Origin of the sequence: Prevotella sp. AM42-24 (assembly GCF_003461825.1) — a bacterium.
GTDB lineage: Bacteria > Bacteroidota > Bacteroidia > Bacteroidales > Bacteroidaceae > Prevotella > Prevotella hominis.
Window position 1 is genome coordinate 1 of record NZ_QTXV01000017.1, and the last position, 45000, is coordinate 45000.

The following is a 45000-nucleotide window of genomic DNA, read 5'->3' on the forward strand; positions in this document are numbered from 1 at the left end:
AATCGTTGTGCTGTTTCTGTGTTGGCCTCATGTTTGCCTTCTTCCTTACCCTCTTCCTTACCCTTCTGGTAGCTGTCGTCTATGAGGGTTCTTTCAACGCTTACGGAATCCCAGAATTTGTCGTAGGCCCAGAGTTCGGCATCAGTGAAACCGGAAATCTCCAGTTCTTCTACGGCTTTTCCTATCTCCGGATCATTAAGCAAATCGGCAGGAATCTCCTTCGTATTGGAATTGATTTCTGTGAGGAAACGGAGCCACAAAACCATCATGCGCTTGTCGGCAATGGAATGTGGAGTGAACTTCGGGAGTTCTATGAAAGTGAAATGCAAGCCTTTGATTACCTTATTACTGTCCTTATCGTGCACGATGCGGTAGTTGTGGATGAAATCTGGAGTATCATGCGCAAAGATATCATTTATCAGGTTGAGAGAATACACAGGTTGGAGTTCACTATATTTTCCTCCCTTTTTAGCCTGACTCACATAGAGCTTGGATGCATTGAACAGTACTCGCTGCTGGAAGGCTTCAGACCATTCCATCTGCATTTCCACGCAGAACTTCCTGCCGCTGACATCTGTGCAGAGTACATCCACAATGGTGTTCTTGCCCCCTTCGAGCTGGGGCACAAGTTCTGTGGGCAAATACTTGATTTCGTGTATCTGCTCCTCTTCGCTGAGTGGCAGGAGTGCGTTCAGAAGGCTGATCAGTCTTTTAGGATGATTGCCGAATATCTTCTTGAACGTGAGGTCTGCCTTAGGATCTAAGTACTTCATAACCATCTGTTTTAAAATCTACAGCGCAAAGTTACGACTTTATTTCCAAACCCGCAAGAGCTTTCTGGGAAAAGTTTCTGAAAAAGTTAGAGATTGCTTTTTTCATGTGACAGGACAAGGGTCTATATGCCACCACGATGAAAACGTGACGTATAGACCCTTAAAACCATAGAAATGCATGTTTTTTTAGTAAAAATGCAGGCTTGTTGATAGAAATGTAAGTAAAAATGAGAAAAATGCAGCAAAAAGCAACAATTCTTGCAAAAATATGCTTGGTTTAACAGAAAAAGTCTTAACTTTGCAGCGGATTTGAGATAATATGCAGTTTTTTGCAGTTTCTCGTTTCCAAGTTCACACTTATAACAACTTTTAAATTAAAAAGATTCGATTATGAAAGTAGCAATTGTTGGTGCAAGTGGCGCAGTAGGTCAGGAATTCTTGCGCATCCTTGCAGAGAGAAATTTCCCAATGGATGATTTGGTGTTGTTTGGTTCTGAGCGTTCTGCTGGACGAAAATACAACTTCAAGGGAAAGGACTATGAGGTCAAACTTTTGCAGCATAACGATGACTTTAAAGATGTCGATATTGCTTTCACATCTGCTGGTGGTGGTACTTCTGAGGAATTTGCTGAGACCATTACTAAGTATGGTGCTGTCATGATAGATAACTCAAGTGCATTCCGTATGTGCGACGATGTGCCTCTGGTTGTGCCTGAGGTGAATGCTGAGGATGCGCTGAACCGCCCTCGTAATATCATCGCCAACCCTAACTGTACTACTATTATGATGGTAGTGGTTTTGAAGCCTATCGATGACTTGAGTCATATCAAGAAGATTCATATCTCTTCTTACCAGAGTGCTTCTGGTGCTGGTGCTGCAGCTATGGCTGAACTTGAGCAGCAGTATAAGGACATCATTGAGACTGGTAAGACTGATCATATCAATAAGTTCCCTCATCAGTTGGCTTACAATGTCATTCCACAGATAGACAAGATGACTCCAAATGATTACACCAAGGAGGAGATGAAGATGTATAACGAGACTCGCAAGATTATGCACTCTGATGTTCGCACCAGTGCTACTTGTGTGCGTGTTTCTTCTCTCCGTTCTCACTCAGAGAGTGTATGGTTTGAGACAGAGAAGCCATTGGCAGTAGAGGATATCCGCAAGGCTTTGGAAGCTGCTCCTGGCGTTACTGTGAAGGATGATGCTCAGAACTACGTTTATCCAATGCCATTGGAGAGCGCTGGTAAGGATGATGTCTATGTAGGTCGTATCCGCAAGGATTTGGCTGATGACAACGGCAATACTTTGTGGCTCACTGGCGACCAGATTCGTAAGGGTGCTGCCCTGAATGCTGTGCAGATTGCTGAGTACTTGATTAAGGTGGGCAACGTAAAGTAATTGCATGCTGGAAAGATTTAAACTTTTGCTCCAGGAAATGAACCGGGGCATATATGAAAAAGATACAGAAATTTCGCTCTCGCTCCTTGCCGCTCTGGCAGGCGAGAGCGTTATTCTTTTAGGCCCTCCTGGAGTAGCGAAGAGTATGGTGGCCCGTCAGTTGAAGACTGCTTTCAGAGATGCTCATAGTTTTGAGTACCTGATGTCGCGTTTCTCTACTCCTGATGAAATCTTCGGTCCTGTGAGTATTCAGAAATTAAAGTCTTCTGATACTTATGAACGTGCGGTGGATGGTTATCTGCCTACTGCTGATGTGGTCTTTCTGGATGAAATCTGGAAGGCGGGGCCTGCTATTCAGAATACGCTTCTCACGGTGATCAATGAAAAACTGTTCCGCAATGGTAATCGGGAGATGCACCTTCCGCTGAAACTTCTAGTGGCTGCCAGCAATGAGTTGCCGGCAAAGGGCGAGGGTTTGGAGGCTCTCTGGGACCGATTTGTCATTCGCATTGAGAGTCGTCCGATTAAGAAGGAATCGAATTTCAGGGCGATGCTCTTGGAGGTGAAGAGTGAAGAACGAAGAGTGAAGAATTCAAATGCTATTACTGCAGAAGAGTATGCGGAATGGTCGGAGAATATCAATAAGATAGGCGTAAAGGAGGAGGTGCTGGATGTCATTTCCGTCATTCGTAAATCCTTGAGAGCCGTGAATGTGGATGAGGCTGCTGAGCGCAGGAATATCTACGTGAGCGATCGTCGCTGGAAGAATATTGCCCGTCTGCTCCGTACTTCTGCTTTCATGCAGGACAGGGAAGAGGTTGATTGCTGCGACTTGCTTCCTATCTATCATTGTCTCTGGCAGGAACCGGAGGAAAGGGATGCCATCCGTACTATTGTGATCCGTGCTCTTTTTGCTCCTTTGGCAGAGAAACTGGTGGAGATGAAGAATGCGCTTGCTGAAGACATCAAGTATCATCGCATTCGTAAGAGCCCGGATGAGGGCAGAGATTATGAGGGAGAAATAGAAGCTCTCTCCGATGGTCTGAGTTCGCTGGAGAGACGTTTGGGTGAGAATCTCTTTGTTTCGTCTGATGATAAAAATGAAATCTCAGCTTATCTGAGAGACTTCTATAAGGAACTTGCCTTCACAAGACAGGACACAATGAAACTGTATGAGGATTATAGATAAAGAAAGAGAGGGTTGAGAAACTGATTGTATTGTTCTCAACCCTCTCTTTCTATTTTATTTTTTTAGAAATTTTCTTCTAAAATATTCTTGGCCTTACAGCGTCTTGGCAAACTGTTCGATACTGAATGAACCATCAAGATCCTTTATCTTAATCTTTCCTTGCTGTATTTCAAAGAAAAATTCGCGGATGCGATCTACTGTCAATACGGCAGGATTGCCTTCCTTATCGATTCCCAAATCATACGTCTTCAACAGTTGTGGACCTAATGCTGCTGCGGTCAAAAGGAAGTGATTCTGGAACTTGTCCGTGTCTATCAGGTCGGCTGCCAAAACCTTACCTACTACACTATAACTGTGGAGAGTACGTTGCTGGTTATTATCAGTCAGGGTGGTGCGCAAGTCATCTGAAGCGAGGTTAATCTCTATCTTTCCACTTTCCGGTGCTTCTTCCTGATGGCGGTATAGTGACCCCAGATCTGCCAAAGCCAGTGAATATAGGTGACTGGCAGGTGTGTAGTTCACTCTTTCCACGCTGAATACTGACGGAAGCAAGAGGTGGATGATGCCGTCCATTTCTACAAAAGGAGAGATAAATGTGCCCACTACGGAGTTTTTGACAGACAGTGACTGTGTAGCGAAAACTCCACCGATGACAACACAATTGTCCAGTTCGATTTCATCTCCATACAAGCTGCCAGCCACAAAGGCATTGGTCAGCGTGATGCTCTTGGCATTGACGTCAGAACAGAAAGTGGTATTGCATCTGGTGGCTCTTGTTACGACAGATGTGGCAGAGCCTACAGCCTTTTTGAAGGTTACATTGCCTTCTACATCATTATTGATGTAAATCTCTTTCTGTGTAAAAACGGCGCCTTTCACTTCAAAAGGAGCAGCTTCGATGGTGAGTTTGCTGGCATAGAGAGGACCTTCTACCACAGTCTCGCCCACCACGTTGACTGTTCTTGACAGTTCGGCGATCTTGTTTGGCAAGATGCCGCCCTTTACGATATGATTTTCCAAACGGAGATTGGTATCCGTGATATGTAATTCTTTTAGATTGCTCATGATAAGAAAGATTACTGATTTAACAATTTGTTGATCATGTCCTTTACTCGCATGGAGTGAGGATCACTGCCCTTGATATGGGTTGCTATTTCTGACTGGACATACGACTTCACCTGTTCTTCTGCAGTCTCTGTTTCTTGGTTGAAATCCATCTCATCCAACTGCTGACAGAGTTTGTACTCCATGTCTTTGTCTCTGGAAGATAGATAGTCAGGAACCAGACATTGGCGTTCTACCTGATGATTCTCCGATTCGGTTTTCATATAGCATACGGGAACCCAATAGCCATCCTTTCCACTTCCATCGATGCAGGTATTTTGAATTGCACGGTCAGAAAGGGCTTTTGACATGAGGAAGTTCTGAGCTTGAGTCATCGCCTGGAGTGTATGATTCTTGACAGATGCAGTATTGACCTGCGCCTGAAGCACACTACTCTCCTTGCTGATGGTAGCCACCGTCTGTACCATGTCGGTATGAAGCATTCGGTCGTTTTGTTTCTCTACACCTTCTACCAGTTTGAAAACAGGCTGGTCTATCTCGTGGATACGATTGGATAGTTCCCTATTCAAATCATTGAATATTTTCTGATACCGGGCTGTGGTGCGCGCATAATCCTCAGCCATTGTGTCCTGTATTGCCTTGAGCGAGGTTGCTTGCTGTCTGAGTAGGAGCAATCGGGCATTGATAACCTGTTCCAGCTCAGCCTTCTGAGTTCCCATGTCTGTTCTTACCGTGTGGAAAAATCCGTCGATGAGAGCCTTGGAAACTTTGTCTGCATTCTTCCTGATAGCGATACATTGGGCTGTATTCATTGCACCCACACTGGCGGTGAGTCCATTCACATGATTATTGCAGTTGGCTACGCTGGCATCAAAAGGAGCGGTGTCCACATGAATATCAACATCCACTTGCTCGTAAGCAGTTCCGCTATATGATGCGGTTGTGGAACCACCATGCTCAGAAGCCGGGTAGTTTACCGTAACAGTGCCACTATAGTGAACCGCAATGGTTCTGCTAAAACTTTCTGTATAACTCATAGCTTACTGATTATAGTGTTTTTGACTCGGCTGTAGTATACAGCTTTTGAATCATCTGCTTAACTCTCTGTGATGCGTTGGAAGAATCCACCAGGCGGTTGAACTCTTCGTCCACTTGGGCTGACCATTTCTCGTCTTTCCATTCCATGTCTTTTTCACGGATCACATTGTTGATTTGTGAAGCATTGGCAGAAGAAAGGTCATCTGGTGTCCATACCTCTGTTCTTGGGATGCTGGCTGTATCGCTGATACTTTCACAGATGATGACCGGAATCTGGCAAGTCTTGTCCTCATTGCCCTGTACATTGGAAATCAGGATCTGATTGGTCAGTACTCTTTGCTTTCCTATTTGAGCCAGGAAGTCGGCAGACTGCTCTAGTGCGTATTGCGCATTGTACTTCATCTTGGACATCAGGATTCTCTGACTGTCTGTAAGTCCTTCTATCTGTGAGTTGGCAGCCCATCCCGTAAGCGCATTCATACGATTGGAAGCAGTAACCATATTCTTGTTGACCAATTCGAAAACAGGTTGGTCTATCTGGCGTATTCTCTGTTCCAACTCCTTGTTGATGCTGGTGAAGATGCGATGGTATCTTTCACAGATTCTTCCATATTCGCGTTCCATATTATTCTTGATGCCCATGAGGATGCGTTTCTGTTGTCCTAAGTGCATGAGAAGTGCTTCTACACGGCTATGCTTGCTTGCGATTTTCTGTGAAATCTGTGAGCACATCAAGGTGAAGAACCCTCTGTTTACATTACTGCAAACCTTATTGGCGCCGCTGTTTTCGGCAGCGATAACCGCAGCCTGCATGGTGGTGACCGCCGCAGTTGTTCCTTTCACATGATTGGAAACGCTATGGAGTTCCTCAGCCATCGGTTTGGTATCGACTCTGCAACTGATTGTTGTTGACATAGTTTTCTCCTCCTATTATTTAATTGTCTTTATTTTGCTCATTCTCTTCATCCTCGGAATCCTCTCTGTCTTCTTCATCCTCTTCAGAAAGAATTCCATCCAGATTTGCTTCAAGAAGATCATCATCCAGATTGGTATCAGCAGTATCTTCTTCCTTGTTTCCTTCAGGAAGGTTCTCCTCCTGATTCGTTCCAACTGGATTTTCCTCCTGAACTGATACGGCAGTATTCTCCTCCTGTTTTCCCTCGATGGAAATACGGCTTACTTCATCAAGTGCATTGATGGCAAGTGAAGGGAGGTTGAGTGAAAGATGCTCGTAGGTGAGGTTCTCGACGTTTGGCTCAGGCAGCAGTACGGATTCCTTGGCGAGCAGTGGGTTGGTAGAAGCCAATGGCTTGCGGCGCTCATCGAGTGTCTGTACCTCGCTGGCTGCCACAGCCATCGTGTTGGAGTAACCATCCTGCAGTCTTGCATCGTAGAATTCCACGTGACCGAACTTTTCTGCCTTCAGTGCGATGTCTTCCTGCAGACGGTCCATATAGTCGCTGAAATCTTCCTGTGCTTTCTTGAATTCCTGTGCTTGCAGTTCGAAGGCTGCCAGATTTTCCATTGTATTGTCCTCTTTCTGTACGATGGTATTGTCGAGGGAGGCTCCTTCCTGTCCCATCGAGTCGAGGGTTTTCTGCAACTGTGCCAGCGTGTTGTAGGCTTCTACATATTCACTCAGCGTCTGTTGCATATTATTAATAATGTCGGCACTTTCTGCGTGGTTGGAACGATAGAAAGCATCTACGTCCTGATGCCACTTGTTGAGGTAGCTCAGTTTCTGGTCATGGATATGGCTATATACACGAATTCTCTCGATGCGGTTTTCCATCATGAGGCGTTGTACCATAGGTGCAACGATTTCTTCATAAATCTGATGTACGCCGAATGGGACGTTGGAGGTACTGTTGTCTTCTGCTGTCCACTCGTCTGCAAAGAGGTTGTAGCGAACTCTGGAACTATCTCTGAGCTGGAATGGTTCGTAACCTTGAATGGAGTCAGAATAGTCGAACTTTTCGTTCTTGATTCTTCTGATTTCCTCTGCTTCCAACAATGGGGAATAATGATTGTAAGGAGCCTTGAGAATTTTGAAGAGCAAGTCGTTTGACTTGTTGACCACCTTGTCGGTAGATGCGAGTTTCATGGCAGAGACAGTCTGTACAGACATCGCCATGGTGTGCATGAGGTGCTTCAGTACATCCTCGAACTGCTCTGTATCGTTTGAAAGGGAATCCTTGAGTTGGTTTAATTTGCAGAAGTCGTCTATCTCACTGTTGTATTTCTTGTCGTCGAATACCTTGACAATCGGATGTCCGGCGGTATCGCTGGTAGCATATTCATTGAGGAATCCTAAAAAATCACTGTGGTCGGCTACCAATGGAAGGTCAACAGACTTTACTTCCGTATCGTTCATGCAGTAAGAGATGGTACGGATAGAGCGGTCCAGTTTGCCGATATAGTCGCTCTGGTTGACTTCCTGAATAGAGAGGGAATAATCGTTGGTGTCAATGGTTTCTGGCTCATCAGAGGTTTCTACGATAGGAGCTTCCTTCGTCAGTTTCTCCATTTGTGTCATTGTCTCTACCAGCAGATCGTTCTGGCGTGACATCTGAAGGCTGACGTGAGACATCGGAACATTTCCGGAGTAATCTACCACGAAACATTTGTCCTCGTATGCCATTTGTTGAGCTACAGGCACGTAAGCCACGCCCATTTTGGTCACTTTGTAGTCACGGAAGATGTTTTCATGTTCCTTTTTCTTTTCTCCGATTCTTTCATCGATTTCCAGAATCTGTTCTTCATATTGCTTCTTACGGATGAAGTACATGAAGAAAGCGATGATGGTGAGGAACCATTTCCAGATGTCGCTTTTCTTGATTTCGATTTCCTGACGGTAAGCTTCGAGGTCGCTGATTTGCTTTTCGATAGCTTCTTCCTGCTTTACGATCTGTTCTGCGGCTTGTTCGTAATAGTTAAACAAGAGTCGAGCCTGGTCTTGGTAGATATTGCTCGAATCGCTAAAAATTTTACCGGTTGATGCCATAGTTATTAGTTATTTTAAAATGAATACTTTTACTACATGGTTTCTCTTGTGCTTGTAACTTTATCTCGCATTTTTTCTCCTGATGAGAATTCGATGGAGGTGTTCTACTTCCTCAGCTATCCGGTTTTGGTTGATGGTAACGTCTCTCATCATAACTCTTAGAGATTCTGCCAGTTGACAGAACTGCTGGTCTATCTCCTTAGCTTCTGAAGTGCAGGAAGGAGTGATATAACGGATATCTTCGTTGATTTGCTGGATTTTGTTTCGGGTCATCTCATCCAGTTCCTTGGTCTGTATTGCATCTTCCATGAGATTTTCCATGGTAGATTTTAGCCATTTCTTGCCCAACACCTGGTTTTCTTCTCTCTGATAGCACTGTTCTACCTTCTCACCTGCATGTGAGGAAGCCAGGCGACCTACCAGGGCTATGAAGATGATTGCAAGCTGACCAATGAGCTGGATCTTGAAAGACAGGTCGTTCATGATACCTGCCACCATGAGGCAGATGGATAACAGACTGCAGACATTGACAGTTAACAGATGGATGCCCAACATGCCCACTTCCTTGTGAGCCTTCTCGTTCAGATTGACAAGTGGGAAGAGGGTAAATTCTACAAATTGGGTGAAAATCAGGCAAGACATGAAGATGTCGAGCAACTTGATATTGTCTTCCAGGGTTGCTCCCAGGACAAAGAAACCGCTAATGATGAGTCCATAGCCAAGCAGGATGGCGAGGATATGGAATATGTTTTTGGCGCTCATAATCATAAAGATTTTAAAAGTGAATAATTATATTTTTTGGCCACACTTAGGACAGAACCGTGATGTAGGTGGAATATCTGCACCACATCTTGGACATAGGTTGCCTGATGGACGGACGGTCTGAGGAGCACCACAATGTGGACAGAAGGCTGCACCAGGAGTAAGTTGGGCACCGCAGGAATTGCAGGTTGCTCCTCCCATCGTAGCCTGCTGTAATGGCGTTCCGCAACTTACACAGCGTCTGGCGTTCTTTGGATTGTCTGCACCGCATTTCGGACATGGATTATATTCGCTTCCGCAGTGAGGACAGAAGCGCTCGGTAGTCAGGTGTTTCTTGGAACAGTTGGCGCAATAGATTTCTTTCACGCCGCCACCTTGCTGTGCATTGGGTTGCATTCCTCCCATACCGCCTTGCATTCCTCCCATGCCACCTTGGTTTCCTGAGAAGGTAGGCTGATTGTTGTGCGTCTGCATCATACCTGCACCCATTCCGCCTCCCATGCCTCCGTTGCCCATCATGTTCATGGCCATGATACCGGCAATCAGGCCGTTGCCGCCAGAAAGGTTGCCCATCTGGTTGACGGCATTGTTGGCCATGTCAAACATCTGTTCCTGTTGCCAGGAATGTCCTGTGATAGACATGGAAGCCTGACTTGCGATGGCGTCAGCTATTTTTTTGCCTTCAGGTGTGCTGGTGTCGATAGAGATATCGTTGACATAAAACTTTGTGAGACTCAATCCATATTCCTCCCAGAAAGGAAGCAGAAATTGCTTGATGTAATCAGAGAGGTTGCTGAGGTAGGCTGAGATGCTCTTGAAGCCCACTCGCTGGTTGTTCATAAACTGGATGATGGCGCTCTTTGACTTAGATGCGAATTCTCCATAGGCCTGTGAGAGCATATCAGATTCGGTAAACACTTCTTTGGTGCCTACCATCTTGATGAGGAATTTTGCTGCATCGGATACGAACAGACCATACTGTCCTTCTGCCTTGAGAGGGAGCAGCGTATTATAGTCGGCATCATGAACAGCCATACTGTTGACATTCCAACTCAGATTGGCTGGATATAACTTGTTGACAATCCACACCTCTGCAGTAAATGGGTTGTTTCCTCCAAAAGGAAGACCATATAACCTGCGGAGAAGAGGGATGTTTTCTGAGTTCAATGTGTGCTTGCCTGGACCAAATTTGTCCATCATCTGCCCCTTGCTGAACAAAAATGCCTCTTGTGACTCAGCTACTATGAGTTGAGTAAAGGTACTGAGATTTGTCTCAGGGTAGCGATATGCAAAAACAAACTCACCGTTTTGGTTTTGGGGTTTCCAACTTGCGCAATCTATAAATGCCATATTTTATAAAGTTTTTAGTTTCTGAAATTAAAGGCAAATATAGTGAAAAAACTAATACATGTGCCGAAAATGATAAAAAAATAATTGAGAATAAAGAATATTTAACACAAGAAGAAGAGGTCGCAGGAAAAATAGAATGGTTAGTGGTGGATTTTTAGAGGGAAAGTTGTATTTCCCGTGGATTTTAAGTAACTTTGCAGAAAATATTCTGCATTCGATTTGCATTATCTTTGCATAAGATAAGCTGCATCTCTGCAAAACAATTTTAGAATTTAGAAAATATGAATCAAGAAAATCAAATATTGTCTCCTGAACTGGAGGCTCGTGTGCATCAGGCAGTGGAGAATTTCATGCAGGGCTATGGCTGCTGCCAATCTGTGGTGGCTGCTTTTGCTGATCTGTATGGTCTCGATGAAACAATGGCTAAACGTATCGGTGCTGGCTTCGGCGGCGGAGTGGGTAGAATGCGCATGATGTGTGGCGCAGTATCAGGTATTGTTGTGCTGGTGGGACTGGATTGCGGTCAGACCGAGGGCGACGACCGCGAGGGCAAGTCTGCCTGCTACAAGGTAGTGCAGGATTTGTTAGCTAAGTCAAAGCAGCAGAATGGCAGTATCATCTGTGCTGAAATCCTCGGTCTGAAAGGATATGAGAAGGCACAGTCCAGTTATGTGGCTTCAGCCCGTACGGCAGAATACTACAAATCTCGCCCTTGTGCTGCAAAGGTGGAGAGTGCTGCCCGCATCTTTGCTGAATATCTGATGGAAAAATGAAATATCAGACCAATAAGGACTTGGTAGAATCCCAGTTCTACCTGAAAATGCTGGATGATTTCTGCAAGTCGGGACAGGTGAAAATTCCTGATCCGGCAAGTACTGTCATGCCTTGGGATTTGAAGGAAGATCCGCTCAAGGATTATCTGATTCACCTCTTTACCTTGAAAGTTACTATTGCAGAGACAGGTGAAGAGGTGCAGAAATTCCAGCGCCAGGTGGTTAACAGCAGAATCAAGAGCAAGATTTTCTATGAGACTGTAGGAAAATTCATCGTGGAATGTGTTCACCACATGAGATTCCAGCGACAGAGAGCCTGGACGGAAAGTCATCGGGCTGATGATGTGCTCGACTGGACTCCCTTCCGTAGGATGAACGAAGAGGTTTGGAGACCCTTGCTTGACCAGATTGATGAGGAGCATCGGAATGATGGATTCGACAAAACTTTCTTCCTCCGGCTTTTCGGGGAGGAGTCTATTCAAGCTAGTCATAATGGAGAAATTCATGATGGAGATACTGATAGGTTGCATTCTTCTATCGGCGCTTCCAAAGTTGAGAACTGGGAACGGCTGGTAAGGGATTGGAAGGCTTGTATAGAGCAGCAGGTGATTTCTAAATTGAAGGACTTCATAGCGCTCAGACAGACTCATTTCGAGACCGGATTGGTCCGCATGATGGATCAGATAACCCGCAATATGAAGTTGAAGGGTATTTCTGAACAGCGGGCGGTTCAGGCATGGGAAATGATGAAGAACGCCTGGACAGAGACGGAATTTGAGCGCCGACTGAACGAGATGAAAATACAGGATCAATATCCTGAAATCAAGGAAATCGTAGCGAAGATGGGACGTGTGGCGGATGCCAATGGTAAGGACCGGCTGACCATCGCTTCGGGTGTCGATATGAAGATGGAACATTCCTCAGGAAGTGATATTGAGGGCATTACCGTGGGCGATGATCTCAACTCGCTTCTTCCGCTCGAACTTGCACAATACAGTGATGAGGACATGGAGGGACTCTTTATATATAAGTATCGCACGCGTAGGTTGCAGACTTTCCGCTACAAGAGTGAGATGGCTAAGCCTTCCCGCAAACTCGGTTTTACACATGCCTCACGCAAGGGTCCTATGATTGTCTGCCTCGATACTTCTGCGAGTATGTATGGCACTCCTGAAAGAATATCTTCCACGCTCATTTCCCTGATAGAAGAAACGGCAGAAGAACTGGAGCGAGACTGTTTTCTGATAGATTTCTCGGTGAGTACACGTGCCATCGATCTCATGGCTAAGAGAAAGGTGGAACGGCTGAAGAAGATTGGAATCAATATTGTGGAAGGGAAGGAAGATACGGCATCAGCCAGTCATCTCCCTTTTATCGGAGGAGGAACATCTGCGAAAAAAATGATGAGCCAGATGTTCGAGTTGCTCGATCATGATGGATTGCATTATGTGAATGCAGACGTACTTTGGATAACCGACTTTCTGATTCCGAATCCCTCGCAGGCTATGCTGTCGAGATTCAAGGAATACAAGGAGACGGGCACCCGGTTTTATGGCATCCGTATTGTCAGAAGCGACGATAAGGAGCCGAATGAATGGAAGGCTTACTTCAACCAGATTTATACCGTCAGATATCGTCCTTTGAGACGATACTGACGGTTGAAGTCTGTGGGCTTATTTCTTCTTGGTCAGCACATAGTGCTTGGCCATTGCGCCCTCTGGTTCTGTGCCGAGAGAATCGGTCATGATGAGGCTCTGGGCATCCTTTACCTTGTAGTATGACTTCTCGCCACTTGAAGGGCGGGTGATTTCTACTACGCCATTAGCCAGCATCTTGAAGATTCCGCTTGCTTCGTCGTGACCATCCTTGCGCTCAATATAGTCGGCTGAGTACTGGTAAGTACTGTCGGCATTGAGTGTGAGCACGGTCTTGATACCTGGGCAATCGGCTGCAGGGAGTGTTCCTTCGTAAGTACCTGCGATAGAATCGAGGACGAAGGCATTAGATTCGAGAGAATCCTTCTCTGTATAGCTGAGACTATCTTGGTCAGCTTCCTGATTGTTGGTCTTCTTGCTATTGCAAGAACCAACTGACAGAGCTGCTATGACAGCTGCTGTCAAAACTAATTTCTTTTTCATAATGAATTTCTTTACTGTTCTTGTGGCAAATATACGCTTTTCTTCACTATCTGCAAACTTTTGACAAAGAATTTATGGAATATTTAACATTCGCCGTTCTATCAGTAAAAGTTGTTAAAGATACAATGTGGGGCTTAATCGTTGCCCCAAATTTGGTGGAGTCGCAAAATATCGTTAACTTTGCAATCGTAAAGAGAAATCTCGGGAAAGTTATCTTTACAATAATAGATTTTAAACAGTTTATAGAAGAAACATGAAATATATTATCTTTGACTTTGACGGTACGATCGGAGATTCTCAAAGTCTGATCGTTAAGACATTGCAGGACACGATGAGGGCCAGGCATCTCGAAGTGAAATCGGATGAGGAATGTGCCAAGACTATCGGTTTACGACTGGATGAGGCTTTCGTCTCGCTCTTTGATATGAGTGATGAGGAAGGGATGGAGTGTGCTGCTACTTATCGCGAGATATTCCTGAAAAACAAGCAAACGATGATCGTAAAGCCGTTTCCTCATGTGATAGAAACGCTCAGGGAGTTGCATCATCGCGGATTTGTATTGGGAATGGCAAGCAGCAGAAACCATTGCTCGCTGGATGGATATGTGAAACAGATGCAGTTGGAGGATATTTTCTCCTCTATTGTGGCGGGCGATGATGTGGAGCATGTGAAGCCTGCTCCCGATATGGTTTTCAAGGCTTTGGGAGAGATGAGAGGAATGAAAAATCCTGTAACTTCGCCTGATGACGTGAAGGATATGCTTGAAGAAACCTTAGTGGTTGGTGATATGAATTTCGATGTGGATATGGCGCATCATGCCGGTTGCAGGGCTTGTGCCGTAACTTATGGTAACGGAACCCGTGAGCAGCTTGCCGCTGCAGAATGGATCATTGATGATTTCGCCGAACTTCAGAAAAACCTAAAAGGATAAATGTTTCAGAAAACATAAAATGCTCAAGGAGTAAAAAGATAAAATCAAGAAGTAAAAGAATAAAACAGGAAATGAATGAAAGATTATTTTATCGCTTGTAGAATAAAAAAGCAGGTGAAATAATCTTTTATTCATTTTTTTATTGTACCTTTGCACTCGCAATTGGTTTGCTGCCACTTCCTGCCGCCGCAGGCATGGAGGGTGCGTAGTGATTAAAAGGGAATCGGGTGAGAAGCCCGGACAGTCCCGCTGCTGTAAGCGTCTTATTGCGGTAAGCACCATGGTCACTGACATTTTTTCGGGAAGACCGCTTGCCATGAGTTTTGCTTCTTCTGCTGGATATCATCAAAGAATGATGATTTCAAGTAATGATATCTTCCAAGAAGATGCTGGGAGGCCGCAAGTCAGAAGACCTGCCGTTGCCATCGGAAACGACATCATTGAAGCTTGTCTTAAGGATAAGAAATTCCGATGATTCTATCCAACCCCGTGGGATGGGTTAGTGATGGAGACATATTAAGGTATTAAACATATATAATAAGGTATATGAGTATGAAACGATTACCATTGTGCATCTTGTGCATGATGGCAAGTGTGGTGTTATATGCCCAAAAGCATGTAGGCAGCTTGGATAGTATCCATTCCATCAAAGAGGTTGTTGTGGTAGGCAATAACCAGCCTGGCGTTATTCCTGCCCAGATTATGGGGGGAGAGGAACTGCAACGCCTGAATAGTTTGAGCGTGGCTGATGCCTTGAGGTTCTTTTCGGGTGTTCAACTGAAGGACTATGGCGGTGTGGGTGGCATCAAGACTATCAACATTCGTTCAATGGGCACGAATCATGTGGGAGTGTTCTATGACGGCATCGAACTCGCTAATGCCCAGAACGGACAAGTGGACTTGGGTATGTATTCGCTTGACAATATGCAGACCATCAGTCTATATAATGGACAGAAAAGTCAGATATTCCAAACTGCCAAGGAATTTGCCTCGGCAGGTTCGGTATATCTGCAAAGTCGTGTGCCTGAGTTTGAAGAGGGAAAGACTTACAATATGAAAGCAAAACTGAAGCTGGGGTCCTTCGACTTGGTGAATCCTTCCTTGCTCATGGAGTTGAAAGTTTCTGACCATGTGAGTGCTTCCTTCAGTGGAGAGTGGTTGAGTAGTAGTGGCAAGTATAAGTTTCGTTATCGTCGCAAGGCGGTGAGAGGCGATGAGCTGATGTATGATACCACGGCAGTTCGCCAAAATGGAGATATCCGAGCCACAAGGATGGAGGGTGCACTCTTCGGTCAAATCAAAGGAGGCGGCTGGATGCTCAAGGCTTACAACTATACCTCGGAGCGTGGTGTGCCAGGAGCTATCGTCAATAATGTATGGCGTAGGGGTGAGCGCATCAGCGACAACAACTCCTTCTTCCAAGGATATATCCAGAAACGTCTTACGCCTAAATATCAAACCAAGTTGTCTGCCAAGTATTCCTATTTTCTCACTAAGTATGTGAATAAGGACACTACGGTCATGATGATAGACAATGTGTATCGCCAAAAGGAGTTTTATCTCTCCACACAGCATCAATACGACATCACCAACTTCTGGAAAGTATCGGGTGCCTATGATTTTCAATGGAACAACATGGATGCCGATATGTACGGATTTGTGCATCCTACACGTTGGAATCATATGCTTTCCCTGGCAACTTCTCTTGCCTGGGGAGGTTTCAAGATGCAGGGAAGCGTGGTGTATAACTATGTACACGATGTGACTCGCGATGTAGAGTCGCCAGCCGACAAGAATACTTGGATGCCAGCGGTATTCCTCTACTATAAGCCTTTTGCTGAGGTGGGCTTCTCTTTGCGTGCTTTCTACAAGAAGAGCTTTCGTATGCCGACATTCAACGACTTGTATTATGCCGAGATGGGGAACTCCAAACTCAATCCTGAATATACTACCCAATATGACATTGGCTTCGCATATTACAGCAAGCGCATGAAGGGCTTGCTCTATGAGTGGGCGGTACAGGTAGATGGCTATCGCAACTTTGTGAGTGATAAGATTGTAGCTTATCCTAAGGGGGCACAATTCAGATGGACGATGCTCAATCTGGGCAAGGTACACATCAATGGTCTTGATGCCAAGATGAGTGCTACGTTCCGTCCGGTGCGTAAGCTCTATTTTACCACCCGTTTGCAATATACCTATCAGCAGGCTATCGATGTGACCAATCCTGCCGACACTTATTATCGAGACCAGATACCATATATCCCTTGGCATAGTGGTTCGGCGGTCGTGCAGATGGACTATGGTACATGGGGGTTGAACTATAGTTTTATCTATACCGGCGAACGATACAATCAGCAAGAGAATATTATCTACAACCATACCCAGCCTTGGTACACCCATGACCTTTCCGTGCAGAAGAGTTTCTGTTGGCGTAACTATCAGGCAAAGGTGGCTTTGGAGGTGAATAATCTCTTGAGTCAAGACTATGACGTAATACTCAATTATCCGATGCCTAAGCGCAATTATCGTGTAACCCTAACATTTGAGTTATGATGAAAAAACTATTGTTAGTTTTGATGTTGGGCATCTGCTTGGTGGGGTGTCGTGAAGATGAGGTGGTAGTGCCTACCGAGTACGACATTATCCCCGAAGAGGTGCTGCCTGGTCAGAAATGTGTAGGTATGTACTTGCTCAATGAGGGAAACATGGGCAGCAATAAAAGTACGCTCGATTATGTGGACTTCGAGCAAGGCTATTATGTGCGCAATCTCTATGCAGAGCGTAATCCGCAGGTAGTCAAGGAACTGGGCGATGTGGGCAATGATATACAGATTTATGGTTCACGCATCTATGCCGTCATTAACTGTTCCAATAAGATAGAAGTGCTCGATGCCCGTACGGCTCGCCGAATCGGGCAGATAGACATTCCCAATGTGCGCTATGTACGGTTTCATAAAGGATATGCCTATGCCACGTCATATGTAGGTCCTGTGCAACTCAATAATCCCAATGCGGTGCAAGGGGCTGTCTATAAGATTGACACCCTTTCACTCAAGACTGTAGGCAGATGTACCGTGGGATACCAACCCGATGAACTATGCGTACTGGGACAGTATATCTATGTGGCAAACTCAGGTGGATATATGGCACCCAACTATGATAAGACGGTGTCGGTGATAGAGATAGAGGGCTTTAAGCAGGTGGAGAAGATACCTGTTGGCATCAACCTCCATCACATCAAGGCAGATGCCTATGGTAAGCTATGGGTTACCTCTCGTGGCGACTACGAGGGCGTTAGTTCCAAACTCTTTGTACTGGACAAGAAGTTTGGGCGCAATGAGATGCAGGTTACAGATACGCTCAACATACCTTGCTCTGACTTTTGTATCAGTGGCGACTCGCTGTATTATTATGCCACAGAGTGGAATAATAAGACGCAGCAAAATACCATCAGCTATGGCATTATCAATGTGAAGACCAAGCAGAAACTGAGTGATTTGTTTATCACAGATGGCACAGAACGCGACATTACCATACCTTATGGTATTGCCGTTCATCCAGAGACTCATGACATCTATGTCACGGATGCCAAGAATTATGTGTCGAGTGGTGTGTTGCATTGCTACAATAGATATGGAGTGCATAAATGGAGTGTACGAACGGGAGATATTCCTGCGCACATGTGTTTTTTGGTGAGAAAATAAGGTGTAATGAAAGAGAAAATAACTGATATGAAATATCGCATCTTCTCGCTGTTGATGGGGTGGGTGATGCTCATAGGATTGTCGAGTTGTCACAATGAAATAGAAAATGTGTCGTCTGGACTGAATGGCTATTATTATGTGGAGCGTATGCACAAGCTCCTCTTGTCGCCAGGCTACGAGGGCAAGAGCTATCAGTGGCTCTTGCGACTCCCAGATGGCAGAGACTCTTTGTTGGCTACTTCCCATGACTATGTGTTCTTGGCAGAAAAGGAGGGTACCTATTCCCTATCGTTTCGTCTCGATGACGGAGAACGTGGTTTCCGCCATGATTTCCCCGTAACGGTGGTGCATGAGGATACGGAGTACAGTCCATATACTGCCAAGGTGTATGAGTATCGACCAGCACCAGGACAGTTTGTAAATACGATGCCCCTTTATGAAAATGGTGACAATGAGGAAACCATGCGACAGAAAGCTGAGGACGACTTGGTGAACGATGTCATGATAACCTTGGGAGCATACGGCGGATATGTAACCTTTGGTTTCGACCATACTGTGGTGAATGTGCCTGGACAGAAAGACTTTTTCATCAAGAGCAATGCCTTTTATAGCGACATACCCGATTACGCTAGTCGTAAGGGTGGCTCTGCGGAGCCAGGTATCGTGATGGTGGCATTTGACAGAAACTGCAATGGTGTGCCTGATGAGGATGAGTGGTACGAGTTGGCTGGCAGTGAGTATCACAATCCCAAGACGGTGAAGAATTATGAGATAACCTATACTCGTCCATCTGTTCATGCTCCTGTACCTAATCCCCAGGGTACGCTGACGGATACCCTTTATATTCCTTGGACGGATAACCAAGGAACTCAGGGGTATTTCCCCAAAAATAGGTTCCACACGCAGAGTTACTATCCTGAGTGGCTCCATGATGATAAATTGACATTTCGGGGTTCTCTGTTACCACCAAATGGGGTGGACGAGAGTCATGTGGAATCCTATTATGTGCTCTATGCTTATCCTTGGGGGTATGTAGACAATCATCCTAATGAAGAGAAAAACCTCTGCTCCTTTGATATTTCATGGGCGGTGGACAAGGAAGGGAATCCTATTCATTTGCCAGGAGTTGACTTTGTAAGGGTATATACAGGTGTCAGACAAAACTGCGGCTGGATAGGCGAGACCTCTACGGAGGTGGCGAGGGCGCAAGATCTGCATATAGAAAATGAGAAATAATCATGATATGATTCAATTAAGTTTAATTTAAAGTAAAAAAGGTAACATGAAGAAGAAACTTTACTTTCTTTTTGTTTTGCTTTTATGTGCCACCAGTTTGTTGGCGCAGGTAAAAGTACAAGGAGTACCGCGCAACTTGAAGCATAACTATGGAGTTATGGCAAGAAGTGCGACATCTACAGTGGATTTCAGTAAAATCAACTACTGGGTTGGCGAGGGCGATAAAGAAGCAGCTCTTGTCATCAGTTGGGGCGATGGCAAAGACGGTAACAAGAATCTCGTTTGGGGCTATCGTTGGAGTGATACTGCGACAGGTGCTGATTTATTGATGGCTGTTGCCGCTGCCGATCCTCGATTTTATCTGTTGGTGAACAGTGGCACACAGTATGGTTCTGCCTTTGGTGGCTTTGGCTACGACTTGAATGGTAATGGTAACATCCAACTCGTGAGTGGTGACAATACTTACGACCTAACCAATGGTGCCTATTGTTGTGATGACTACTCTTTTGATGACTTTGCTTCTAATGACCCGGAGGATCACTGGCGTGCAGGTTGGTATAAGGGCTATTGGAGTTACTATGTGGCAGAGAAGAATAATCCGGAGTTTGGTTATTCTAACTATGGAGCTTCCAGGCGTAACCTGTCTGATGGCAGTGTGGATGGCTGGTGTTTTTCTAGTTTTAGTGGAACTTCAGGTTCTGGAGATTTGTCGGGCGAACTGGTGTATGTTGCTCCACCAACCACTGCGTCTCATTACGCTCAGGGGGTATTCTTCGTCAATGAAGACTGGTATGGGCATCAGAACTCTACCGTCAACTACCTCTCTGAGGATGGTGAGTGGACTTATCGTGTAGTACAGAAAGAAAATCCTGGCGTAGAACTCGGTTGTACTGCCCAGTATGGTCAGATTTATGGTGACAAATTCTACATCATGTCTAAGCAGGAGAAAGACCCTGGCGCATCTGTTATTGGTGGACGTGTAAACATCCTCGATGCCAAGACCATGAAGATGGAGAAGCAGATTCAAAACGTCTCTGTTGATGAGAAAGGCAATAGTAATGCCGGTGGTCGTGGCTTCCTTGGTGTGGATGAGCACAAGGGATATGTGGGTACCAGCAATGGTATCTTTGTTCTCGATCTCGATAAACAGGAAATCGTGGGCAGTGTAAAGGGCACCGGCAATGGTGGTGGTTCGGCTTACGACCAATTGTATAGTGGTCAGGTAGGAAGTATGATTCGTGTGAACGACCGTGTCTTTGCCGTACATCAGAAGGCTGGTCTCCTCGTTATAGATGCCAATACCGATCAGGTGGAACAGACCATTGCTGCTCCTGAAGGTTGGGGCTTTGGCTCTGTGGTTCTCTCTAAGGATGGCAACTTGTGGTTGAGTTTGGCGGCTACCGATGGTTCTGGTTCGGCTGACAATCGTATTGTGAAGATCAATCCTAATACATTGGAGGAAAGTATCATCGATTTGCCAAATAATATCTATGGACCTGCCAACTCTTGGTATGCTTGGACTCCAGATGCTTTCTGTGCCAGCAAGCAGCAGAATGTGCTCTATTGGAACGGAGGTGCCAGCTCTTGGTTCTGCGGTTATACTATCTATAAGTATGACATCGATGCCAATAAGTTCTCTACCTATCTTGATTTCACGGGTGCCAAGGATGGTTTCTATCTCTATGGTTGTTCTTTCCGTGTGGACCCTGTGAGCGACGATGCATACGTTAGTTTGTACAAGGGCTTTGGTGATGCTACTTATGTGGTTCGCAAGTATGATGCAGAGGGTAAACAACTTGCAGAATATCCAATGATTTCTAACTATTGGTTCCCATCATTACCTGTATTCCCTGATAATGTGGCTCCTGTGATTGCTAATCCTGTAGGAGATTTGACTTTGGCAGCTGATAAGACTGCTACTATTGATCTGAAAGATCTTGCCACTGATGCAGACAACTTTGATGCTGCTATCGTTAAGAGTGTGAAAACTGTCAGTGATGCATCTGTGTTGGATGCCAAGATGCAATATGGTTCACTTGTCATCACTCCAAAGAAGGAGGGTAAGACTACTGTTACTATTAAGGTTAATTCCAATGGTAAGTTGGCTGAGTCTACATTTGCTGTTACTGTAACTCCTGCTACTGGTATCAAGAATATTACCACTAATGGTGCAGTCGAGGTGGCTCGTTTCTCTGCTGACGGCAAGCGCATCTCTGCTCCTCAGAAGGGTCTCAACATTATCCGCATGAGCGATGGTTCTACCCGCAAGGTGGTAGTAAAGTAATTCTGCTTTTTATCAATCAGTGAAATATCTGAAAAATAATAAGCCCAGAGCAAATTGCCCTGGGCTTTTTAAGTTTTTATCTTTTCCGAATCTTTATTCCTCCATCAACTTGCGATAGCGACCCTTCTTAATTTCTGTATCGCCCAGGCGGCGTGCCTTGTTGATTTCATACTCAGAATAGCTGCCCTCGAAGAAGAATACCTCACCATTGCCCTCGAAGGCAAGGATGTGGGTACAGATACGGTCGAGGAACCAGCGGTCGTGGCTGATAACCACCGCACAACCGGCAAATGCCTCCAAACCTTCCTCCAATGCACGCAGCGTGTTCACGTCGATATCGTTGGTAGGCTCATCGAGGAGCAAAACGTTACCTTCCTGCTTCAATGCCAAAGCCAACTGCAGGCGGTTGCGCTCACCACCCGAGAGAACACTGCAGAGCTTGCTCTGGTCGGTGCCCGAGAAGTTGAAACGGCTGATGTAAGCACGTGCATTCACATCTCTGCCACCCAGACGCAAGGTCTCATTGCCCTGAGAAATCACCTCGTAAACGGTCTTCTGAGGGTCGATGTCCTTGTGCTGCTGGTCAACATAAGCTAACTTCACGGTCTCACCCACCTCGAATGTACCGCCGTCAGCCTGCTCCAATCCCATGATGAGGCGGAAGAGGGTAGTCTTACCGGCTCCGTTAGGACCGATGACACCCACGATGCCGTTAGGAGGAAGCATGAAGTTGAGGTCGTTGAAGAGAACTTTCTCGCCGAATGCCTTCTTTACATGCTGAGCCTCAATCACCTTGTTACCTAAGCGAGGACCGTTAGGGATGAAGATTTCCAGCTTCTCCTCGCGCTCCTTCTGCTCCTGGTTGAGCATCTGCTCGTAAGAGTTCAGACGAGCCTTACCCTTAGCCTGACGAGCCTTAGGTGCCATGCGAACCCATTCCAACTCACGCTCCAAGGTCTTGCGGCGCTTAGATGCAGTCTTCTCCTCCTGAATCATTCGCTTGGTCTTCTGGTCGAGCCATGAAGAGTAGTTGCCCTTCCATGGAATACCCTCGCCACGGTCCAGCTCCAGAATCCACTCGCTCACGTCATCAAGGAAATAGCGGTCGTGGGTTACGGCGATGACGGTTCCCTCATACTGCTGCAGGTGCTGCTCCAACCAGTCGATGCTCTCAGCATCCAGGTGGTTGGTAGGCTCATCGAGTAGGAGCACATCTGGTTTCTGCAAGAGCAGGCGGCAGAGAGCCACACGGCGGCGCTCACCACCAGAGAGGTTGGTTACCGGCCAATCGCCAGGAGGACAGTGGAGAGCATCCATCGCACGCTCCAACTTGGAGTCGATGTTCCAGGCATCGGTAGCATCAATGATGTCCTGCACCTCAGCCTGACGCTGCATCAGCTTGTCCATTTTATCTGGGTCTCCGTAATATTCTTCGAGACCGAACTTATTGTTGATGTCCTCGTACTCAGCGAGTGCATCATAAATCTTCTGTACACCCTCCATCACGTTCTCCTTCACGGTCTTGTTTTCGTCGAGCGGAGGGTCCTGTGGCAAGTAGCCCACAGAGTAACCTGGGCTCCATACCACCTCGCCTTGTGTAGGCTGTTCCAATCCAGCGATGATTTTCATCAAGGTAGATTTACCTGCACCGTTCAGACCGATGATGCCTATTTTTGCTCCGTAGAAGAACGATAGGTAGATGTTCTTCAGAATCTGTTTCTGGTTTTGTGGGATAATCTTAGATACACCCACCATTGAGAAGATGATCTTCTTGTCGTCAACTGTTGCCATATAATAATTAAAAAAATGTGTTATGCCAATCGGATGCTCATCGGGCTCACGGTGATGAGTCGCTTCTTGTAGAGATCTCCGATGGCACGCTTAAATACTTTCTTGCTTACGTGGAATCGCTCGTAGATATCGTCTGCCTCGCTCTTGTCGCCCAGATTGCATTCCCCGTCATTGTCGAGCAGGTACTGGTAGAGGGTTTCAGCGAAATCGGCAGTCTGTTCCATGCCGGTCTTCTGCAGGGTGACGTCTATTTTGCCGTCTGGGCGTACTCGTCCGATGTAGCCCTTTAGTTTGTCGCCTGTATGGATATACTGGAATATCTGGCTCTTGTAGAGCAGACCGGAGTACTGGTTATCGATGATGACCTTGAATCCGAGGTCGGTTTTCTGCCAGATGAGCAGATCCACTTCCTCTCCGTGCTTGTAGTGAGGATGGTCTTCCTTCAGGTATCTTTCCACCTTGGCTGAGGCTACGATGCGGTAACTCTCCTCATCGATATGGATATGAACGATGTAGGAATTGCCCAATACCATGCGCTTCTTCTGTTCGCGGAATGGGCAGAAGATGTCCTTCATCAGTCCCCAACCGAGGAAAGCACCATATTCGTTGACCCATTTCACTTCGAGATAGGCGAAGTCGCCCACTTTGGCAAGAGGGGTTTCGGTGGTGGCGATGATACGCTCTTCCTGGTCGAGATAGATGAAAACGTCAATCTCGTCGCCAATGGAAAGTCCCTCCGGTACGTAGCGGGTAGGAAGGAGGATTTCTCCTTCATCGCCTCCGTCGAGGTACATGCCGAAATCTACTTTCTTTACAACTCTGAGGCGGTTGTAATCGCCGAGCTTTATCTTGTTTGCCATGTTTTCTTGTTTACTTCTTTTCTTGGATTCTTATTCCTTTTTGTGAATTCTGTTTCCTTTCTGCGAATGCGAATTCTATGATTTTAGATTACATCCTCCTGTTCACTCTTTTTCTGAACAATATTTTCCTGGACTTTTTCTTCCAGAATGTCCTTTGCAGGAGTCTCGTCTTCAGCAGAATTAGCCTCTACGGTTTTCTCGATCATTCCGTCTTTCAGGTGAATGGTGCGGTCGGTGATGGCAGCAAGCCCCTCATCGTGGGTTACGATCACGAAGGTCTGTCCGAACTTGTCACGCAGATCGAAGAACAGTTGGTGCAGTTCTGCCTTGTTTTTGGTATCGAGGCTTCCTGATGGTTCATCGGCCAGGATGACGGCAGGATTGTTGACCAATGCCCTGGCCACAGCCACACGCTGTTTCTCGCCACCGGAGAGTTCGGCAGGCTTGTGGTTGGCTCTATCGCTCAGCCCCATGAACGCCAGCAGTTCCTCAGCGCGTTCCTTTGCCTGTTTGCGACTCTTGCCGGCAATGAAGGCAGGAATCATGATGTTCTCCAATGCGGTGAACTCAGGCAGGAGCTGGTGAAACTGGAACACGAAGCCCAGATGCTGGTTGCGGAAATCGCTCAGTTTCTTGGTGGAGAGCATGCTCACATCAATGCCGTCGATGATGATATTTCCTGCGTCAGGCTTATCGAGGGTTCCGATGATCTGGAGCAGCGTGGTTTTGCCGGCTCCGCTGGGACCGACAATGCTTACCACCTCGCCCTTGTCGATGTGCAGGTCGATGCCCTTAAGTACCTGCAGCGAGCCGAAGCTTTTGGTTATGCCTTTGATATCTATCATTTTTCTTTTCTTTTCGTTTGTATCAGTAGGCAAAGTTAAGCAAAATAATTGGAAATGCCTAATAGTTGAAGACAAAATAACTAAGTTTTTCTTAAAAATGTTTGGAATGTAGGGTTTCGGGAGAAATGTTTATATTATTTAGTGCGGAAAATGTGCTCATTTCGAATAAAAGTAGTAACTTTGCATTTAAATAGTTTCTGATTTTGATATTTTTCAAATATGATTTGATATTTTACCAGATATGATAGATAGACCGACGATAGAAAGAATTATGGATTCCACCAAGATAGAAGAGGTGGTAGGAGAATTCGTGACCCTTAAGAAACGAGGGGTCAACTACATCGGCTTGTGCCCTTTCCACAACGACTCCCATCCGTCTTTCTCCGTATCACCAACCCGTGGCATCTGTCATTGTTTCACCTGTGGCAAGGGTGGTAATGCCATCAACTTCCTCATGGAACTGGAACAGATGACCTATCCCGATGCCTTGCGATGGCTTGCCAAGAAATATCATATCGAAATTAAGGAACGCGAACTGACCAACGAGGAAAAGCAGCGGGAGAGCGAAAGGGAATCTATGTTTATCGTCAACGAGTGGGCTGCCAAGTATTTCCAGGATATCCTTCAGAATGATGTGGACGGTCGTGCCATCGGTATGCAGTATTTCAGAAGCCGCGGTTTCAGAGATGACATCATCCGAAAATTCCAGCTCGGCTTTTCGCTCAACAGTCGTACTGCTCTCGGCGAGGCGGCTGTGAAACAGGGTTATAATCCGAAGTATCTGGTCAAGACGGGTGTGCTCATCGCCTCTGATAATGAACCGGGAAAGTATTTCGACCGATTCTCAGGCCGTGCCATCTTCCCATGGTTCAGTGTGAGTGGCAAGGTGGTGGCTTTCGGCGGACGTGTGCTCGATAGCCGTACCAAGGGTGTGAGCCAGAAATATGTCAACTCGCCCGACAGTGAAATTTATCACAAGGAACGTGAACTCTACGGACTTTTCCAGGCGAAGAAGGCGATAGCCAAGGAAGATTGCGTGTTTATGGTGGAGGGCTATACTGACGTGATTTCCATGCACCAGTGTGGCATTGAAAACGTGGTGGCCAATTCGGGTACGGCACTCAGCATCTATCAGATCCGACTCTTGCATCGCTTTACCAATAATATCGTATTGCTCTATGATGGTGATCAGGCGGGTGTGCATGCTGCCCTGAGAGGAACCGACATGCTGCTGGAGGAGGAGATGAACGTCAAGGTGCTTTTCCTGCCTGATGGAAACGACCCTGACAGTTTTGCACGCAATCATACTGCCGAGCAGTTCAGACAATATATTGCAGACCATCAGACAGACTTTATCCAGTTTAAGACCGACGTGTTGCTCAAAGGCGTTACCGATCCCGTGAAGCGAAGTGAGGCCATCAATTCCATCGTGGAGAGCATCTCGAAGATCAAAAATCAGATTACCCGAGCGGCTTATATCACCGACTGTTCTCATCGTCTGGGAGTCAACGAGGCGGTTATCATCAATGCCCTCAATTCCTTTATCCGCAACGGAATGAGCGAGCAGGTGAAGGAGGAACGCCGGGCTGCAGGACTCAGAGATGCCGGCTATCCGGTGAAGCAGCAGGCGCTGAGACAGACGGCTGTCACACCGCTCGACAAACTGATGGAGGTGGAAGACCTGCTCATCAAACTGGTAATCCATCATGGCGATGAAATCATCAAGGTGCAGGATGCTGACGGCAATGATGTGGAACTGCCAGCCGCCCAGTATATCTATCTGGACATGGAGGGCGATGACTTCAAGTTCCATCATTCCATCTACAATCAGATTATGGCTGAGGCTATGGAGCATATTGAGGAGGAAGGATTCAGATGTGAAACCTATTTCGCAGCTCATCCCAACCCGGAAATCAGTAGGATAGCCGGTATTCCGACGGGTGAGCAGGAGATAACGACGGCAAGTCTGCAGATGAAGATGAACGAGGAGAAACTGCGCCAGCAGATATTCAAGGACATGCTTTCCTTCCGTACCCACTATATTGCGCAGCGTATTATCGAGGTGCAGCAGGAGTTCAAGCAGAATCCTGGCAACAGGGAACTTCTGGAGGAATTCGTGAAACTGAAGAAGATGAACATGCTCGTGGCGTCACAGTCGAATAATGTCTTCAACTAAAATATAATATAAGGAGGTAAGAAAATGCTGTATATCCATTGGTTTTTGCTGGTAGTATATCTGGCGATAACAATAAGTGGAATCGTGGCTGTTCTCATGGACAACAAGCAACCGGAGAAAGCCATGGCATGGATTCTTGTGCTCTGTTTCATGCCGGTAGTCGGCATCATCTTCTATCTTTTCTTCGGCAAGAATACCCGTAAGGAAAAGGTAATCAGCAAGCGCAGTATGGACTTGCTCACCAAGCGCAGCATGCTCGAATTTGCCGAGCAGGAAGACCTGCACATCCCTCGCCGCAACAGACCGCTGATGAAACTGTTTACCAACCAAAACTGGGCGCTCCCTTTCAAGGATAATGAGGTGGATATTCTCATGGACGGCTATGAGTTTGCATTCTCACTCCTGAATGCCATCGGACAGGCGAAGGATCATATTCATCTGGATACTTATATCATCGAAGACGATGCTTTAGGAAATCTGGTGGCTGATGCGCTGATAGACAAGGTGCGTGGGGGCGTGGAGGTACGACTGATATACGACGATGTGGGGTGCTGGAAGGTGAAAAACCGCTTCTTCGAAAGGATGATCAAGGCAGGAGTGCGTGTACAGGCTTTCATGCCAGTTAGGTTTCCAGCCTTTACGGGTAAGGTGAACTATCGCAACCATCGCAAACTCTGTGTCATCGATGGAAAGGTGGGATTTATCGGGGGCATGAATATTGCCATGAGATATGTGAAGGGAACGGAAAAGCAGGCTTGGAGAGATACGCATCTCCGTATCCGTGGCGGTGCTGTCTATGCCATCCAGCGAGCATTCCTTGTGGACTGGTATTTCGTGTGCCGGGAACTCATCAACGACCGCCGCTATTATCCGTCTGTAGATAAGAGTATTTCCAATAATTGTCTTACGCAGATCGTGACAAGCAGCCCTGTTTCACCTTGGCCTGACATCATGCAGGGCTATGTACGCATCATCCTGCAGGCTCACAGATATGTGTATATGGAGAGTCCTTATTTCTTGCCTACGGAGCCCGTGCTCTTTGCCATGCGAACCGCAGCTTTGGCGGGAGTAGATGTCAGACTCATGGTGCCTCGCCGGGGCGATGCCAAACTGGTGGAATGGGCTTCGCGTTCTTATCTGATGGAGGTGATAGAGGCTGGTGTGAAAGTTTATCTTTATGAGGATGGATTCAACCATAGCAAACTTCTGGTAAGCGATGATAATCTGAGTTCCTGCGGCAGTACCAATATCGATTTCCGCAGTTTTGAGAATAATTTTGAGGCAAATGCTTTCTTCTTTGGTGAGGGGATGGCTTTGCGTATCAAGCGGATATTCCTGGCAGATCAGGAACGCTCCATGCTGGTCGATGATGTGGCTTATTTCATCAAGCGCCCGTTCTTCCAGCGATTGTTTGAATCGCTTGTGAGACTGCTCTCTCCATTGTTGTAGAGCGATTTCTTGATGATATGTCGTAGAGTAATTTTTGCTGAAGATTTCGTATAACGATTTTTTGATTTAGAAACTTAAAACTATAGAATATGGATGCAACTTATATGGAATTGACTATTCGTCTTATGCTGGCGCTCTTGTTGGGTGGAGCGATAGGTATCGAACGTGAATATCGTGCCAAGGAAGCTGGTTTCCGTACTCATTTCCTTGTAGCTTTGGGTAGTGCTCTTTTCTGTCTCGTGTCCCAGTTTGGCTTTGGAGTAGATCTAAAGGATTCCTCCCGAGTGGCAGCGCAGGTAGTTTCGGGCATCGGATTTTTAGGTGCCGGTACGATTATCTTTCAGAAGAATGTGGTGCGCGGCTTGACTACGGCAGCTGGTCTTTGGGTCACGGCAGCTATCGGCTTAGCTTGCGGTACGGGCATGTATTTGGCAGCGGTGCTTACCACGGCTATGGTGTTGTTAGGACTGGAGGTGCTGAACTATTGGATTCCTCAGTTGGGATTATCCACCATTGAGTTGTCCTTTTCAGCTCCATCCCGTGAGAGTGTGAAGGAATTTATCACGCGCATCAAGCAGGATGGGATGGAAGTACATTCTTATGAGTTGAAGGAACGTCGCTTGTCAAAGGAAGAATTTCTGGAAGCAAGCATAGAAATCAGAGCGAAACGCGACTTTCATACATTGGAGATACTGGATTATATGAATGATTTTTCGGATGTCACGATTTCTACGATTAAGTAGAACATGGTGTGTCAATAAGTCCACTCAGTATGCTCGAAAAGGTCCCACAGATATCACTGATTTGGCTTGAGGTCTCAAAAAGATCTGTGTAAATCTGTGATATCTGTGGGAGTATGTGTTTTAGACGTTCCGTTTTATTAGAAAAATCTTGCCAGATAATCGTAGTGTTCGCCTTCAGCAATCAGTTCACCATGTAATCCACAACTCTCTGCGATGGATTTGAGCAGCGGGAAATCAACATAGAGCCAGTCGAAAGAGTCTCCCTTTACGTCTTTGTAAACCATCTGATAATCCACTTCGCCATAGTAGGCTGCATTGAGATTGATGTCGAAACTTCCGTCCTCGTTCTCGTAGATGTATTTGATATCAGAAGAATCGATAAGAATCTGTCCGCCTTTATTGAGCAAAGCCTTGAGACGGTTGAAGAGGGCAGGGAGGTTTTCTATTTTCCCGGCAATGCCAGTGCCGTTCATCAGGAGAAGAATGGTATCGAAGCCAGTTTCCAGATGTTCATCGAAAAGATTGATGCATTCCGCATCCATCACTCCTCTCAGTTCCATCGCTTCGCAGCTCAGAGGAGAAATATCAATGGCTTTTACCTCCAAGCCCTTCTCCTGTAAGGCGAGCGTATGGCAGCCGCTGCCAGCTCCGATATCCAGTACACGCCCTTTTGTGAGTTGCAAGGCCTTCTGCTCCAGCATCGGCATCTCCTCAACTTTTCTGAAGAGATGTTTCACCGGCATTTCGTCCTCTTCGAACATAGAAGAGAGCACACGTAATCTTCCTACTCTTTCCGATTTCTGATAATCAAGGATAGCGGCACCCATCGGGTCTTTGTCTTTTGATAGTATCTTTATATTCATTTATTTTGCAATTTTTGAGTGCAAAATTAATGCTTTTTCATTGAATATGCAAGTGTTAGGGAGATTATCTGCTGCTTCTTAATATTTCTCCTACCTTTTGCTTTTCGCTTTCAAAATTGAATTGCTGATAGATGATAATGGCATTCTGCAAATCTACTATGCGGGGAGCCATCATGCTGAGGACTTTCATCTTGCTATCGTCAAAAGAGAAAATCTTCATGATGCGAACGACCTGGGCACAGGAATAATAGCATCCGAGACTTGCTACTTCTATCAAGTCGAACTTGTTGTCATCAAAGTTTGCCTTCTTCACCTTATTATATAGTTTGGAGAAGGAAGCATCATCGAGACAATAACCGTAATCCATTCTGCTATCTGGATCACATCTTCCATCGTAGATGGGTGGGGTAGGGTGTTGTGGCTGCTGTACATTCGATGTTTGGCTGTTTGGTTCTATGATTCTTGTATCGTACTGCACAACCTTTCCGTTTCTGTCGAAGAAGACCGTGATGTACTTGGAATCTCCAAACAGATTATTATATTTAGCATATTCCCATTTGTCCCCATACATGTCGAAACTGGTGAGCTTAGGTTCTCCAAGAATGGCTATTACTTCTTGTTTGGTCATTCCCCGCTCCACGTTTCTCTTTCCTTTAGCCGATGCTGACATACATACGGCAAACATCAATATTGTTGTGGCAATCAGTGCCATCAGTTCATTTCTTTTCATAATCGTTACTGTTTTTGAGGGTTCCTAATCATTTACTGAAACATTCTTGTTGTTTTGTTTCGCTTGCAAAAGTATGCTTTTCTTGTGAGATGGTGTGGAATAAATCCCTAAACTTGAAAGGAAAATCCCTATCGTGTGGGATTCATACACTTGGGAGTTGCTAAATGATTTTGACCGGAAATGACTGTGACCACTTTGACCAGATATTGAATTCTCTTCATTTTCCTCGGTTCCCTCTTTGACTCCTGACTTTCCATTTACTCCTGTCTTTCTTCTTGATTCGTGTTTTTTGCAGCCTTCCTTTTCTTGCCTTTTTTTTTAGTCTTAATAGACGACCGGCGTTTGTTGTCTATTAAGACCAAACTCGGTCTTAATAGATGCCTTTCTCAAGGCACAAAGGCTGTTTCGCAATTGCTGGATGCAAAGATACAACATTTTGGGATAATATCCGGTCATAGCGGTCATGGTAATTTTCGGTCAAAATCCTTCGGGGGATGCCATGTTCCTTCAGAATTTGCGGGTTTCAACAAAATTCTTATTATATTGTTATTGAAGCTTCTGCCTTAACGTTCTGGATAATAGCTATAAATCAAGTAACCATTTCCATACAGGTATCACTTCTATTTTCTTGTCTTTTACAACAATCTCTTCTTCCAACTCGTAAGTTAGGATTATGAGACGCTTGCAATCCAATACCTTGGAAAGTTTGATAAGAGATGTAGATTCTCTTTCCCAAGTTTCTGTAGATTTTTTGGGATTGTAGCTTACTTGTATAGCCATTGCTGCATCAGGTATATAAAAATCTACTTCTATATTAGTATTTCTCTGATAACTTCTTTTTGTATCATAATCTCTTATTGTTTAATTGATTTTGCAAAAATACGACTATTTTGTTAAATCGACTAAACAATATGCATAATTTAACATAAAAAGTATCTATATATCCTAGTTGATGTCGTTTTAAGATACCGGATAGCTTATGTTCATTTCGATGCATGGATGATTGGCTCTGTCTTTTTCCCTTTAGTCGAAGCAGAGAGACATACGGCAAACATCAATATGGTTGTGGCGATAAGTGCCATTACCTCATTTCTTTTCATAATCGATACTGTTTTTGAAAATTATAATCTTGTTTACGCCTGCAAAAGTACTACTTTCTTCCGAAAAGGAACGAGAAGGATTCCCTAATTTAGTTCTTTTTAGCGCAATATACTTAATCAGCTGAAAATGAGAGAGATAAATGAAGAATATCCGATTCCCCCGAAATTTGGTGATTGATAAAAAGCACTAATTCGAAAATATTTTCTTTTTTATTTGTAGATTTGTTTTTTTTTGTTTATCTTTACCACCGAATAGCTAAATGGATTAGAAGATGGTGTTTTCCTTTACCTATTTATATAATAAGAAAAAGAAATGAAGACTGCAAAGGAATTATTTGACGAACTGAATAGCTGGGATGAGAACAGGCGGATAGAAGCCAAATCTGCATCGGCTGTTGGTAAGAGTATGATGGAGACAGTTTGTGCTTTTGCCAATGAGCCTGGACTGCGTGGTGGCTATCTTCTCCTTGGCGCCAAGCGTATAGGGATGACAGAAGACGGCAAACCAGTCTATGAGCCTGAGAATATAGAGAATACAGACAAGATTCAATCGGATTTTGTCGCTATGTGCAATTCTATGTTCAATGTTCGTATTCGCCCGATTATTAATGTGGAAGAATTTTTGGGTAAGACTGTTATTGTTGTCAAAATCGAAGAGTTACCTGAGAGTCAGAAGCCTGCGTATTTTGCCAAGCGTGGTTTGCCTGAGGGGGCGTTTCGTCGTATAGGTCCTTCTGATGAAAAATGCTCAGAAGAGGATATGTATCTTTTCTATCAATCTGCTGATACCTATGATAGTTGTATTGTAGATGATGCTGACCTTGATGATATTGATGAGAATGCACTCAATTTCTATCGTAAACTTCGCAAGGAAGTGAATCCGGATGCAGAAGAGCTGACGCTGAATGATGTCGATTTACTGAGGGCATTAGGAGCTATTAAGAAGAATAAGCAAGGTGGATATGATTTGACTTATACGGGGCTCTTGGTTTTTGGAAAACAAATGTCGCTTCGTCGTTTGGTTCCTTCTTTCAGAGTTGATTACATTAGAATTTCTGGCAATCAATGGTTAGCTGATGGCGATAATCGCTTTGAGCAAACTATCGATATGCGCGGACCCTTAATCCTCATGGTAAACAAGGCATGTAGTGCTGTGATGGATGACCTGCCAAAAGGCTTTGAACTGAAGAAAGATTCCATGCAGGCATCTACACCAGCGATTCTTCCCAATAAGGTATTACGTGAGGCGATAGTCAATTCGTATATTCATCGTTCTAATCGAGTGAATCAGCCGATTCAGATTATCCGCTATTCCAATCGTATTGAGATTCACAACCCAGGCTATTCTCTGAAACCTCAGGATGATTGGGGAGAGCCAGGCTCTATGCTTCGCAATCCAAGAATCAGTGAGATTTTCCATGATACGAATCTTGCTGAGACTAAGGGTACTGGTATTGGTGCGATGCGCAGATTGATGAAGGAGGCAGGCTTGATGCCGCCGACTTTTGAGTCGAACCATGAAGCGAATAAGTTTACGGCAAGACTTCTGCTCCATCATTTCCTCAGCAAGGAGAATATGGAGTGGTTGGCTCAATATGCCGAGTTTGGCTTGGTGAATGAGCAGAAGCTGGCTCTAGTCTTTGTGAGAGAAGTGGGTGCGATAGATAATGCTACGTATCGCCAGCTGGATTCTTCGATTACTCATGCCCGTGCACGTCTGGAGATTCATAAGCTCTGTGATCTTGGATTCCTAGAGAAGAAAGGGCAGGGGCGTAACACTTACTATATAAGAACCTCCAAGGTGGTATCCTTAGAAGAAAGGTTACGACCTCAAGGCGAAAGGTTACTACCTCAAGACGAAAAGATACCAGCTAAAGAGCAAAGGTTACCACCTCAGCATGGTACATTAGACGAAAAGATACCACCTCAAGGCGAAATGTACCATGGTAAGCATGGTACATTTGATGAAATGTACCATGGTAAGCATGGTACATTTGGGGAAAGGTACCAAGGTGAGAACGAAAGGTACCAAGGTAAGCTTGGTACCTTTGAAGAACCAACTCCAGCTCTTAATCGAGATACGTTGTTGGAGGAGTTGCCTGATGAATTAAAGATAAAGATAGAAAAAGTAGGTAAGAGGATCTTAAAAGAGGATTTGAACCAAATCATAATTGCTCTTTGCTCTATGCGTCCTTATAATATTGAGGAGTTAACTTTATTGTTAGGAAGAAATCCGAAGTCTTTCAAGAACTTCAATATAAAAAATCTTCTTGAGACAAAACGTCTGTTCTATTGGATTCCTGAGATGATTAGGCATCCGCAGCAAAAATATGTGGCAGACCCAACAATGACTCGAAGTAATACAAAGAAGAAAAAATAAAAAAAAGTCCGTGGGATAACAATTTTCCACGGACTTTCTTATTATATAGTTATTGAAACTTATGCCTTGAAACTCTCCAAGTCTTCTGCCTTGAAGTTCTGGATGTATGCTGAATGGCCGAGAACTTCCTCCTCTGCCATGCGAACATATACATTTGCACTCTTGGCAAACAGCTCTGGTGCCTTGGTTGCATCGTCGAGGATGAGGAGAGACATTACGATGTCGCCAGTCATGTTGTAGAGACGGCGAGCCAGGAAGTCGTGAACTGCCTGATCGTTTGCTTCCTTCACCTTGTTGATGGCAGCCTCGTAAAGTTCTACAAGCTTAGCTACACGCTCCTTCAATGCCTTCAAATCATCTGATACCTCGCTCTTCAACATCTCCTTGATGATGCTGAGATAAGTGCCGTTGGTGATGTAGCGGATAGCTGCAACTACCTGCAACTGGGTAGTTCCCTCGTAGATAGAGAAGATGCGGGCATCACGGAACAGGCGCTGGCACTTGTACTCCATGATGAAACCAGAACCACCATGAATGCTGATGGCATCGTATGCATTCTGGTTGGCATACTCTGAGTTCATACCCTTAGCCAATGGAGTGAACGCATCTGCCAAGCGGGTGTATTTCTTCATCTCCTGACGCTCCTCTGGAGTGAGCTTAGTGTCGCGGGCGATGTCTTCCAAAGCCTTGTAGATATCTACGTAGCGAGCGCAGCAGTAGAGGAGTGAACGGCCTGCATCCAACTTAGCCTTCATTCTTGAAAGCATATCATAAACGGCTGGGAAGTTAATGATCTTCTCACCAAACTGAGCACGCTCCTTGGCATAAGCCAGGCCCTCGTTGTAAGCCTCCTGCTCAACACCTACACTCTGAGCTGCAATACCCAGACGGGCACCGTTCATCAAAGCCATCACGTACTTAATCAACCCGAGACGGGTGTTACCGCAAAGTTCTGCCTTGGCATTCTTGTAAACCAACTCGCAGGTAGGAGAACCATGAATACCCAACTTGTGCTCGATGTGACGAACGGTTACGCCACCATCACGCTTGTCGTAGATGAACATAGAAAGGCCACGACCATCCTTGGTTCCTTCTTCAGAACGAGCCAGAACCAAGTGGATGTCTGAGTCACCATTGGTGATGAAACGCTTCACACCATTCAGACGCCATGTGCCGTCCTCATCCTGTGTAGCCTTCAGCATCACGCGCTGCAAGTCAGAACCTGCATCAGGCTCTGTCAAGTCCATACTCATGGTCTCGCCAGCACAGATGCGAGGGATGTACTTCTGGCGCTGCTCCTCAGAACCGAACTCATAGAGTGTATCGATACAACTCTGGAGAGACCAGATGTTCTGGAAACCGGCATCAGCAGCTGCGATAATCTCAGAAGCCATAGAGAAGATGGCGTTAGGCAGGTTCAAACCGCCATAACGACGAGGCATTGACAAGCCCCAGAGGCCAGCCTTGCGGGTAGCATCGAGGTTCTCGAATGTCTTGCTGGCATAAATCATGCGACCGTTTTCCAAGTGTGGACCTTCGAGGTCAACATCCTCAGAGTTTGGTTCGATGATGTTAGCAGCTACATCGCCGGTAATATCCAGCAATCGCTTGTAGTTCTCGATGGCATCCTCGTAGTTTACTGGAGCATCTTCAAACTGGTCTTTTTCTACATAATTTCTTTCCTTCAAGTCCACAACACGCTTCATGAGCGGATGATTCAAGTGGAACTCTATTTCAGGATGGTCTGTATAATAATTAGCCATTTTTACTTTTCTTATTTAAATAAAATATGTAATGCGCTACGAAGTTTTATGAAATAGGCTTCAAAGGCAACTGAAGCCTGTTTCAAATGTTATCGAAGCCTGTTTCATTTGCCTGTGAAGCTTACTTAGAATTCTGCTTGTAGTACTTGATGAGCTTAGGAACTACATCCTCAACATTACCATTGATAACGTAGTCGGCAATCTTGTTGATTGGAGCATCTGGGTCGTTGTTCACAGAGATGATGATGCCTGAATCCTGCATACCGGCGATGTGCTGGATCTGACCAGAGATTCCGCAAGCAATATAAACCTTTGGATGAACAGTAACACCTGTCTGACCAATCTGACGGTCGTGATCTACCCAACCTGCATCTACGGCAGCACGGGAAGCACCAACCTCACCATGCAAGAGATGAGCCAACTCGAAGAGCTGGTCGAAACCTTCCTTACTTCCTACGCCATAACCACCAGCTACAACGATGGCAGAACCCTTCAGGTTGTGCTTGGCAGCCTCTACGTGGTGGTCGAGTACCTTCACTACGAAGTCCTCAGCAGGAACATACTTGCTTACCTCTGGGTAAACCACTTCCTTCTTGCACTCACCCTCGTAGATGCTCTTCTGCATCACGCCAGAGCGGACTGTAGCCATCTGTGGACGATGATCAGGATTGACGATAGTAGCTACGATGTTTCCACCGAAAGCAGGACGGATCTGATAGAGCAGACCCTCATAGTGCTTGCCGCTCTTCTTGTCATCGTAATCACCAATCTCAAGTTCTGTACAGTCGGCAGTCAGACCACTGGTGAGGGAAGAAGAAACACGAGGACCGAGGTCGCGACCGATAACGGTAGCACCCATCAGTGCAATCTGAGGTTTCTCCTCCTTGAAGAGGTTGACGAGAATGTCTGTATGAGGAGCTGAAGTGTATGGGAATAAACCCTCAGCATCGAAAACAAATAATTTATCTACACCATAAGGGAGAATCTGATCCTCTACCTGACCCTTGATGCCGGTACCAGCCACGATGGCATGGAGCTCCACACCCTGTTGGTTAGCGAGCTTACGACCCTTGGTGAGCAATTCCTGAGATACTTCGGCAACGGTTGTGCCTTCTACCTCGCAATATACAAATACGTTGTTCATAAATTTTTGCAAAATTTATAGATTTTCGTCACGACTCGGCAAACTCAAGCGAGCTTGTTTTGCTCTCGCTGCTCCGAAAATTCATTTTACATTTTTAAATTATCCGATAATACTTTCGTTCAACAATTCCTTCATCAAGCTGTCGATGTCCTCATCGCTGCTGGTCAAGGTCTTGCTTTCCTTAGCCTGGAACACGATGTTCTTTACTGCCTTCACCTTGGTAGGTGAACCGCTCAAACCGCACTGTGCAGGGTCGCCGTCAACATCGGCCACGCTCCACTGGTTCAGAGTCAGGTAAGGGCGCTCCTCATAGAGATTAGCCCAAGGCTCATCACCCTTGCGCTCCATAGGGCAAGTAGCGTATTTATATTTCATTACGAGCTTCACATTGCATGGGCGACATGGAGCTGCACTACCATTCACGGTAATAACCAATGGCAATGGAGCTTCTACTGTCTCTACACCACCATCAATGAGGCGGCGGATAGTAGCCTTGCCATCTTCTACCTTCAGAATCTCCTCTGCATAGGTAACCTGGTTCAATCCCAACTTCTGAGCCACCTGTGGACCTACCTGAGCTGTATCACCATCGATAGCCTGGCGACCACCAATCACGATGTCAACGTCACCAATCTTCTGGATACCAGTAGCAAGGGCATAGGATGTAGCCAATGTATCAGCACCGGCAAAGAGACGGTCGGTAAGCAACCAACCCGTATCTGCACCACGATAAAGCCCCTGACGTATGATTTCGCCAGCACGTGGAGGACCCATTGTCAAAATACCAACTGTAGAACCAGGATTCTGCTCCTTCAAACGAAGAGCCTGCTCCAATGCGTTCAAATCCTCAGGATTGAAGATTGCAGGAAGGGCTGCACGATTTACGGTGCCTTCGGCAGTCATCGCGTCCTTACCCACATTTCTTGTGTCAGGTACTTGCTTGGCAAGTACTACGATTTTTAAACTCATATTAATAAATGGTTATTGTTATAATATTCTAAGTTTGTTAGTGTTCGGTACTCAAGTTGTCCGTTTTCGAGTTCGCTTTTCGGACTGTCCAATGTCAATTTGGGACAAAACACAGCCGCAAAAGTACCATTTTTTTATCTTTTACCAAAATATTTCGTTATAAAAATGCACAATTTTGCTTTCTTAGTGCGCAAAATAGAATATTTGTGCATGTTTTTCTTGGAGTTATGGAAGAAATGTTATAGTTTTGTAGGCGAATGAGAAGGTGTGTTTTTCCTCTTATACGTCTCATATATAAGAAACTACAGCAAAACAATAAAAGGAATCAACAATATATGAAAAAGGTTTTTGTAAGTGGTTGTTATGATCTGTTGCACAGTGGTCATGTTGAGTCCTTCCGCCAGGCTTCACTGTTTTCTGAGAGCCCTATATATAATAAGGTGGAAAATGGTCTGATGGGGGAGAATAATATGGCAATAGGCTTCTTTGTACCGCTTGTCTGTTTTATCGTAGTGTCTGCTTTTGCTGCAAACGTTATCCGAAAATAAAGGGGCTTTAGCAAGAAAAGATAGCTTCTCAAATCAGAGTGGCTCTGTAAATTGATAAAAGAAAAGACAGGAAAGTTTAACCGGAACGGATAGACTTTCCTGTCTTTTTCTTTGTTTATCCTCACCCATCCACAAGATCCTGCTATGCTCTTCAAGCGGCCCCTCGGGGATCACGTGATGGGGAACCGATGAACATGAGACGAGCAACCGTTGCTCACGAGGCGGGCAATGAGTGCCCAAACTAAGGGTTGCAATTTGGGCAATGCAAAATTGACTTTTTCTGATTTCTCTGACTTTTTACTCTTCTTGTTCGTATAGTACAAAAATCAGTTTTATTCAAAGCTCTTGAGGCGGGCGATGTATTTGCCCAAGATGTCGAACTCGATATTTACGACAGTTCCTACTTCAATGTTGCAGAAGTTGGTGTTTTCACGAGTGTAAGGGATGATGGCTACAGTGAAGGTGTTGTCTGTAGGTTCGCAAACGGTGAGCGATACGCCATTGACCGTTACGCTACCTTTGTCAACGGTGAAATATCCCTTGCGTGCCATTTCCTTATTGAGTTCATATTCGAAGGTGAAATAGGTGGAACCATCTGCATCTTTCGTGGCGATACATTTTGCAGTTTCGTCCACGTGTCCTTGTACAATATGTCCATCCAGTCGGCCGTTCATAATCATCGAACGCTCCACGTTCACCTTGTCTCCCACCTTGAGGATTCCTAAGTTGCTGCGGTCGAGCGTTTCCTTCATAGCCGTAACCGTATAAGTTCCGTCTTTGATTTCCACTACGGTAAGACAAACTCCATTGTGAGCTACGCTCTGGTCGATGCTGAGTTCATCCACAAAAGAACAAGACAAAGTAAAGTCTATATTCTCCTGATCATGCTTGATAGCCACAACGGTGGCCATTTCTTCTACGATTCCACTAAACATATTTTTCTATTGTTATTATATGATGATTAATATTTTGCTGAGATGCAGCTTATCTTTTGCAAAGATAATGCAAATGAGCGCAATGAAAACTTGTTTTCAAATTGCCGAGTGCAGCTTATCTTATGCAAAGATACGACAAAAAGTCGAGAATCTGTAATAATTAAAGCAAAATCATTCTGTCATAGTTAAAAAACTTATTAAAATAATTGCGACTTTCCTTTGTTTTTTCAATGAAAAGCCGTATCTTTGCACCCAAAGTGTAAAGTTACACTTAAAAAAGATTCAACTGAGACTTAAACATTTACAATCAATCATATAAAACTAACAATAAAATGAAGAAAAAGTTATCAACAATCATGATGCTATTGGCCTCTTTATTGCCGATGAATGCACAAAATCTACAAAAGGGTGATTATGGTTATCTCTACTGTCACATGAGTGATAAGGGGGAATATACTGCTTTTGCCGTTTCTCGTGATGGATACAACTATCAGGATATCAATGAAGGAAAAGCTATTTTCAATCCTAAAGAGCATGCTCGTATTGAGGGCGGTACACGTGATGCTTACATAACTCGTACACATGATGGTAAGGGGTATCTGATGGTTACTACCGACATGTGTGTGGCTAAGAGTCATAAATGGGATAATTACGGTATTGATTTGCTCAAAAGTGACGATTTGATTCATTGGACAAGTGTTACTTTCGATTATCGTAAGGGTATGCAGAATTTCTGTGATGCGGCAACTGCTCAGTCTCCTTATAAGGATTGGAGCACTATCAACCGTGTCTGGGCTCCTCAGATATTTTGGGATCCAAATTATGTTTGGGAAAATGGTGAACGAGGTGGTTACATGATTTATTATTCAATGTTGAATCGCCCGGAGGAAAAGTATGATCGTATGTATTACAGTTATGCTGATAAGAGTTTTACGAAATTGACTACTCCGAGAATTCTCTTTGATTGGGGATATGCAACTATTGATGCTGATATTAATTTCCTCAAGAGCGATGGACTTTATCACATGCTTATCAAGAAAGAGGGTGGACATCGTGGTATCTTTACCGCTACAAGTAAGTATCTTACTCATAGTTGGGGCGCACCAGTAGAGGATGATTTCGTCAGCTTCGAGGGAAACAAAATGTGTGAAGGCAGCAGTGCATTCCAGTTGATTGGCGATGATACATGGCGCGTGGCTTATATTCAGTATAGCGACCATCCTAAGCATTATCGTATTTGCAAGGCCGATAAATATCTCCGTAATTTCTCTGATCCGGTGGATATTAAGGGTGTAACTGCTCCTCAGCATGGTAGTTTTATGAGATTGACCAAGAAAGAATACAAGCGACTCTTGGCATGGGATAAAAAACTGAGAGGAGAAAATAGTAAGTAATCCTGAATATTAGCCACACAGGCTTTCTATAACTTACCCACATAGAGTACTGCATATTATCCATATTAGTGGACTGGTATGTGGGGCTATGTGGGTAATGTGTTTATGTATATCTTAAATCTGTATATGTGCACATCTATGCGTATGTGAGCCCGCGCGCTCGTGTGTGAGTGCGCATGTATATTATAATGAGTTTTCTTTCAGTTTTAAAGTTAAACTGTAATTAAATGTTAAAATACTGATATTTTTGAAACTTTTTTCTCGAAATATTTTGTGGAATGGAAAATAGTTTGTACTTTTGCACTCGCTTTTGAGAAATACACTTTCTCTTAGCAACAAAAGAAAGAGTTCTTTGAAAGATTTTACATAAACAGACAAGTAGTACAAGAAGCGGTTTTGGATTACACCTTATTATATATAGGGAGTATGAAGAGACTGGGTAAAAGAAACGAACCGTCAAGAAATTGACAAGTCAGGTTTACTAAGCTTCAATAAACGAAAAAGGATATTCGTCCTAAGTACAGACAACAAACACCGACTATTCCAGTAATGGAATAAGAAGTAAAAATGATATTTTACAATGGAGAGTTTGATCCTGGCTCAGGATGAACGCTAGCTACAGGCTTAACACATGCAAGTCGAGGGGAAACGACATCGAAAGCTTGCTTTTGATGGGCGTCGACCGGCGCACGGGTGAGTAACGCGTATCCAACCTGCCCACCACTTGGGGATAACCTTGCGAAAGTAAGACTAATACCCAATGACATCCCACGAAGGCATCCGAATGGGATTAAAGATTTATCGGTGATGGATGGGGATGCGTCTGATTAGCTTGTTGGCGGGGTAACGGCCCACCAAGGCGACGATCAGTAGGGGTTCTGAGAGGAAGGTCCCCCACATTGGAACTGAGACACGGTCCAAACTCCTACGGGAGGCAGCAGTGAGGAATATTGGTCAATGGGCGAGAGCCTGAACCAGCCAAGTAGCGTGCAGGATGACGGCCCTATGGGTTGTAAACTGCTTTTATAAGGGAATAAAGTGAGTCTCGTGAGACTTTTTGCATGTACCTTATGAATAAGGACCGGCTAATTCCGTGCCAGCAGCCGCGGTAATACGGAAGGTCCGGGCGTTATCCGGATTTATTGGGTTTAAAGGGAGCGTAGGCCGGAGATTAAGCGTGTTGTGAAATGTAGTGGCTCAACCTCTGCACTGCAGCGCGAACTGGTCTTCTTGAGTACGCACAACGTGGGCGGAATTCGTGGTGTAGCGGTGAAATGCTTAGATATCACGAAGAACTCCGATTGCGAAGGCAGCTCACGGGAGCGCAACTGACGCTGAAGCTCGAAAGTGCGGGTATCGAACAGGATTAGATACCCTGGTAGTCCGCACGGTAAACGATGGATGCCCGCTGTTGGCCTGAATAGGTCAGCGGCCAAGCGAAAGCATTAAGCATCCCACCTGGGGAGTACGCCGGCAACGGTGAAACTCAAAGGAATTGACGGGGGCCCGCACAAGCGGAGGAACATGTGGTTTAATTCGATGATACGCGAGGAACCTTACCCGGGCTTGAATTGCAGAGGAAGGATTTGGAGACAATGACGCCCTTCGGGGCCTCTGTGAAGGTGCTGCATGGTTGTCGTCAGCTCGTGCCGTGAGGTGTCGGCTTAAGTGCCATAACGAGCGCAACCCCTCTCCTTAGTTGCCATCAGGTCAAGCTGGGCACTCTGGGGACACTGCCACCGTAAGGTGTGAGGAAGGTGGGGATGACGTCAAATCAGCACGGCCCTTACGTCCGGGGCTACACACGTGTTACAATGGCAGGTACAGAGAGACGGTCCTTTGCAAAAAGGATCAAATCCTTAAAGCCTGTCTCAGTTCGGACTGGGGTCTGCAACCCGACCCCACGAAGCTGGATTCGCTAGTAATCGCGCATCAGCCATGGCGCGGTGAATACGTTCCCGGGCCTTGTACACACCGCCCGTCAAGCCATGAAAGCCGGGGGCGCCTGAAGTCCGTGACCGTAAGGAGCGGCCTAGGGCGAAACTGGTAATTGGGGCTAAGTCGTAACAAGGTAGCCGTACCGGAAGGTGCGGCTGGAACACCTCCTTTCTGGAGAGACGATTATCCTATGAAGATATAGGAATCTGATAAAAGTTCGCTTCTCTTCTTGTACGCAAAATCTGTTTGATTAAATAAGAGATAGAGAATGTTCGGCAGAGATGCTACTCTTTACCAACATAGTCCTATAGCTCAGTTGGTTAGAGCGCCACACTGATAATGTGGAGGTCGGCAGTTCAAATCTGCCTGGGACTACACATCGGCGTAGCCAATGTGTAATCAAAGTTCAACTTTGATACATTCTCAATTGATATCTCGATTTGGGGGATTAGCTCAGTTGGCTAGAGCACCTGCTTTGCAAGCAGGGGGTCAACGGTTCGAATCCGTTATTCTCCACTCCAAAGGAAAAGGCTGGTATGAAGTATTTTACTTTTTTACCTTTTTACCCTTTTACCTTTAAAAGATCTTTGACATATTGACACAAGCAAAACTGTAAGTAATGAACTTTAGTTCAGACTAAAGTAAATCAAATCGCAAGATGAGATTTCACTTTGTTAGAATACAGCTGAAAGTATGAGCTACTTATTCGCTGTTCGGAAACGAATAGCAAATACAGTCGTAAAGAAAGTAAGAAAGGGCGTATGGCGGATGCCTAGGCTCACGGAGGCGATGAAGGACGTGATAAGCTGCGATAAGCTTCGGGTAGGTGCAAATAACCCTTGATCCGAGGATTTCCGAATGGGACAACCTAGCCGTCTGAAGGACGGTTACTCTTACCGACGTAAGAGAGCTAACGCAGGGAACTGAAACATCTTAGTATCTGCAGGAAGAGAAAATAAATGAATGATTCCCCCAGTAGTGGCGAGCGAACGGGGAACAGCCCAAACCGCTGACGTCGTAAGGCGCCAGCGGGGTTGTAGGACCGCGAGATTGTACTCAAATGGTGAGTGGAAGTATCTGGAAAGTTACATCACAGAAGGGGATAATCCTGTACACGAAGCCAGCTGAGACATAGCGGTATCCTGAGTAACGCGGGACACGAGGAATCCTGCGCGAATCTGCCGGGACCATCCGGTAAGGCTAAATACTCCCGTGAGACCGATAGCGAACGAGTACTGTGAAGGAAAGGTGAAAAGAACCCCGAGCAGGGGAGTGAAATAGTTCCTGAAACCATACGCCTACAAGCGGTCGGAGCACAGCAATGTGTGACGGCGTGCCTTTTGCATAATGATCCTACGAGTTACCGTCACTGGCGAGGTTGAGTACCATGAGGTACGTAGCCGCAGTGAAAGCGAGCCTGAATAGGGCGCACAGTCAGTGGGGGTAGACGCGAAACCAAGTGATCTACACTTGGCCAGGATGAAGTCCCGGTAACACGGGATGGAGGTCCGCACCAATAAGCGTTGAAAAGCTTCTGGATGAGCCGAGTGTAGGAGTGAAAGGCCAATCAAACTTGGAGATAGCTCGTACTCCCCGAAAGGCATTTAGGTGCCGCGTCGGATGGTCACCGTGAGAGGTAGAGCGACCGATAGGACGAGAGGGCTTCACCGCCTATCGAGTCCTGACGAACTCCGAATGCTCACGGTCTGCAGTCCGGC

General features: G+C 45.4%; 34 protein-coding genes, 2 tRNA genes, 2 rRNA genes and 1 riboswitch (1 of these 39 only partly in view). Of the genes, 20 read left to right on the forward strand and 18 right to left on the reverse strand.

Features of this window, described 5'->3' with window-relative positions:
* A partial coding sequence (locus DW917_RS07165) for an Rpn family recombination-promoting nuclease/putative transposase (protein WP_233524663.1) occupies positions 1 to 773 on the reverse strand: 773 nt, incomplete at its 3' end.
* Between the two features lie 390 nt (positions 774 to 1163).
* On the opposite strand from DW917_RS07165, the gene DW917_RS07170 reads away from it, so the two are divergent.
* A complete protein-coding gene (locus DW917_RS07170) occupies positions 1164 to 2177 on the forward strand; it encodes an aspartate-semialdehyde dehydrogenase (RefSeq protein ID WP_022110772.1) in 1014 nt (337 codons plus the stop codon).
* Positions 2178 to 2181: 4 nt separating this feature from the next.
* Positions 2182 to 3366, forward strand: a complete 1185-nt coding sequence (locus tag DW917_RS07175; RefSeq protein ID WP_118117332.1) for an AAA family ATPase — start codon at positions 2182 to 2184, stop codon at positions 3364 to 3366.
* A gap of 93 nt (positions 3367 to 3459) precedes the next feature.
* Here DW917_RS07175 and DW917_RS07180 read toward each other — a convergent pair whose 3' ends face one another.
* The 6 genes from DW917_RS07180 to DW917_RS07205 are packed head-to-tail and all read right to left on the reverse strand — an operon-like array spanning position 3460 to position 10585.
* On the reverse strand, positions 3460 to 4431 hold the full coding sequence (locus DW917_RS07180; RefSeq protein WP_118117333.1) for a hypothetical protein: 972 nt from the start codon (positions 4429 to 4431) through the stop codon (positions 3460 to 3462).
* Between the two features lie 11 nt (positions 4432 to 4442).
* Entirely contained in the window at positions 4443 to 5468 is a 1026-nt protein-coding gene (locus DW917_RS07185; protein ID WP_118117334.1) for a hypothetical protein, read from the reverse strand.
* A gap of 10 nt (positions 5469 to 5478) precedes the next feature.
* Positions 5479 to 6384, reverse strand: coding sequence for a hypothetical protein (locus DW917_RS07190; RefSeq protein WP_147344133.1), 906 nt, complete (start codon positions 6382 to 6384; stop codon positions 5479 to 5481).
* A gap of 19 nt (positions 6385 to 6403) precedes the next feature.
* A complete protein-coding gene (locus DW917_RS07195) occupies positions 6404 to 8473 on the reverse strand; it encodes a hypothetical protein (protein WP_199545503.1) in 2070 nt (689 codons plus the stop codon).
* Between the two features lie 60 nt (positions 8474 to 8533).
* Positions 8534 to 9235: a hypothetical protein gene (locus DW917_RS07200; protein WP_147344134.1), complete on the reverse strand. Its 702-nt coding sequence runs from the start codon at positions 9233 to 9235 to the stop codon at positions 8534 to 8536.
* Positions 9236 to 9262: 27 nt separating this feature from the next.
* Positions 9263 to 10585, reverse strand: coding sequence for an SPFH domain-containing protein (locus tag DW917_RS07205; protein WP_118117337.1), 1323 nt, complete (start codon positions 10583 to 10585; stop codon positions 9263 to 9265).
* On the opposite strand from DW917_RS07205, the gene DW917_RS17200 reads away from it, so the two are divergent.
* From DW917_RS17200 to DW917_RS07215, 3 genes are all read left to right on the forward strand, one after another.
* A complete protein-coding gene (locus DW917_RS17200; RefSeq protein ID WP_158570080.1) occupies positions 10579 to 10743 on the forward strand; it encodes a hypothetical protein in 165 nt (54 codons plus the stop codon). The genes DW917_RS07205 and DW917_RS17200 overlap by 7 nt on opposite strands.
* Before the next feature lie 123 nt (positions 10744 to 10866).
* Entirely contained in the window at positions 10867 to 11358 is a 492-nt protein-coding gene (locus DW917_RS07210) for a C-GCAxxG-C-C family protein (protein ID WP_022110774.1), read from the forward strand.
* Entirely contained in the window at positions 11355 to 13013 is a 1659-nt protein-coding gene (locus tag DW917_RS07215) for a kinase (RefSeq protein ID WP_118117338.1), read from the forward strand. Before DW917_RS07210 ends, DW917_RS07215 begins: the two co-directional genes overlap by 4 nt.
* A gap of 18 nt (positions 13014 to 13031) precedes the next feature.
* Here the strand turns inward: DW917_RS07215 and DW917_RS07220 are convergent, their stop codons facing one another.
* The gene (locus DW917_RS07220) at positions 13032 to 13496 is read right to left on the reverse strand and encodes a copper resistance protein NlpE (protein WP_118117339.1); all 465 of its coding nucleotides are present in this window, start codon (positions 13494 to 13496) and stop codon (positions 13032 to 13034) included.
* A gap of 253 nt (positions 13497 to 13749) precedes the next feature.
* Here DW917_RS07220 and DW917_RS07230 point away from each other — a divergent pair, with 253 nt between their 5' ends.
* The 5 genes from DW917_RS07230 to DW917_RS07250 all read left to right on the forward strand — a co-directional run bounded on the left by DW917_RS07230 (position 13750) and on the right by DW917_RS07250 (position 21654).
* The gene (locus DW917_RS07230) at positions 13750 to 14427 is read left to right on the forward strand and encodes an HAD family hydrolase (RefSeq protein ID WP_118117341.1); all 678 of its coding nucleotides are present in this window, start codon (positions 13750 to 13752) and stop codon (positions 14425 to 14427) included.
* Positions 14428 to 14573: 146 nt separating this feature from the next.
* Positions 14574 to 14863: riboswitch (cobalamin riboswitch) on the forward strand.
* 116 nt (positions 14864 to 14979) lie between these two features.
* Positions 14980 to 16983, forward strand: coding sequence for a TonB-dependent receptor (locus tag DW917_RS07235; protein ID WP_118117394.1), 2004 nt, complete (start codon positions 14980 to 14982; stop codon positions 16981 to 16983).
* On the forward strand, positions 16983 to 18134 hold the full coding sequence (locus tag DW917_RS07240) for a YncE family protein (RefSeq protein ID WP_118117396.1): 1152 nt from the start codon (positions 16983 to 16985) through the stop codon (positions 18132 to 18134). Before DW917_RS07235 ends, DW917_RS07240 begins: the two co-directional genes overlap by 1 nt.
* Positions 18135 to 18140: 6 nt before the next feature.
* Entirely contained in the window at positions 18141 to 19370 is a 1230-nt protein-coding gene (locus DW917_RS07245; protein WP_233524664.1) for a cell surface protein, read from the forward strand.
* Between the two features lie 46 nt (positions 19371 to 19416).
* Positions 19417 to 21654, forward strand: coding sequence for a DUF5074 domain-containing protein (locus DW917_RS07250; protein WP_118117342.1), 2238 nt, complete (start codon positions 19417 to 19419; stop codon positions 21652 to 21654).
* Between the two features lie 93 nt (positions 21655 to 21747).
* Here DW917_RS07250 and ettA read toward each other — a convergent pair whose 3' ends face one another.
* The 3 genes from ettA to DW917_RS07265 all read right to left on the reverse strand — a co-directional run bounded on the left by ettA (position 21748) and on the right by DW917_RS07265 (position 25150).
* The gene (gene ettA / locus DW917_RS07255) at positions 21748 to 23445 is read right to left on the reverse strand and encodes an energy-dependent translational throttle protein EttA (RefSeq protein WP_118117343.1); all 1698 of its coding nucleotides are present in this window, start codon (positions 23443 to 23445) and stop codon (positions 21748 to 21750) included.
* 20 nt (positions 23446 to 23465) lie between these two features.
* A complete protein-coding gene (locus DW917_RS07260) occupies positions 23466 to 24305 on the reverse strand; it encodes a S1 RNA-binding domain-containing protein (RefSeq protein WP_022109750.1) in 840 nt (279 codons plus the stop codon).
* Between the two features lie 83 nt (positions 24306 to 24388).
* Positions 24389 to 25150: an ABC transporter ATP-binding protein gene (locus DW917_RS07265; RefSeq protein ID WP_118117344.1), complete on the reverse strand. Its 762-nt coding sequence runs from the start codon at positions 25148 to 25150 to the stop codon at positions 24389 to 24391.
* Between the two features lie 241 nt (positions 25151 to 25391).
* Here DW917_RS07265 and dnaG point away from each other — a divergent pair, with 241 nt between their 5' ends.
* From dnaG to DW917_RS07280, 3 genes are all read left to right on the forward strand, one after another.
* Positions 25392 to 27326 carry a DNA primase gene (gene dnaG / locus DW917_RS07270; protein WP_118117345.1) on the forward strand — a complete coding sequence of 645 codons (1935 nt, stop codon included), beginning with the start codon at positions 25392 to 25394 and terminating at the stop codon, positions 27324 to 27326.
* A gap of 24 nt (positions 27327 to 27350) precedes the next feature.
* A complete protein-coding gene (gene cls / locus DW917_RS07275) occupies positions 27351 to 28775 on the forward strand; it encodes a cardiolipin synthase (RefSeq protein WP_118117346.1) in 1425 nt (474 codons plus the stop codon).
* An 89-nt stretch (positions 28776 to 28864) separates the two neighbouring features.
* A complete protein-coding gene (locus DW917_RS07280) occupies positions 28865 to 29518 on the forward strand; it encodes an MgtC/SapB family protein (protein ID WP_118117348.1) in 654 nt (217 codons plus the stop codon).
* A 137-nt stretch (positions 29519 to 29655) separates the two neighbouring features.
* Here the strand turns inward: DW917_RS07280 and DW917_RS07285 are convergent, their stop codons facing one another.
* The 3 genes from DW917_RS07285 to DW917_RS07295 form a co-directional block, all read right to left on the reverse strand.
* A complete protein-coding gene (locus DW917_RS07285) occupies positions 29656 to 30381 on the reverse strand; it encodes a bifunctional 2-polyprenyl-6-hydroxyphenol methylase/3-demethylubiquinol 3-O-methyltransferase UbiG (RefSeq protein WP_118117350.1) in 726 nt (241 codons plus the stop codon).
* A 64-nt stretch (positions 30382 to 30445) separates the two neighbouring features.
* Positions 30446 to 31111, reverse strand: coding sequence for a DUF4476 domain-containing protein (locus tag DW917_RS07290; protein WP_118117352.1), 666 nt, complete (start codon positions 31109 to 31111; stop codon positions 30446 to 30448).
* Positions 31112 to 31693: 582 nt separating this feature from the next.
* A complete protein-coding gene (locus DW917_RS07295; RefSeq protein WP_118117354.1) occupies positions 31694 to 31891 on the reverse strand; it encodes a hypothetical protein in 198 nt (65 codons plus the stop codon).
* Between the two features lie 633 nt (positions 31892 to 32524).
* Between DW917_RS07295 and DW917_RS07300 the strand changes: the two genes are divergently transcribed.
* Entirely contained in the window at positions 32525 to 34591 is a 2067-nt protein-coding gene (locus DW917_RS07300; protein ID WP_118117356.1) for an ATP-binding protein, read from the forward strand.
* A gap of 59 nt (positions 34592 to 34650) precedes the next feature.
* Here the strand turns inward: DW917_RS07300 and DW917_RS07305 are convergent, their stop codons facing one another.
* From DW917_RS07305 to DW917_RS07315, 3 genes are all read right to left on the reverse strand, one after another.
* Positions 34651 to 36354, reverse strand: a complete 1704-nt coding sequence (locus tag DW917_RS07305) for an acyl-CoA dehydrogenase family protein (RefSeq protein ID WP_118117358.1) — start codon at positions 36352 to 36354, stop codon at positions 34651 to 34653.
* Between the two features lie 121 nt (positions 36355 to 36475).
* Positions 36476 to 37498: an electron transfer flavoprotein subunit alpha/FixB family protein gene (locus tag DW917_RS07310; RefSeq protein WP_006847062.1), complete on the reverse strand. Its 1023-nt coding sequence runs from the start codon at positions 37496 to 37498 to the stop codon at positions 36476 to 36478.
* A 99-nt stretch (positions 37499 to 37597) separates the two neighbouring features.
* On the reverse strand, positions 37598 to 38467 hold the full coding sequence (locus tag DW917_RS07315; protein ID WP_118117360.1) for an electron transfer flavoprotein subunit beta/FixA family protein: 870 nt from the start codon (positions 38465 to 38467) through the stop codon (positions 37598 to 37600).
* Positions 38468 to 38802: 335 nt separating this feature from the next.
* On the opposite strand from DW917_RS07315, the gene DW917_RS07320 reads away from it, so the two are divergent.
* Positions 38803 to 39015, forward strand: a complete 213-nt coding sequence (locus tag DW917_RS07320; RefSeq protein WP_147344135.1) for a hypothetical protein — start codon at positions 38803 to 38805, stop codon at positions 39013 to 39015.
* A 332-nt stretch (positions 39016 to 39347) separates the two neighbouring features.
* Here DW917_RS07320 and DW917_RS07325 read toward each other — a convergent pair whose 3' ends face one another.
* Entirely contained in the window at positions 39348 to 39950 is a 603-nt protein-coding gene (locus DW917_RS07325) for a riboflavin synthase (RefSeq protein ID WP_118117364.1), read from the reverse strand.
* A gap of 332 nt (positions 39951 to 40282) precedes the next feature.
* Here DW917_RS07325 and DW917_RS07330 point away from each other — a divergent pair, with 332 nt between their 5' ends.
* The 5 genes from DW917_RS07330 to DW917_RS07350 form a co-directional block, all read left to right on the forward strand.
* Entirely contained in the window at positions 40283 to 41344 is a 1062-nt protein-coding gene (locus DW917_RS07330; protein ID WP_118117366.1) for a glycoside hydrolase family 43 protein, read from the forward strand.
* 577 nt (positions 41345 to 41921) lie between these two features.
* Positions 41922 to 43453, forward strand: a 16S ribosomal RNA gene (locus tag DW917_RS07335).
* A 130-nt stretch (positions 43454 to 43583) separates the two neighbouring features.
* Positions 43584 to 43657: transfer RNA gene (locus tag DW917_RS07340), tRNA-Ile, on the forward strand.
* A 67-nt stretch (positions 43658 to 43724) separates the two neighbouring features.
* A tRNA-Ala gene (locus DW917_RS07345) sits at positions 43725 to 43798 on the forward strand.
* Positions 43799 to 44023: 225 nt separating this feature from the next.
* Positions 44024 to 45000 (forward strand): 23S ribosomal RNA (locus DW917_RS07350); it runs 1921 nt beyond the window's last position.
* Together the 16S and 23S rRNA genes with 2 tRNA genes alongside form the textbook arrangement of a ribosomal RNA operon.

Bases quoted from the DNA above. Each gene is read 5' to 3' on its own strand.
- DW917_RS07170 (WP_022110772.1), top strand. From the start codon at position 1,164: ATGAAAGTAGCAATTGTTGGTGCAAGTGGCGCAGTAGGTCAGGAATTC.
- DW917_RS07175 (WP_118117332.1), top strand. From the start codon at position 2,182: ATGCTGGAAAGATTTAAACTTTTGCTCCAGGAAATGAACCGGGGCATA.
- DW917_RS07180 (WP_118117333.1), bottom strand. From the start codon at position 4,431: ATGAGCAATCTAAAAGAATTACATATCACGGATACCAATCTCCGTTTG.
- DW917_RS07185 (WP_118117334.1), bottom strand. From the start codon at position 5,468: ATGAGTTATACAGAAAGTTTTAGCAGAACCATTGCGGTTCACTATAGT.
- DW917_RS07190 (WP_147344133.1), bottom strand. From the start codon at position 6,384: ATGTCAACAACAATCAGTTGCAGAGTCGATACCAAACCGATGGCTGAG.
- DW917_RS07195 (WP_199545503.1), bottom strand. From the start codon at position 8,473: ATGGCATCAACCGGTAAAATTTTTAGCGATTCGAGCAATATCTACCAA.
- DW917_RS07200 (WP_147344134.1), bottom strand. From the start codon at position 9,235: ATGAGCGCCAAAAACATATTCCATATCCTCGCCATCCTGCTTGGCTAT.
- DW917_RS17200 (WP_158570080.1), top strand. From the start codon at position 10,579: ATGCCATATTTTATAAAGTTTTTAGTTTCTGAAATTAAAGGCAAATAT.
- DW917_RS07205 (WP_118117337.1), bottom strand. From the start codon at position 10,585: ATGGCATTTATAGATTGCGCAAGTTGGAAACCCCAAAACCAAAACGGT.
- DW917_RS07210 (WP_022110774.1), top strand. From the start codon at position 10,867: ATGAATCAAGAAAATCAAATATTGTCTCCTGAACTGGAGGCTCGTGTG.
- DW917_RS07215 (WP_118117338.1), top strand. From the start codon at position 11,355: ATGAAATATCAGACCAATAAGGACTTGGTAGAATCCCAGTTCTACCTG.
- DW917_RS07220 (WP_118117339.1), bottom strand. From the start codon at position 13,496: ATGAAAAAGAAATTAGTTTTGACAGCAGCTGTCATAGCAGCTCTGTCA.
- DW917_RS07230 (WP_118117341.1), top strand. From the start codon at position 13,750: ATGAAATATATTATCTTTGACTTTGACGGTACGATCGGAGATTCTCAA.
- DW917_RS07235 (WP_118117394.1), top strand. From the start codon at position 14,980: ATGAAACGATTACCATTGTGCATCTTGTGCATGATGGCAAGTGTGGTG.
- DW917_RS07240 (WP_118117396.1), top strand. From the start codon at position 16,983: ATGAAAAAACTATTGTTAGTTTTGATGTTGGGCATCTGCTTGGTGGGG.
- DW917_RS07245 (WP_233524664.1), top strand. From the start codon at position 18,141: ATGAAAGAGAAAATAACTGATATGAAATATCGCATCTTCTCGCTGTTG.
- DW917_RS07250 (WP_118117342.1), top strand. From the start codon at position 19,417: ATGAAGAAGAAACTTTACTTTCTTTTTGTTTTGCTTTTATGTGCCACC.
- ettA (WP_118117343.1), bottom strand. From the start codon at position 23,445: ATGGCAACAGTTGACGACAAGAAGATCATCTTCTCAATGGTGGGTGTA.
- DW917_RS07260 (WP_022109750.1), bottom strand. From the start codon at position 24,305: ATGGCAAACAAGATAAAGCTCGGCGATTACAACCGCCTCAGAGTTGTA.
- DW917_RS07265 (WP_118117344.1), bottom strand. From the start codon at position 25,150: ATGATAGATATCAAAGGCATAACCAAAAGCTTCGGCTCGCTGCAGGTA.
- dnaG (WP_118117345.1), top strand. From the start codon at position 25,392: ATGATAGATAGACCGACGATAGAAAGAATTATGGATTCCACCAAGATA.
- cls (WP_118117346.1), top strand. From the start codon at position 27,351: ATGCTGTATATCCATTGGTTTTTGCTGGTAGTATATCTGGCGATAACA.
- DW917_RS07280 (WP_118117348.1), top strand. From the start codon at position 28,865: ATGGATGCAACTTATATGGAATTGACTATTCGTCTTATGCTGGCGCTC.
- DW917_RS07285 (WP_118117350.1), bottom strand. From the start codon at position 30,381: ATGAATATAAAGATACTATCAAAAGACAAAGACCCGATGGGTGCCGCT.
- DW917_RS07290 (WP_118117352.1), bottom strand. From the start codon at position 31,111: ATGAAAAGAAATGAACTGATGGCACTGATTGCCACAACAATATTGATG.
- DW917_RS07295 (WP_118117354.1), bottom strand. From the start codon at position 31,891: ATGGCTATACAAGTAAGCTACAATCCCAAAAAATCTACAGAAACTTGG.
- DW917_RS07300 (WP_118117356.1), top strand. From the start codon at position 32,525: ATGAAGACTGCAAAGGAATTATTTGACGAACTGAATAGCTGGGATGAG.
- DW917_RS07305 (WP_118117358.1), bottom strand. From the start codon at position 36,354: ATGGCTAATTATTATACAGACCATCCTGAAATAGAGTTCCACTTGAAT.
- DW917_RS07310 (WP_006847062.1), bottom strand. From the start codon at position 37,498: ATGAACAACGTATTTGTATATTGCGAGGTAGAAGGCACAACCGTTGCC.
- DW917_RS07315 (WP_118117360.1), bottom strand. From the start codon at position 38,467: ATGAGTTTAAAAATCGTAGTACTTGCCAAGCAAGTACCTGACACAAGA.
- DW917_RS07320 (WP_147344135.1), top strand. From the start codon at position 38,803: ATGAAAAAGGTTTTTGTAAGTGGTTGTTATGATCTGTTGCACAGTGGT.
- DW917_RS07325 (WP_118117364.1), bottom strand. From the start codon at position 39,950: ATGTTTAGTGGAATCGTAGAAGAAATGGCCACCGTTGTGGCTATCAAG.
- DW917_RS07330 (WP_118117366.1), top strand. From the start codon at position 40,283: ATGAAGAAAAAGTTATCAACAATCATGATGCTATTGGCCTCTTTATTG.